This is a genomic window from Bradyrhizobium sp. BR 10261, from assembly GCF_019455395.1.
GTDB classification, from domain to species: domain Bacteria; phylum Pseudomonadota; class Alphaproteobacteria; order Rhizobiales; family Xanthobacteraceae; genus Bradyrhizobium; species Bradyrhizobium manausense.
In genome coordinates this window covers 1-46621 of the sequence record NZ_JACOFQ010000046.1, presented here as the reverse complement: position 1 = coordinate 46621, position 46621 = coordinate 1, and the positions used below count along the sequence as shown (strand labels likewise).

42 protein-coding genes and 1 pseudogene are annotated in these 46621 nt (G+C 62.7%); 24 read left to right on the top strand and 19 right to left on the bottom strand.

The features are described from left to right. The 3 genes from HYH07_RS33980 to HYH07_RS33970 form a co-directional block, all read right to left on the bottom strand. Positions 1–370, bottom strand: a 370-nt coding sequence (locus HYH07_RS33980; RefSeq protein WP_220006552.1) for an AMP-binding protein, incomplete at its 3' end; no start/stop codon positions are given. 24 nt (positions 371–394) lie between these two features. Further along, the gene (locus tag HYH07_RS33975) at positions 395–2284 is read right to left on the bottom strand and encodes a TRAP transporter large permease subunit (RefSeq protein ID WP_220006551.1); all 1890 of its coding nucleotides are present in this window, start codon (positions 2282–2284) and stop codon (positions 395–397) included. Between the two features lie 15 nt (positions 2285–2299). Then, a complete protein-coding gene (locus tag HYH07_RS33970) occupies positions 2300–3331 on the bottom strand; it encodes a TRAP transporter substrate-binding protein (RefSeq protein WP_220006550.1) in 1032 nt (343 codons plus the stop codon). A gap of 401 nt (positions 3332–3732) precedes the next feature. Here HYH07_RS33970 and HYH07_RS33965 point away from each other — a divergent pair, with 401 nt between their 5' ends. The 8 genes and pseudogenes from HYH07_RS33965 to HYH07_RS33930 all read left to right on the top strand — a co-directional run bounded on the left by HYH07_RS33965 (position 3733) and on the right by HYH07_RS33930 (position 11796). Continuing rightward, positions 3733–5028, top strand: coding sequence for an ISNCY family transposase (locus HYH07_RS33965; RefSeq protein WP_220006549.1), 1296 nt, complete (start codon positions 3733–3735; stop codon positions 5026–5028). Between the two features lie 277 nt (positions 5029–5305). Next, positions 5306–5482: pseudogene (locus HYH07_RS33960) on the top strand (ISNCY family transposase); the annotation flags it as partial. A 161-nt stretch (positions 5483–5643) separates the two neighbouring features. Continuing rightward, the gene (locus tag HYH07_RS33955; RefSeq protein WP_220006548.1) at positions 5644–6792 is read left to right on the top strand and encodes a homocitrate synthase; all 1149 of its coding nucleotides are present in this window, start codon (positions 5644–5646) and stop codon (positions 6790–6792) included. Further along, positions 6789–8024: an aconitase/3-isopropylmalate dehydratase large subunit family protein gene (locus HYH07_RS33950; RefSeq protein ID WP_220006547.1), complete on the top strand. Its 1236-nt coding sequence runs from the start codon at positions 6789–6791 to the stop codon at positions 8022–8024. The genes HYH07_RS33955 and HYH07_RS33950 overlap by 4 nt, the downstream gene beginning before the upstream one ends. Continuing rightward, positions 8021–8545 (top strand): hypothetical protein, encoded by a 525-nt coding sequence (locus HYH07_RS33945; protein WP_220006546.1) that lies wholly within the window; start codon positions 8021–8023, stop codon positions 8543–8545. The genes HYH07_RS33950 and HYH07_RS33945 overlap by 4 nt, the downstream gene beginning before the upstream one ends. After that, on the top strand, positions 8542–9474 hold the full coding sequence (locus tag HYH07_RS33940) for an isocitrate lyase/phosphoenolpyruvate mutase family protein (RefSeq protein ID WP_220006545.1): 933 nt from the start codon (positions 8542–8544) through the stop codon (positions 9472–9474). Before HYH07_RS33945 ends, HYH07_RS33940 begins: the two co-directional genes overlap by 4 nt. A gap of 9 nt (positions 9475–9483) precedes the next feature. Next, entirely contained in the window at positions 9484–10533 is a 1050-nt protein-coding gene (locus tag HYH07_RS33935; protein WP_220006544.1) for an isocitrate/isopropylmalate dehydrogenase family protein, read from the top strand. Between the two features lie 81 nt (positions 10534–10614). Further along, positions 10615–11796 (top strand): glutamate carboxypeptidase, encoded by a 1182-nt coding sequence (locus HYH07_RS33930; protein WP_249781178.1) that lies wholly within the window; start codon positions 10615–10617, stop codon positions 11794–11796. On the opposite strand, the gene HYH07_RS33925 is transcribed toward HYH07_RS33930, so the two are convergent. Then, entirely contained in the window at positions 11742–12614 is an 873-nt protein-coding gene (locus tag HYH07_RS33925; protein WP_249781177.1) for a LysR substrate-binding domain-containing protein, read from the bottom strand. The two genes, HYH07_RS33930 and HYH07_RS33925, sit on opposite strands and share 55 nt — an antisense overlap. A 44-nt stretch (positions 12615–12658) precedes the next feature. Between HYH07_RS33925 and HYH07_RS36770 the strand changes: the two genes are divergently transcribed. The 3 genes from HYH07_RS36770 (at position 12659) to HYH07_RS33910 (ending at position 18302) form a co-directional block, all read left to right on the top strand. Next, on the top strand, positions 12659–12943 hold the full coding sequence (locus HYH07_RS36770) for a DUF1127 domain-containing protein (protein WP_220006541.1): 285 nt from the start codon (positions 12659–12661) through the stop codon (positions 12941–12943). 70 nt (positions 12944–13013) lie between these two features. Further along, positions 13014–13883: a DMT family transporter gene (locus tag HYH07_RS33915; RefSeq protein ID WP_220006540.1), complete on the top strand. Its 870-nt coding sequence runs from the start codon at positions 13014–13016 to the stop codon at positions 13881–13883. Positions 13884–14468: 585 nt separating this feature from the next. Then, positions 14469–18302 carry a hypothetical protein gene (locus tag HYH07_RS33910; RefSeq protein WP_220006539.1) on the top strand — a complete coding sequence of 1278 codons (3834 nt, stop codon included), beginning with the start codon at positions 14469–14471 and terminating at the stop codon, positions 18300–18302. A 17-nt stretch (positions 18303–18319) separates the two neighbouring features. Here the strand turns inward: HYH07_RS33910 and HYH07_RS33905 are convergent, their stop codons facing one another. Further along, a complete protein-coding gene (locus tag HYH07_RS33905; protein WP_220006538.1) occupies positions 18320–21409 on the bottom strand; it encodes an AAA family ATPase in 3090 nt (1029 codons plus the stop codon). A 345-nt stretch (positions 21410–21754) separates the two neighbouring features. Here HYH07_RS33905 and HYH07_RS33900 point away from each other — a divergent pair, with 345 nt between their 5' ends. Further along, positions 21755–21892 carry a hypothetical protein gene (locus HYH07_RS33900; RefSeq protein ID WP_220006537.1) on the top strand — a complete coding sequence of 46 codons (138 nt, stop codon included), beginning with the start codon at positions 21755–21757 and terminating at the stop codon, positions 21890–21892. A gap of 44 nt (positions 21893–21936) precedes the next feature. Here HYH07_RS33900 and HYH07_RS33895 read toward each other — a convergent pair whose 3' ends face one another. After that, a complete protein-coding gene (locus HYH07_RS33895; RefSeq protein ID WP_220006536.1) occupies positions 21937–22695 on the bottom strand; it encodes a CBS domain-containing protein in 759 nt (252 codons plus the stop codon). Positions 22696–22801: 106 nt separating this feature from the next. Here HYH07_RS33895 and HYH07_RS33890 point away from each other — a divergent pair, with 106 nt between their 5' ends. Beyond that, the gene (locus HYH07_RS33890; protein WP_228749949.1) at positions 22802–23518 is read left to right on the top strand and encodes a cytochrome c; all 717 of its coding nucleotides are present in this window, start codon (positions 22802–22804) and stop codon (positions 23516–23518) included. Positions 23519–23581: 63 nt separating this feature from the next. Here HYH07_RS33890 and HYH07_RS33885 read toward each other — a convergent pair whose 3' ends face one another. Then, a complete protein-coding gene (locus HYH07_RS33885; RefSeq protein ID WP_220006535.1) occupies positions 23582–24397 on the bottom strand; it encodes a hypothetical protein in 816 nt (271 codons plus the stop codon). A gap of 193 nt (positions 24398–24590) precedes the next feature. On the opposite strand from HYH07_RS33885, the gene HYH07_RS33880 reads away from it, so the two are divergent. Further along, on the top strand, positions 24591–25154 hold the full coding sequence (locus HYH07_RS33880; protein ID WP_220006534.1) for a helix-turn-helix domain-containing protein: 564 nt from the start codon (positions 24591–24593) through the stop codon (positions 25152–25154). On the opposite strand, the gene HYH07_RS33875 is transcribed toward HYH07_RS33880, so the two are convergent. The 4 genes from HYH07_RS33875 to HYH07_RS33860 form a co-directional block, all read right to left on the bottom strand. Next, complete coding sequence (locus HYH07_RS33875; RefSeq protein ID WP_220006533.1) at positions 25129–25794, bottom strand: methionine ABC transporter permease; 666 nt, start codon at positions 25792–25794, stop codon at positions 25129–25131. The two genes, HYH07_RS33880 and HYH07_RS33875, sit on opposite strands and share 26 nt — an antisense overlap. Then, positions 25784–26914, bottom strand: coding sequence for a methionine ABC transporter ATP-binding protein (locus tag HYH07_RS33870; protein WP_220006532.1), 1131 nt, complete (start codon positions 26912–26914; stop codon positions 25784–25786). The genes HYH07_RS33875 and HYH07_RS33870 overlap by 11 nt, the downstream gene beginning before the upstream one ends. Before the next feature lie 236 nt (positions 26915–27150). Then, entirely contained in the window at positions 27151–28626 is a 1476-nt protein-coding gene (locus HYH07_RS33865) for a DASS family sodium-coupled anion symporter (RefSeq protein ID WP_220006531.1), read from the bottom strand. Positions 28627–28773: 147 nt separating this feature from the next. Continuing rightward, a complete protein-coding gene (locus HYH07_RS33860) occupies positions 28774–29532 on the bottom strand; it encodes a hypothetical protein (protein WP_220006530.1) in 759 nt (252 codons plus the stop codon). A 62-nt stretch (positions 29533–29594) separates the two neighbouring features. Between HYH07_RS33860 and nthA the strand changes: the two genes are divergently transcribed. Genes nthA through HYH07_RS33845 form a run of 3 tightly spaced genes read left to right on the top strand, consistent with a single transcriptional unit; the run spans position 29595 to position 31254 of the window. After that, complete coding sequence (nthA, locus tag HYH07_RS33855; RefSeq protein WP_220006529.1) at positions 29595–30221, top strand: nitrile hydratase subunit alpha; 627 nt, start codon at positions 29595–29597, stop codon at positions 30219–30221. Further along, a complete protein-coding gene (gene nthB / locus HYH07_RS33850; protein ID WP_220006528.1) occupies positions 30218–30877 on the top strand; it encodes a nitrile hydratase subunit beta in 660 nt (219 codons plus the stop codon). The genes nthA and nthB overlap by 4 nt, the downstream gene beginning before the upstream one ends. Beyond that, positions 30877–31254 (top strand): nitrile hydratase accessory protein, encoded by a 378-nt coding sequence (locus HYH07_RS33845; RefSeq protein WP_220006527.1) that lies wholly within the window; start codon positions 30877–30879, stop codon positions 31252–31254. Before nthB ends, HYH07_RS33845 begins: the two co-directional genes overlap by 1 nt. Positions 31255–31399: 145 nt before the next feature. Here HYH07_RS33845 and queC read toward each other — a convergent pair whose 3' ends face one another. Continuing rightward, a complete protein-coding gene (gene queC, locus HYH07_RS33840) occupies positions 31400–32113 on the bottom strand; it encodes a 7-cyano-7-deazaguanine synthase QueC (protein ID WP_220006526.1) in 714 nt (237 codons plus the stop codon). 134 nt (positions 32114–32247) lie between these two features. Between queC and HYH07_RS33835 the strand changes: the two genes are divergently transcribed. Further along, complete coding sequence (locus tag HYH07_RS33835) at positions 32248–32775, top strand: hypothetical protein (protein WP_220006525.1); 528 nt, start codon at positions 32248–32250, stop codon at positions 32773–32775. Between the two features lie 106 nt (positions 32776–32881). Further along, complete coding sequence (gene mazG, locus HYH07_RS33830) at positions 32882–33727, top strand: nucleoside triphosphate pyrophosphohydrolase (protein ID WP_220006524.1); 846 nt, start codon at positions 32882–32884, stop codon at positions 33725–33727. 91 nt (positions 33728–33818) lie between these two features. Here the strand turns inward: mazG and hflX are convergent, their stop codons facing one another. From hflX to HYH07_RS33795, 7 genes are all read right to left on the bottom strand, one after another. Beyond that, positions 33819–35201 (bottom strand): GTPase HflX, encoded by a 1383-nt coding sequence (gene hflX, locus HYH07_RS33825; protein ID WP_220006523.1) that lies wholly within the window; start codon positions 35199–35201, stop codon positions 33819–33821. A gap of 11 nt (positions 35202–35212) precedes the next feature. Beyond that, on the bottom strand, positions 35213–35461 hold the full coding sequence (gene hfq / locus HYH07_RS33820) for an RNA chaperone Hfq (protein WP_007591126.1): 249 nt from the start codon (positions 35459–35461) through the stop codon (positions 35213–35215). Between the two features lie 235 nt (positions 35462–35696). Beyond that, positions 35697–37067, bottom strand: a complete 1371-nt coding sequence (locus HYH07_RS33815) for a sigma-54 dependent transcriptional regulator (protein WP_057754991.1) — start codon at positions 37065–37067, stop codon at positions 35697–35699. Between the two features lie 17 nt (positions 37068–37084). After that, positions 37085–39505, bottom strand: a complete 2421-nt coding sequence (locus tag HYH07_RS33810; protein ID WP_220006522.1) for a PAS domain-containing sensor histidine kinase — start codon at positions 39503–39505, stop codon at positions 37085–37087. Between the two features lie 300 nt (positions 39506–39805). After that, positions 39806–39976: a hypothetical protein gene (locus HYH07_RS33805; RefSeq protein WP_220006521.1), complete on the bottom strand. Its 171-nt coding sequence runs from the start codon at positions 39974–39976 to the stop codon at positions 39806–39808. A 15-nt stretch (positions 39977–39991) separates the two neighbouring features. Beyond that, positions 39992–40855, bottom strand: coding sequence for an alpha/beta fold hydrolase (locus HYH07_RS33800; RefSeq protein WP_220006520.1), 864 nt, complete (start codon positions 40853–40855; stop codon positions 39992–39994). 9 nt (positions 40856–40864) lie between these two features. Then, positions 40865–43372, bottom strand: coding sequence for an alpha/beta hydrolase (locus HYH07_RS33795; protein ID WP_220006519.1), 2508 nt, complete (start codon positions 43370–43372; stop codon positions 40865–40867). A 129-nt stretch (positions 43373–43501) separates the two neighbouring features. On the opposite strand from HYH07_RS33795, the gene HYH07_RS33790 reads away from it, so the two are divergent. From HYH07_RS33790 to HYH07_RS33770, 5 genes are all read left to right on the top strand, one after another. Then, positions 43502–44428: an alpha/beta fold hydrolase gene (locus HYH07_RS33790; protein WP_220006518.1), complete on the top strand. Its 927-nt coding sequence runs from the start codon at positions 43502–43504 to the stop codon at positions 44426–44428. After that, a complete protein-coding gene (locus HYH07_RS33785) occupies positions 44425–45021 on the top strand; it encodes a hypothetical protein (RefSeq protein ID WP_220006517.1) in 597 nt (198 codons plus the stop codon). Before HYH07_RS33790 ends, HYH07_RS33785 begins: the two co-directional genes overlap by 4 nt. A gap of 93 nt (positions 45022–45114) precedes the next feature. Next, entirely contained in the window at positions 45115–45762 is a 648-nt protein-coding gene (locus tag HYH07_RS33780) for a CoA transferase subunit A (RefSeq protein WP_220006516.1), read from the top strand. A gap of 3 nt (positions 45763–45765) precedes the next feature. Beyond that, positions 45766–46416 (top strand): 3-oxoacid CoA-transferase subunit B, encoded by a 651-nt coding sequence (locus tag HYH07_RS33775; protein WP_220006515.1) that lies wholly within the window; start codon positions 45766–45768, stop codon positions 46414–46416. Positions 46417–46428: 12 nt separating this feature from the next. Then, the coding region (locus HYH07_RS33770) for a MaoC/PaaZ C-terminal domain-containing protein (RefSeq protein WP_283842861.1) at positions 46429–46621 on the top strand (193 nt) is incomplete at its 3' end.

Sequence of the window (46621 nt, the reverse complement as noted above, 5' to 3'; positions counted from 1 at the left end):
AGATGATCTTGGCGCCGCCATGGTCGAGCTGGAAGGCGATCGAGGGCGCATCGAGGCGGACGTTGAGCGCGTTGAGCACCGCGCCAGTCATGGGCACCGCGAAATGCGCCTCGTTCATTGCCGGAATGTTCGGCAGCATCGCAGCGACGGTGTCGCCGACGCCGATGCCTTTGCTGGTAAGATAGGAGGCAAAGCGCTTGCAGCGCTCATGCGTCTGGCGCCACGTGAAGCTGCGGCCCTCATAGACCGTGCTGATGTGATCGGGATAGACGGCGGCGCTGCGCGCCAGGAAGCTCAGCGGCGACAGCGGCACATAATTGGCGGGGGTCTTGTCGAGGCCGATATTGTACTGGTTCTGCCGCTCACTCATCGACACCCTCCTTGACGCCGTGCGTTACAGGAATCCGATCGAGATCCAGGGGAAAACTGCGACGACGATCAATCCCACCAGCAGCGCCAGCAGATAACCCCAGATCGGCCTGATGCCCTCGGCAGGCTCAACGCGTCCGATGGCACAGGCGGCATAATAACCGACGCCGAACGGCGGCGCGAATAGCCCGATACCCATCGCAAGAATGATGATCATGGCGTAGTGCACCTCGTGGACATCAACGGCGCGGGCGATCGGAAACAGCAGCGGCCCGAACAGCACGATCGCCGGGATGCCCTCCAGCACGCTGCCGAGAATGGTGAAGGCCAGGATCGATACGGCGATGAAGCTCGCAGCTCCCCCTGGCAGTCCGGTCATGGCGGAGGCCAGCGAGCGCGAGAAGCCTGATTGCGTCAGGCCCCAGGCCATGCCGGTGGCCGTGCCGATGATCAGCAGGATCGCACCCGACAGCGCTGCCGTCTCGACCAGCATCGGAAACAGCCGCTGCCAGTCGAAGCGGCGGTAGATGACGAGACCGACAAGGGCGCCATAGACGATGCCGATGGTCGAGACCTCCGTGGCTGTCGCAATGCCTTCGACGACGGCGTAGCGAATCACGAAGGGCAGCGCGAGCGCAGGCAGGGCGATGACGAAGGTCTTGCCGATCTCGGACGCGGTTGCGCGGCGGACATGGCTCATGTCCTCATGGCGGTAGCGCCACCACACCAGCATGCAAAGGGTGATCGCGAGCACGACGCCTGGCAGGAGGCCGCCGGTGAAGAGGGCGGCGATCGAGACGCCGGTGACCGAGCCGATCGTGATCAGCACCAGGCTCGGCGGAATGGTTTCGGTCTGGGCGCCGGTCGCCGCGAGCAGTGCGACGAGATCGCCGGGCTTGGCGCCACGCAGCTTCATCTCCGGGAACAGCACGGGCGCGACCGCAGCCATGTCGGCGGCCTTGGCGCCTGATATGCCGGAGACCAGGTACATGGCGCCGACCAGCACATAGTGCAGGCCGCCGCGGACATGGCCGAGCAGGCTCGCCAGGAACGCCACCATGGCCCGGGCCATGCCGGTCATCTCGATCAGGAGTCCCAGGAACACGAACAGCGGCACGGACAGCAGGATGAGATGGCTCATGCCTTCGTCCATCCGTCCGACCAGCACCATGACCGGCGTGTGCGTGGTCAGCGCCAGATAGCCGAAGATGGCTAGGCCAAAGCCGAACGCAATGGGAACGCCGGCAAAGACGCAGAAGCCGGCGACGCCGACGAAGAAGATGACGAGGTTGAGATTGCCGAGCGGCCGCAGGTAGGGCTGTGCCAGCCAGAACAGCCCGACCACGAGCGCGACCGACATTGCGGCCGTCAGCACCTTCAGGTAGTCGGCCGCACGCAAAAGACGCAGCAACGCGAATGCCGCCATCAGGCAGAGCCCGACCGGCAGCGCGACGGCGCGCCACATGTTCGAAATCTGCAGCGCTGGCGTCGTAATGAAGCTCTCTTCGTAGGCGTAGTCGTAGGCCGGCCAGACGATCATCGCCAGGAACGCCAGCGCGGCAGAGACCGCCACCAGATCGAGCCAGGCCCGCATCGCAGGCGTGGCGCTGGCGACGATCGCGGTCATGCGCATATGCTCGGAGCGACGGAACGCCACTGCCGCGCCCAGCATGGCCAGCCACAGGAACAGGATCGAGGCAAGCTCGTCCGACCAGATCAGCGGCCGGTGCAAGCCGTAGCGCGCGACCACGCCGGCGAACAGGATCACGATCTCGGCGACGACCAGGGTCGCCGCGGGGATCTCGACGGCGAAGCCGAGGATGCGCTCCAGCGAAGCCAGCAACTGAGATCGGCGAGGGGGCTCACCAGCCACCTCGCCCACCATTTCGCTCACCTGAACCTCGACCTGAGCCATGACGGCCCCAATGCGTTACGACAGCTTGCCGACGGCCTTTTCCAGCAGCTCCCAGGCCTGCTCGCCATATTTGCCCTTCCATTCGGCATAGAAGCCGGCGGAGCGCAGCTTGTCGCGGAATGGCGCGACCGCGGGCTGGTTGAAGGCCAGGCCCTTGCCCGCCAGTTCCTGCTGGAGATTGGCGTTCAGCTTGGCGGTGTCTTCGCGCTCCTTGAGGGCGGCGGCATTGATATTCTTGGCGACGATGGTCTTGATGTCGTCAGGCAGCGCGGCCCAGGCTCTGCGGTTGGCCAGGAACCAGAATCCGTCCCACATGTGGTTGGTCAGCGAGCAGTATTTCTGCACCTCGTAGAGCTTGGCCGTCGAGATGATCGCCAGCGGGTTCTCCTGGCCCTCGACGATCTTGGTCTGGAGTGCGGAATAGACCTCGGCGAAATTGATCGAGGCGGGCGCGGCGTCGAAGGCCTTGAACATCGAGGTCCACAGCGGCGACACCGGGACGCGGATCTTGAACCCCTTGAAGTCATCGGGTCCGGTGATCGGCTTGGTCGACGACGTGGTCTGGCGGAAGCCGTTGTCCCAGATCTTGTCCATGACCTCGAGGCCGGCCTTCTTGATCTCGCCGCGGACAAAGGCGCCGAGCTCGCCATCCATGGCCTTCCAGACCGTGTCGTAGTCCGGGAATGCGAAGCCGATGCCATTGATGGACGCGGCCGGCACCAGGGTCGACAGGATCAGGCCCGACAGGGTGAAGAACTCGACGCCGCCGGAGCGGATCTGGCTCAGCATGTCGGTGTCGGAGCCGAGCTGGTTGTTCGGAAATATCTGGAGGTCGAACTTGCCGCCAGTCTCGCTCTTGATCGCAGCGGCCATCTCCTTGGCGCGGACGTTCAGCGGGTGCGAGTCAGGCAGGTTGTTGGCGTATTTGTAGGAGAACTCGGCGGCCTGGGCACGGGCCACATAGGGCGCGCTGACCCCGCCAAAAACGGCGGTCGCGGCGGTGGCCTTGAGAAGCGTGCGGCGGGAAAAACGCGTTGAAAGGACCATGGGTCTGCTTCCTCGGAAGTTTGTTCTTGTTGTGAGACGCAAAGCTATACGGACGTCTGGTCGGCAGTCATCTGCGATCTCGCGGAGCTCGCTTATTGCAGCCGGACAAGGTCGCGGCAATATCGGCTTTCGATGTGGGTCAGCGGCGATCCAAAACGCGAAAACAACCCCATGCACAGTAGCCGTCAAGCGTGGAGAGCCGAGGCCGAAATTGACGCTGGAGCGAAGGCGGCGTGGCAGCAATTCGGCCTAAATATCTGATCTCATTCGATATAAACATATTCCATAATATACCTTATGCGAATTACGGATGTAGACGCTCATTAGAAAGGTCACCATCCTCCCCATTAGAGATGTCACGCTCGGACTTGTCTAAGGCATGGGGCCTGGGGTTGTGAGTGATGACGGTGCTGTCGAGGAGCCGGGCTGAGATCGACCGGGTGCATGTGTTGCGGGATGTTGTGGCGGAACGGATTACAGTGCGAGAGGCCGCGCAACTGCTTCGGGTAACATCGCGGCAGGCATTCCGGCTGCTGAAGGCCTATCGGATCGGAGGCCCCGCGGCAGTGCTGTCAAATAAGCGCGGCAAGCCGAGCAACCGAGCCTATCCGGCGATCGTGCGGAGCGAGGCACTGGCGCTGATCAAGACTCACTACGTGGATTTTGGTCCGACGCTTGCTGCAGAGAAGCTGGCGGAGCGGCATGGTTTGCGTTTCGGCGTTGAGACGGTGCGGCGCTGGATGCTGGTGGACGGGATTTGGAAGGACCGCCGGCAGCGGTTGAAGCCGGTGCACCAGCCGCGGCATCGCCGCGATTGCGTTGGCGAGTTGGTCCAGATTGACGGCTCCGAACACTGGTGGTTTGAGAACCGCGGCCCGCAATGCACCCTGCTCGTCTTCATCGACGACGCCACCAGCCGATTGATGCATCTGCAATTTGTCGAGACGGAATCGACCTTTGACTACTTCACGGCGACGGCCGCCTATCTAACTCGCTACGGCAAGCCCATTGCGTTCTACTCAGACAAGCACGCAACGTTCCGGGTCAACAAGGTCGGCGCCACCGGCGGCGACGGGATGACGCAGTTCGGCCGCGCGCTGCACGAGCTCAACATCGATATCATCTGTGCCAATGTCCCACAGGCCAAGGGGCGCGTGGAACGAGCCAACGGCACACTGCAGGACCGCTTGGTCAAGGAGATGCGGCTGGCCGGAATCTCGACCATCGAGGCCGGCAACGCGTTCCTGCCGGCATTCATGGCGGACTATAATCGCCGTTTTGCCAAGGAGCCGTTCAACGACAAGGATCTACACCGGCCCTTGGCTGCGCACGACAACATCGGCGATGCCTTTGCGTGGAAGGAAGAGCGCACGGTCTCCAACAGTCTGTCGCTGCAGTACGACAAGGTGCTGTTCCTGCTCGAGCCGAACGAGCTGACCCGTCCCCTCGCCCGGCAGCGCGTCACGGTGTTCGACTATCCGGACGGGCGTTTTGCGATCAAGCACCAGGGGCGCGAGCTGCCGTACCGCACCTTCGACAAGCTACAGCAGGTCGACCAGGCCGCGATTGTCGAGAACAAGCGGCTGGGGCCAGTTCTGGCGTACATCGCCGAGCAACAACAGCTGCGCGATGAAGGACGCAGCAAGAAAGCACCGCGCCGCCGCGGTCAGGGCAAGAATCTATTCCGGGTCGGCTGACGGCCTCTCGTGGCCAGCCCTGGTGCTCGTGCCACCGTGCTCGGAGCCGTCAAGGACGGCCCTTTGGGCCGCCGCCTCCGGCGGTCTTCGATCCTTGACCGCTCCTGCGCGCGGCGGCGCGCCGGGAGGCGTCGGGACGAAGGGCGTCCCGACCATCGACCGCGCCTCCGGCGGGCCGAACAAAGGGCGATCAGGCGAGCCGGCTGTCCTCTCCCACTGACATTTCTAATGAGCGGAACCTGCGACTTGTCTATCGGGCGCCGACAACAGATGTAAGCGCAAGCGCCGCCTGCCCTCCGTACATCAGCCACGACATCGGCGCGAGCGGACTGCCGAACTGATTCAGATCGATGGCTCGCGACATTAGAACCGCGGCCCCGAATGTTCGCTGATTGCCTACATTGATGAAGCGACCACTCGGATCATGCACCCTGCGTTCGTGCCGTCGAAATCGACGCTGCGCGCTTAAATTGCTGTTCACTCGTCCATAGGTTGAGTTGAATCAACGTTCTAGCCTTTCTGGAACATAGCAAGTGCGGAATCATCGTTTGCTAGCAAAACTCCGCCGCCTATCGTTTGCGACAGTTTTATGACGAACACAGGGAGGCGAATACTATGATCAGGCATGATGTCATTCTCGAAGACACCACGTTGCGCGATGGCGAGCAGGCTCCCGGCGTGGCCTTCTCCAAGGAAACGAAACTCAAAATTCTAGACAAGCTCATCCAGGCCGGCGTTGGATGGGTCGAGCCGGGGATCCCGGCCATGGGCGGCGAGGAACTTGCCACCCTTCACGCCATGCTTGAGCGCAAGGACGAGGTCCGCCTGATCGGCTGGAACCGCGGCATCATGGAAGATGTGGCCGCGACCATCGACATGGGTTTCGAGGCCGTTCACATCGGTCTACCGACTTCGACCATCCACCTCAAGGGCAGCGTCGGCAAGGATCGTCCCTGGCTGCTTCAGCGAGCAGCAGAAATTATCAAGTACTGCAAAGATCGGAACGTGTTCGTCTCGATCAGCGCGGAGGATGTCGGCAGAACCGAGATCTCTTTCCTCCAGGACTATGCCGGCGCGGTCGCCGAAGCTGGAGCCGATCGGCTTCGCCTTTCCGATACCGTCGGCATCCTTTCGCCAGAAGAGTACGGTCGGCGTGTCGAGGCGGTCGGGCGCGTGACGTCCATCGATACCCAATGCCACTGCCATAATGATTTCGGGTTGGCGGTCGCCAACACGCTGGCTGGCCTCAATGCGGGCGCACGTTATTTCCATGTCTGTGTGAACGCGATGGGCGAACGGGCAGGAATGCCCGATCTCGCGCAGATGGCGTTGGCGCTCAAGCACCTCTACGGGCGCGATGTCGGCATTAATACCAAACATCTCAAGGAGCTTGCAGAGATGGTCGCTGCTGCGAGCCACCAGCCCCTGCCCGCTTGGCAACCAGTCGTCGGCGACAACGTGTTCGCGCATGAGTCCGGAATCCACGTCAACGGCATGCTGAAGGACACCAGCACATTCGAGCCATTTACCCCCGAGGAAGTGGGTAACGTCCGTCGCTACGTGATCGGAAAGCATTCAGGTCGCGCAACATTGCGCAGCGTTCTGGAAAACAGCGGTATTCCCGTTGACGAGAATAAGCTCGCGACCTGCCTCAGCGAAGTGCGCGAGCTCGCTATTCGTCAAGGATCGGCCCTCACCCCCGATCAGTTTTGCGACCTTTACACAGGTCATGACCGGCGTGTTTCGGTGGAGGCAGCCGAATGAGCACCCCGACGCTCGTTGCGAAAATCATTGCTGGTCACGCTAAGCGTGACCAGGTGGCCGCCGGCGAACTTGTGACGGCGAGCGTAGATCGAGTCTACCTTCAAGATGGAAATTCCCCGACAATCGCCGGATTATTTGCCAAGCACGGCTTTACCGACGTCTTCGATCGGGAGCGTGTGGGCATTTTCTTTGACCATTCGGTGATCGCGCCCGACAAGCATATTGCGGCGCGGCTGCGCGAAGCAGAGCGCCTTGCCAAGCGGCTGGGTGTTCAGGTTTTTCGCGCGGGAGAAGGCATTAGCCATGTCGTTGCGCTCGAGGAGGGTTGGTACGAACCCGGCACGATCGTTATCGGCTCCGATTCCCACACCTGCACCGGTGGTGCTACTCAGTGTCTATCGCTGGGCATGGGAGCCTCCGATTGCGCTGCGGCAATGGTGACGGGGGAGACTTGGCTCAGAGTTCCCGAAACTGTTTGGATAAATGTCCTCGGCCGCCCTGGAGCAGCCGCACGCGCGCGAGACGTGGCTCTTTTTGCATTGGCGAAAAACAGCCAATTGCCTTTCCTCTACAAGTCCGTCGAGTGGACAGGAGGCTGGTTCGACGATCTCGGCCTCGATTCCTGTGCCAGCGTTGCAAATCTGGGCGTGGAGATGGGGGCCAAGTGCACCTTTCTTCCTCCTGGCCCTGGGCGGCCTGAGAACATGCAGGCCATCAACCTTCCGGACCCAGATGATCCGCGCGTCATCAGTCTCAATATCGATGGCCTACCACCTATGATTTCGAAGCCTCATTCTCCGGGCAACGCAGTGCCCATCAGTGAATGCGAAGGGCTCGAAATCAATTATGTCTTCATCGGGACCTGCACCAACGGGCGACTTGAAGACATCGCGGAAGCGGCTGCAGTACTCAGCGAAGCCAAGGTGCGTTCCGGTGTCCACTGTCTGGTCACGCCCGGCTCGCAGCGGGTGTACCTCGAGGCGATGGAGCGGGGCTACATCTCAAAGCTCGTGAAAGCGGGTGCAATTATCTCCCCGCCTGGATGTAGCGCTTGTCTTGGAACACAAGGCAGTATTCCGGCATCCGGTGATCGCGTCCTTTCCACAATGAACCGCAATTTCTTGGGGCGCATGGGTAATCCCGAGGCAGAAATCTATCTCGCCTCCCCGCTCGTCGCTGCGCATACAGCAATTCGTGGCGAAGTGCCAAAGCTCACGGAGTTGACAATATGACCACGCTTGGCCCCTTACGCGTCCGCAAAATCGCCCGTGTGATTTCGACTGACGACATTATTCCGGGTCGCTACAAGCACATGTATACCGACACGTCCGAGCTGGCAAAGCATGTGTTTGAAAACATCTTCCCTGGCCTTGCCGAGACGTTTCGGCCGGGGGACGTTATTTGCAGCACCGCAACATTTGGGATCGGAAGCTCCCGCGAGCAGGCTGCCAGCTCTCTTCTGGCGGCTGGCGTTCAAGCAGTCATCGCCCCCAGCTTCGGCCGCATCTTCTTCCGGAACGCATGGAATCTGGGTCTCATCGCTGTCGAGGTCGTAACCCTTGATGCTGGAGAGGGCGACACTCTGTGCATTGATGTCGATACCGGCCGGATCGAAGGTCCGGGCCGCCCAGCTGCATTTTCGCCGCCACCCGTGAGGATGCTGGAGATGGTCAATGCGGGGGGTCTTCTACCGTTAGTGGCTTCACGTCTGGCCGAGCAAGGCCGCATTCGTGTTAGAGGTTTAGTTCAATGACGATGGCGAACAGAATTCTGCCCGAGAAGAGGCGGGCTAAACTAAAGGAATTACTTTCGGAACGGCGGCTAGTGCGAGCTATCGAAGCCCATAGCGGTCTCTCGGCCCTGATCTCGAGCGAGGCAGCGGGCAACGGGCATGACAGCCGTCATTTTGACGCTCTTTGGGTCTCAAGTCTCACAAGTTCTGCCGCCCGGGGACTTCCGGACATGGAGCTGTACGCGCTTGAGCGGCGGTTGGAGCTTATCGATGAAATCCTTGGCGCCAGTGACAAACCGCTAATTGTAGACGGCGACACCGGCGGCGATGCCAACGCTTTCGAATATCTTTGCGCCCGCCTGGAAAGTGCCGGCGTAAGCGCCGTGGTGGTCGAAGACAAGCAGCATCCCAAGCGCAACAGCCTGTCACTTACCTCATCCCACGTCCTTGAAGAGCCTGAAACGTTCGGGCGAAAGCTCTACCGCGGCCGCAAGGTTCTCTTGTCGCCCGATTTCCGAGTTTTTGCCCGGCTGGAGAGCTTAATTGCCGGGGAGACGGTGGAGGACGCGTTACTTCGAGCGCGGATCTACGTGGATCATGGAGCCCATGGTGTCATGATCCACTCCAAAGAACGGGAGCCCACAAGCGTCCTCCGATTCCTGGATCGCTTCAGGGAGCAAGGGTTCACGCAGCCGGTGATTTGCGTGCCGACGACTTACAACAACGTTCGGGCCGAAGAGCTGCACGCTCGCGGGGCCAATATCGTTATCCACGCGAACCACCTTCTCCGAGCAGCGCATTTTGCGATGCGGCAGGTCTGTAGGTCTCTTCTGGAAAACGACCGCTCAATGGAAGCCGACAACATGATCACTCCGGTTTCGGAAATCTTCCGAGAGGTGGGTTATGACGCGGCGCTCGCCCGAGATGCAGCAAGGGACAGCGTTAGCTGATGGGCAAGCATGGACATTCTGATCTTGGAAGGGGATGGCATCGGGCCTGAAATAGCCGCCTCGTGCGCGAGCATCCTCACGCATTTGAACGCAGAACGCAATCTTGGGCTCACCTTGGAGAGAAGATCGGTCGGTCTTGCGACGTTGCCGATCGAGGGGACCACTCTGCCCTCCTCCGTCCGGCGAGCAGCCGAGCAAGCCGATGGTATTGTTCTGGCTCCCCTTTCGACGTTCAGCTATCCACCCGCTGCTGAAGGGGGGATCAATGCATCGGCCGAGTTTCGAAATGGATTGAATCTGTTCGCAAATTTTCGGCCTTGCCGGCGGCGTCGGGCGAATGCCGGAGCTGATATCGATCTCATTATGGTGAGAGAGAATACCGAGGGTTTTTACGCGTGCAGGACGATGCACGCGGGATCGGGGGAGTTTATGCCCGATCCGGAAACGGCGTTCGCGCTCCGCAAGATCACATCTGGAGCAAGTCGCGCCATCGCCCGTGAGGCCCTGCTGCTAGCATCCACGCGTCGCAATAAACTCACAGTCGTTCATAAGGCGAATGTTCTAAAACTGTCCGATGGACTGTTTCTCGAAACCGTCCGCTCAGCCGCTACCGAGTTCCCATCGGTCGAAATTGAAGAGCAACTCGTCGATGCAACGGCGGCGCTACTCGTGCGGGAGCCGGCGAAGTTCGATGTCGTTCTCACGACAAACATGTTTGGAGATATTCTGTCCAACGAGGCGGCTGAGATAGCGGGAGGGTTAGGTATGGCGCCCTCGCTCAATGCTGGTGCCGATCGAGCAATGGCACAAGCTGCACACGGTTCAGCACCGGATATCGCGGGCCAGAATCGCGCGAACCCGGCGGGCCTCATTCTTTCAAACGCAATGTTGCTGAATTGGCTAGGCCAGCGAGCCAGGCGATCCGATCTGGTTGAAGCCGCGAACGCGATCGAGTTGGCAATCGACACAGCGCTTAGTGATCCCGCGCGTTGCACCCCCGATCAGGGCGGTTCCGCGACCACAGTTCAATTCACAGAAACAATCATTCGGACGCTCTAGGTGGGATTTAGCATGAGACGGAAAGTTACCTGCCATGCGCTGCTGATGTGCACTGTCCTTGCTAACACAACGGGTCCAACCATGAGCGAAGATAATCCCCCCGGACTGGAACGAGCAGCTTGGCAATTGGTTGATCCCTTCATCGAATCCACGCGCAGGATGGTCGAGATAGAGTCCCCATCGCTTGACGATGCTGGGCTGCTCGCCATGCAGAAAGAATTATCTCGCCAAGTCGTTGTCCAAGGGGGTGAAATCGAACTCATCCCAGCGACAAAGGGTCCTGGAAACAATCTTATCGCGCGATGGAAGGGCAAGGGCAAAACCAACGTCCTGCTCGTCGGGCATATGGACACCGTCTATCCAAGCGGCATTCTTCAGACCTTCCCGTTCCGGCAAGAGGCTGGCCGGATCTATGGGCCTGGCGTTCTCGATGACAAAGGCGGCATCGCGATGGCGTTGATGGCAGTGCGATTGCTCCGAGAAGCGGGGCGGGACAATTTCGGTATGGTTACACTGCTGGCCACGACGGACGAGGAGAAGCAGTCGGCGGGATCAAAGGATCTTATCAGATCAATGGCGAAGGAGAGCGATGTTGCTTTCATCCTTGAGTTCGGCACGCCCGATGATCGCATCGTCCTTTCAAGAAAAGGCATAGGCTATTTCCGGATCGAAGTTACCGGAAAGGCAGCACACGCCGGCGCCGAGCCGGAGAAGGGATGCAATGCTGTAGCGGAGATCGCGTACCAGATCGTTCAAATGAGGCAACTCGAGCGGATCGAACTCGACACTTCATTCAACTTCACGCTCCTCAGCGGCGGCGAGCGAAGCAACATCATTCCGGCCGAGGCGAAAGCTCAGGCTGACGTTCGTGTATTGCGGCCAGGTGAATTCGACCGTCTGGAAGAGGAAGCAGCTCAACTTGCAAAGGTCAGCAAGCTTTTTCCGTGTTCAGTTGTCCACACGTCCCTCGAACGCGGACGCCCACCCTTTCCTTTGACAGAGGAAACAGGTCGCCTGGTTGAGCGTGCTCAGTCGATATATCGGGAAATCGGCATGGATTTGAGGACTGAGGCCAGCGGCGCGGGTACAGATGGTAACTACACCTCCGCCGCGGGAACCACCACCCTTGATGGCCTAGGTCCCGTGGGGGGCGGTGCTCATACCGCTGGTGCCGAGTATGTTGAAGAGGCCCTAATTGCCCCTCGAATCTACCTGTTGGCAAGACTCATCGAAGACGTTTCCCGTCCGCCAGCGTCGAAATGATCGATACCCGTGTTTGATGCTCTGTCAAATCCGGAAGCAGCGTCGCTTAGCCAATCGCAGAACGTCCCAGCCTTCTTGTTCCGGCGTTGACGCCGTAGGGCTACGTAGCTTTGCCCGCTCTCAGTGAACCCAAAAGGCGCAACCAGACGACCCGCTTTAATGTCGTCGGCCACTAGAGGCCAAGGCGCGATGCATATTCCGAGGCCGCCGACAGCCGCTTCGACCATGAAGTAAAAATGCTCGAACTCGGTGCCACTTTCCGCCTCTACCTCGATGCCAGACTGCCGGGTCCAGTCGTCCCAAGCAGAACGCCTTGTTTGCGTGCTCAGCCGCGGCAAGTGCGTGACAGCGCCGCCTTCTAGCGCCAAGTTTGCTGCATAGACTGGACCGAAACGTTCCGAAAACAAGGGGATAACCTCGCATTCGACGGGCCATGGGCCCGTGCCGACCCGAATAGCGACGTCGAAGCTTTCGCGCGAGAAATCCACGGGCGAGTCTGCTGTGCTCAGGCGAATATCGACCGATGGATGATCGTTCCGGAAACGATGAAGCCGCGGGATAAGCCATTTCATTAGGAAGGTGCCGAGGCACGAAACGTCCAGGGCGCCGTCCTCAGTGTCGGACACGAGGCGAACCGTCGCATCGATTTGGTCAAAGGCGGCACTTAGCCCCGGAATCAATGTCCGCCCTGCTTCGGTGAGTTTTGGGGCATGCTTCGGACCTTCAAAAAGACGTGTGCCCAAGACCTCCTCCAGATGTTGAATCTGGCGACTGATGGCACTGTGGGTGACGTTCAACTCTTGGGCGGCGAGTTTCATCAGCCCTAGACGACCGGCAGCCTCAAAGGCGCGGAGAGCATTAAGTGACGGCAATCGTCGCATACGTTCGTTTTCCTCACTTAGGTTATTCCAAGAAATCGATTATGCGCAGTGTGATAGGCAGTTATACAGATTACATGAATGGGAGAAAAATACGAGTTCGAGGATTTGTCGGTCTGATGTTGGCTCCTGGTTTTTTGCTCGTGAGATGGATTGAGCGCGCTCACCAGCGCAAGTGTTTATCGGAGCTCGAAGAGCATCAGCTGGCAGACATCGGCATTTCGTCGGAACAACGACAACAAGAATGCACTAAGTGGTTCTGGCAATGAACCAGCTTCGCTTGAGGGATTAAAATAGCCCGAAGGACTTTGATTTCACTCAATCGTTTGAACACGGATTATGACTCTCGCTGCTATATCCCTAGTCATCCTCGCGTCCTTCGTTCACGCTACTTGGAATTTGCTCTCCAAGCGTGCATCGTCAGTTGGGCCGATATTCGTCTTTGCATACAATCTTGTCGCATGCGTCGCTTATGCGACGTGGGTTGTTTATCTCATCGCTCATCAAACGATTGACTGGAGCTGGACCATTGCCGGATTCATTATCCTCAGTGGTCTCATACACTTGGCTTATAGCCTGTCTCTACAGCGCGGATATCAGAAGGCGGACTTTTCAGTCGTTTATCCCGTCGCCAGAGGTACAGGCCCTATGCTGTCAACGGTCGGCGCGATCGTTCTTCTCGGCGAGCGGCCGGTGATCCAGGTCATACTGGGCCTCGTGGCAGTGGTAGGAGGCATCACGCTAATTGCGACGCAGGGGAGACTTGAAGCGTTTCGCAAGCCGGAAGGACTGACCGGGGTTAGATGGGGCACGACCACGGGTGGGCTCATAGCTTCGTACACCGTCGTCGACGCCTACGCAGTGAAAGGCCTTGGGATCGCACCGGTCGTCCTGGACTGGTTTTCCAACCTTCTTCGGTTCTTCCTTCTTGCCCCCCTGGTCTTTGCGGATATTGGTCGAGCCAAAGCGGCGATGCGCGGGTTCTGGCTTCTTGCGATCGGGGTTGGCCTACTGTCACCGCTATCCTACATCCTGGTCTTGACGGCTCTCAATATGGGAGCTCCGCTGAGCGTGGTTGCGCCAATGCGAGAAATGTCCATGATGATCGGTGCGGTGATGGGCATGGTCATTCTACGGGAAGCCGTTGGATTTTGGCGGATTCTCGGCTGTGCGATCCTTATTCTCGGGGTCATCCTGCTTACGACGTGAAGCCATTTGTCTTTCGACAGACAAGAAAAAATTCGCGCCGCCTGCGATGCAGGCGTTCAACTCATTGCCAAAACCGTGCCCCAAGGATCGACCCGGCTTGAAGTCTGCCAACCGGCGAGTGATATCGCCTGCAAATGGCCACTCGACTGAGCAGTCGCCGAGCACGACCGCTACGCCCTTAGGTTGTATCCTAGACAACCGACTTGCGCCGCCGCAAGTGGAAAATTGAGGATGGCTCGCGGCTAGGCCCGGTGAGGCGCCCTCCCCAGTGGAAACCCCATCGCCCTCATCGACTGGTTTGCATGACCAGGAGCTCTCCGCATCCACAATGAAAGTTCGAAAGTGTGGGCCAGTTCATAGAAGCGTCGGCGCCGGAACAGCAGAGTTGCAATTCGGCAGACGACTTTGGGTTGACGTGCCGCCGACTTTGCGACCGGAGGCATGGGGCAAGTTCTTTTGGCCGAGCCGGCCGATCTCATCGACACGGCGATCTCAAGCCGTACCGACTGAAATAGTTCGCAAAAATTGTTTTTGGGCGCGGCCGCCGACGGCAGTTCGGTCGCTGGCCACCAAGGGAGGCGGGACATGCGGCGCGATTTGACGATCAAGACCGGCAGCATGAGCGGCACTTCGGACTTCAGGGTGCTGGCTCCGATCAAGAAGGGCTTCGTGCCTTCCCTTGACGCGACGACGTACAAGACACGCGCCAAATACGTCCTGCGCGCGCTCAATGGCGGCCGGGCAAGCGCGTTTGAATACGAGCTCGCCCGCGTCCTGTCCGATTCGGTGGATCGTGTCGGGCGCATTCACTCGGTGGGAGTAGCAGTCCTCGAGCCGGAGGACGACGCAGTGGACGCCGTCGACTATGTGCTCCTGACCGCGACATTCGACGGCTCCTGGGAAGCCTATGTCCGCGTCATCTGGCAGAAGGCCGCGCGGCTGCTCGACCTAATCTTCTGCAACACCGAGGGTTATGTGCTCGGTTATGAGAACACCTACGAGGACTGGGGCATTTGGCTGAAGAGCCGGCAGTCGGAGGCCTACTTCCTTTACGCCACGCCCGACCTGACCGTCGACGACACGCGGTTTCTGCGGATGGAGGAGCGCGTCTATCGGCGCGTATCGGGCACTGATGCAGACCGGATCGTCACCCGGATCAGAATTCCCTCTCCTGAAGACATCGCGCGGCGCTCCATCTTCGAGGTCGGCGGCGCGATCGGCGTCGATCCCACCAATGCCGGCTTCAGCAAGCCGCTCACGATTGCGGCTGCCGGTCGGCCCGCTTTCTATCACGGCATACGCGCGCTGGCTGCGCTGTACCATCTGGCCGATTTCTATCCGCCCGGCACGCACGATGGGCAGACCCTGCACCGTGCGGCACATGAGCTGCTGCCGGAACTGGTGCTGATGCTGAACGACAGCGCCACCTATGGCGACGGTATCAAGCGCGCCCTGCTGCGTTATGAAGAGGCCGTGCGCTGGTTGATGACCCCGCCCAACGTCGCGCCGCCGCGGCGCAACCTTCCGCTGGCGCTGCCGGCCGAGCTGCCGTTGCAGGATCGCGGCAACGTGCAGGGCGGGATCCTGACCGCCTACCCCGACGCCGATCACGGTTGCCTGCTGCTGTTGCAATTCGCTAGTCCGGCCGCATTGGCGGCGTTTCTGAACGTGCTTCAGGTGACCTCCGAAGCGGATGTTCCGACCCCGGGGCAGATCGTCACCAATATCGCCTTCACGGTCGAGGGACTGCGTCACGCCGGACTGTCCGATGATGAGGTCCGCTCACTGCCCGAGGAATTCGTGCAGGGCATGGAACGACGCGCCGGTCTGCTCGGCGACGTGCGCTGGAATCATCCCCAGCGATGGCGCCTGCCGGCAAGCAACTGGGCGCTCGGCATTGAGGCGCCGGACCTGCGCGAGGATGACCCGGCGCCGCGCATCAACATGAGCGCGGTCCATGCGGTGCTCCAGCTTCGCCACTTGTCCACGGCGACACCGATGGCGGAGACCAGAGCGGCGTTGATGGCCGAGATGAAGCGTCTGGTCGACGTGGATCCCGGCGTCAGGCCGCTTTCGATCCAGTGGATGCAGCGCCAGCGCGATGCGGCCGGCAACGTGCAGGACCATTTCGGTTTCACCGACGGCACCTCGAACCCCGTGCTGCGCCAAAGCGATGCCGGCTCGCGTTATTCCAACCAGGTGCATCTCGGCGAAATCCTGTGTGGCTACCCGAACCTGGCCGACGAGAAGGCCCCGTTCGGCGACGAAACCAATCGCATTCATGCGTTCCTTCGCGACGGCAGCTTCCTGGCGCTGCGCAAGCTGCGGCAGGACGTGGAACAGCTCGAGCAGGTCCTGCGCGACGCGCGCCAGGCAACCGAGGCTGTTGCCGGTGGCTCCGCCCCGCCCCTGACGCGCGAGATGCTCCTCGCCAAGATGATGGGGCGCTGGCCCACCGGCCATCCCCAGGCTGGACAGCCCCTCATCCCGAATCCGCCAACCGAGCCGCAGAGCAATGACTTCAACTATGATGGCGACACGCAGGCCCAATCGTGCCCCTATCACGCCCATATCCGCCGTGCCAATCCACGGGTCACGATCACCCCGGCCGATGCCGGCGCCCGGCCGCCGCGCATCGTCAGGCGCGGCATGTCCTACGGACCGCCCATTAGGCGCGATGATCCGCAAGCCGCCAGGGATTCGCTGCAGCAGGAACGCGGGCTCGTCTTCATGGCCTACAACGCCAGCCTCGGCGAGCAGTTCGAGGTGGTGCAGAGCTGGCTCGTCGGAGGCAACAGCTCGGGCGCCTTTTCCGGGGAGAGCGATCCGTTCCTCGGCCTTGCCGAACCGGGCCGGCTCCGACATTTCCGCTTCGAGCATGGCGGCAAGACAGTTCACATGCCGCTCGACGGGTCCGATCGACTCCACGACGAGCCTCGTCCGTTCGTCCGCCTGGAATGGGGAACCTACCTGTTCGCACCATCGAAGAAGGCGCTCGCCAGCCTGCAGCAATGGGCGGCGGCCCAGGGCCGCAAGCCGCTGGTGACGTGGAGCGTGGACGACGGCGAAAAAGCGATCGCACGGCTGCGTGAGATCGAGAGCCAGCTAGGCGAAGCCGCGGCGATGGCGGCGTGGAAAACGGCGCTGGAAGATCCGGATTCGGCCTCGCATTTCGTCAACGCATCGATCTGGGCTGCGATCCGCGAGCGCCACGGCGGCGTCCTCCGTACGCCGTTCGGGGTCCTCGTGGCCGACCGGGAGGAGGTGCAGCAAGTCTTTGCCGATTCAGGCACCAAGCTGACGATCACCGGCTACCTGCCCCGCATGCAGCGGTCATTCGGCATTCTCTATCTCGGCCGCGACGCCGGACAGGAAGATCATGCCTATGAGCAGGAATCCGAGATCTGCAATGCCGCGATCATGGCTCTCGACCAGCGGAGCGCATTCGAGATGGCGCGCAAGGTCACGCAGCAGGTGCTTGGCTTCATGGTCAAGCAGACGATCGGCTATGCCGCTGCCGACGGCGCATCGAGCTGGGATCTGACCGTCGAGGGGCACGAACTCGTGGATCCGCTGCTGGGTGCCTTCTGCGAGGAATGGTTCGGCTTGAGTGACAAAGGCGGCTACTTCCGTCGCGGCGGCTACCGCTGGGATTGGAAGCCGGGCGATCCCCCCTTCTATCCCGGCCATTTCCTGTCGCCGTCGCGTTACATCTTCCAGCCCCATCCGAACAAGGAAGTGGAAGCGGTCGGTGCCGCGCATGGCACCGCCGTACGCAGCGCCATGATCGATTTTCTCGACAAGTTCAAGTCGACGATCACGGCTCCCGTGACCCGAGCCGTGCTCGATTCCCCGCGCGCTGCGGGCGACGTCCCGTTCGTGGCGCGCACGATCGCCGGCGCCATGATGGGCTTCATTCCGACCACCGACGGCAACATGCGCAGGATATTGAATGAATGGCTGCGCGAAGGAAACCTGTGGGCCTTGCGTGCGCGCTACGCCGGCACGGTGGCGACCGACTATACCGATGCTCTCAACCGGCTGAGAGACGACTTCATCCCGGCCATGCAGCTGCGCGCAGTGCCCGAATTGATCTGGCGCACCGCGATCGTCGCGCACATGCGAGGAAAGGACGGGCATCAGGTCGAGGTCAGGCCCGGGGACATCGTCGTCGCCGGCGCGGTCTCCGCCACCCAGCAGAACCTCGTCGAAGGCCGTCAGGACATCTATCACGCTTTCGGTGGCAACCGCAGGGTGGCAGGTCACCCAACGCATTCCTGTCCCGGAGCAGATCCGGCACTGGCGGTGATGCTCGGTTTCTTCAGCGCGCTGGTGGAAACGCCGCTGCCGTTGCGCCCCGGCCCCATTCCACTGTCTGTGAGCATGACTGGAAGGGTGCCGCCCCAGCAGCAGGGCTGACGCCGGATGCAGGACGCCTAAGGCACGCCGGCCAGGGCGCGGATCGCCTGGTCCGCGTGCCAGTGCATGCCAAGCGCGCGGAGCTTTTCGGCAGCCTCAGTTGCAGTCTTTCGCGCCGCTTCGCCCTGCCCTTGCAGGGCGAGAAGCTCGGCGTGTGCAGCCAGATTCAGAGCGGCATCGCGCCCCGAGCCGCGCCAGGCTGCGGAGGTTTCGGCGCGCAGCAACCAGCGCCGGCTACGTCCAAAATCTCCGCGTCGCGCCGCGAGCTTCGCAAGCGCGCGGCAGGCCATCGCCTCGCCCAGCCGCTCGCCCTCGCGCGCGCGGCCCAGCACATGGGCTGCGTACCGCCGCGCCGTATCGACATCGCCTTCGGCCGCCGCCGCCTCGACCAGCCAGCTATATTGAACCGACGTGTAGAAGTGGAAGTTGCGCCGCTCCATCCATTGCGCAGCGTTTCGCAGCTGCTGCAAGCCATCAGGATCGCCGGTCCTGGAGCAGCGGGCAAAGCCGGAGGCAGCGCGGCACGCCGTCAGCATCAAAAGGCTGCGCATGGTTTCGGCGGCGCGGGCGCCCTCCACGGCCAGCTGCTCCGCCTCCTGCCAGCGGCCTTGCCAGACCAGCGCGACGGAAACCCAATTGCGCACCGAACTGACGACCGGATGGGTCGACCCTTCGACCAGGCTCATCGCTTCGTTGAAGCACTCGTGGGCACCCTCGAAATCGCCCCGATCGGCCAGGATGCTACCCTTGCACGACAGCGAATAGGCCGAGCCGACGGCGATGGCGCCATGGCGGCGGCTGCGCGTGGTCGAGATGGCAGCGTCGATCAAGGCGGTGGCTTCGTCGTATTGACAACTTGCGGCGAGAATCTGGCCCAGCACGGCTTCGGTCCGGGCGATCAGGCGGGGGTCGCCGAGCCTGCGTGCCCATTCCAGTCCCGTTCGTGTGTGTGTCACACCCTCGCGAAAGCGGCCAAAGCCGTAACACATGTAGCCAAGCCACAGATAGGCGTTGGCCGTCGCGCCGGTGTCACCGAGCGATGAGGCGATGGCGACCGCCTGTTCGAACACGCTGGTATCGTCGGTCAACGACAGCGGATCGAAGATGTTGGCCATGCCGAGTTTATTCGCCAGCAAGCACCAGCGCAGGGATTGCTCGCGCGAGCGATCCGGCACGCGATCCAGCGCATCCATGGCAGCCTTGTACTGGGACCCGGCAAGGTCCAAGGCGAAGGCCGCCATCGCCTTGTCGCCGGCGCGTTCGGCATAATGGGCCGCGTTTTCCCAATGGCCTGCGCCGCGCGAATGGTAGGCCAGGGCTTCTAGCGTGTCTTCGCGATCGGCCTGCTCGGACCGTGCCAGCAAACTGGCTTCAACGCGCTGGTGCAAGGCCTGACGCTCGTGCAGGGTGATGGTGTCGTAGACAGCGTCCCGCGTGATGCCGTGCTTGAAGCGAAAGGCATCGCCGGCCGGATCGTCGAAGAGAAAATCCGCGTCGGCCAATCCCCGCAACATCGCGGGGTCGGGCTCGCTGCCGCAAGCCGCAATGAGCAGACTTTTCGGTACCGTGTTTCCGATCACCGCGGCGGCGCGGACCACCTTCACCTGATCGGGCGGCAGGCGCGCCAGGCGCGAAGCCACCAGGGTGGCGATCCATCCGCCTTGCTTGCTGCGCATTTCGAATGAATCATTGTCGTTGGCAGCGATGGAATGGCACAGCTCTTCGATGAACAGTGGCACCCCGCCGGCATAGGCGTGAACACGGGCCACGAGGAAGGGGTCGGCTTGCGGCACCCAGCGTCGTACGGCGACGTCGGTTTCTCCTCCCGCAAACGGCCTCAGCAGCAGGTGCGGCGCGCCGGAAATCCACTCGGTACCGTCGTCGCGTGGCCGGGTGGCGAGGATGAAGCGCGGTCCATTGGGCAATTGCAGGAGTTTCTCCAGCAACTGCCGGCTCGCGTCGTCGGACCATTGCCAATCGTCGATCACCAGCACCAATGGTCCCTGCGCGGACAAGACGGTAAAGAACCCGAGCAGGTCACCGACCACGCCATCGACGGTCATCTGGCCGCCGCGCGCATCAGCCCCGGTCGAGGCGAGTGCGATGATCGTCTCCGCGCGTGGACCGAGTTGGGCGAGCCATGGCTGCAGGGCGTCCCGAGCCGTCTCGTCTGCATCGGCGATCGATGCGTCCGGTCGTATCCCCAATGAGGCGCGCAGCATCTGCAGAAACGGTTGCAGCACCTCGGCACCGACATAGCTCTCGCAACTGCCCCGCAGCAGCTTGAACTGGTCGGTATCGCAGTCTCGCAGCACCTCCTCCAGCAGCCGCGTCTTGCCAAGCCCCGGACCGCCGACGATGACCGCACAACGTCGCGAGACCGGGTGTGGTTCGCTGAGAAAGCCGGTCAGAAAATCGAAGACTTCGTCGCGCCCAACAAAGGGCGTCAAGCCGCGCCGGGACGTTGCGTCAAACCGCCGGGTCACCATGCTTCGTCGCAGCACCGCGCGCGCCTGGGGCATCTCCGGCCCCGCATCCGGCATCTGAATCGGGCCGCCGAGCTCGAAAAAATTCGCATGCGGCCCAAGGGAATCAAGACTGGCGAGGATCTCGCCCGGCGCAGCCCGACGCGACAGATGCGCCGCCGTGTTCACGACATCGCCGACCAGGTCATATCGGCCGGACTCGATATCCCCCTCCATCAAGAGCAAGGTGCCGGCGTGGATGCCCGAATGCATGCGAAGCGGCATCAGGGCCGGCGGCACGCTATCGTGGCGCAACAACCCGACCCACCGGTGAATATCGATGGCGGCTTCGGCGGCACGACGACCGTCGTCCTCGCCAGACAGCGGATAGCCGAACACGGCGAGGACACCATCTCCCTGGGTCCTGATCACGCGGCCGCCATGCTTGGCCACGGCGCGATGCCAGATGTCCCTGAGCTGGCCCAACAGTTCGGAGAGGTGTTCCGATTCGATATCCCGGCCCAGCGCGGTGGACCCGACGAGGTCGGAGAAAAGCACCGTCAGTCGATGACGTTCGCCTTTCAGGTCGCGGGTCTGCGTGATCATCATCGCTGTCGAGGTCGGCTCGTTGCCAAACAGCAAGCACGGCCCAACTGGCGCCAGACCGGATGCCGCAAGGCATCATACACGCCCATGGGTTGCCGGCCAGCGTCCTGGATCACAAAGGTAAATCTCGCGCGGCGGCATTCGCAAGCGATAGACCGCCTTGAAACCAACCCACCCGTTTAAAACCTGCGTGATCGCTAAGTGAGGTCTCCTTCTGAGCGGCCACAAAGAGTCTCCTGACCGCACCGCCCGAACTCCCCTGGCCGATGGGAACATCGACAGCGACCCGGACTGTTTACAAGCCTCATCCCGACCACACGCTGACCGTACTGACCCGACCAGAGAAGCATCCGATCTGGATCATTTGACGGAGGGCATCAAATGACCAACGAAGCGATCAAGGCATTGATGGTCCTCGCGCTCTACGGAGTGCTTGAGACCGCACTCTTCTCCTCGTCCATCGGCAGATTTGCCAAGCGTATGGTGCCGTCTGGAAACCGGCGCGTGCGCTGCAGGTAAATTCATGAGGAGGCATCCGGCGATTGCCCGGGTGCGCGCTTTGACTACAATGGCTCGTCGTCCAGCGTCGACGGCTCCACCTGCAGCGACACGAAATCGCCTCCGCCGTAATCGTCCTCGGGATCAGGTCGATCGGACTGGAGATAAAGCCGGTCCTCCACCGCGCGAACGCCTGCAACGTTCTCGCACGCCACGATGACCGCCCGATGCGCGTTTTCACCCCTGACGACGCCACGCAGCGTGACCGTGCCGTCCTTCACGCTGACGTTCAAGCAGGCCGGCTGCCAGGGTGTCCCGGCCAGCGCGGCCAGAACGGAGCGACGAATCTGGCCGTCATCCCCGGAGTAGCCGGAAGCGCTGGCCAGCGGGCCGGCAACCGCGGACAGGAAGTCGGATCGGGTGATGATCCCGACGATGTGCTCGCCACGCATGACCGGCACGTGATTGAGATGCCGTCGCTCCATCATGTCGGCAACTTCCACAAGCGGCGCCTGCTCGGTGGTCGACACCGGCTGGCGCGTCATCACCTGCTCGACCGTGCGCCCGTGCTCCTTGACGAACTCGGCTGCAGTGCGATCGGCTCCGCGCAACATCGTGAGCAGACGGTTGCGTTCGTGCGCCGTCCCGATTTCGGTCCGCCTGAGGAAATCGCTTTCGCACAGGATGCCGACGAGCGTCCCGGCCGGGTCCACCACCGGCAGGCCGCTGATGTGATGGGCAAGCATCACCTTGATGGCATCGGCGGCCGGCGCGTCCGGCCGTATCGTTACAACGCGTCTGGACATGATCTGGTGCGCGCGCATGTCGTCCTCCGAGAGACAAACAGGTATTTGCCGTGACAAACCACGTCTTGATCAGGATCAACGCCCGTGCAGTCCGTGATGCCATCCTGAACATCGACATCGGAACATGTCGAACATGCGCTTACGAACGGTTCTGTTGGGTGCGATCATCGTCGCGCTGTCCGCCTCCAGCGTCGCGGCGCCTTCCGATGTGTCGGCGGCGCTGGCCGACCTCATGATCAGACTTCAACTTCAGCACGCAAAACTTTGGTTTGCGGGCAAGCTCAGCAATTGGAGTCTGGCGAATTACGAGATTCAACAGATCGAGGCCAATCTTGAAGCCACCGGCAGGTTGCTCGCGAACCCGGCACAATCCGATCGCGCCAGGGAGCAGATCCGGGCCGTACGCCAGGCGCTGCAATCGAAGGACGTCCCGGCGTTCATGGCATCGTATGCCGGCCTGACGAACGAATGCAATGGTTGCCACCGCAGCAGCGGGTATGCCTGGATCGTCATGCAGATCCCGCTCACCCTGCCCGTTCCCAATCAGTTGTTTGTCGACCAGGTGTCCGAGGGGCGCGCGATTGCCAACGCCACTTGCGGGACGTGCCACGTCGTCGCTGACGCCGCCAAGGAAGCACCTGCGTTTCGCCCGTCCCCACCAGCTTTCCCGGAGATTATCAACCGCCCCTCCTTCTCCGCGGACGGCCTGCGGCATTTCCTGACGTCGGGCCATCGGCGACTGGGACCAGACCAGGCCATGCCGAATCCGAGGCTCACAGAGTCCCAGGTCGAAGCCGTCGTGGCCTATCTGGAGACGTTGCGAGCTGACCAGCGGCGCTGAAATGCGCCCACCTGTCCGGGCGGCACCATGCTCGCACGAGGCTGCGATCTGTAGCCGATGCGGCTAGCGCAACGGCAGCAATTCCAGTTGGCCCTGCGCCGTCTTGACCGCCGCGGTGAACCAGCTCTGGCTGGGCGCCTCCTTGGCGAAGCACTTGGTATAGGCCGCCATCGCCTGGTCTTCCCGGGCCATGGCATCCGCCGGCGTCTTTCTGGCCATCATCTGCTTCCAGACCTTCTCGCAGGCCGGAATCTCGGCTGTCTTGATCGCCTCGCTCGCGGCGAGGAAGAACACCTTCTCGCCACGGATCGCGACCACGTCGATCTCGTGCGGCGGACCCTTCAAATCGCCATTGCCGCGCACGCCGAGCACCGCGACCGCGGTGCTGACGGAGGCCGGCTTGGTGATGGGCAGCTCGGCATATTTGGCGAAGGCAGCGTCCTGGATGGCGGCATAGTAGAAGGTGTCGGACCTGAACGCCGCGTCGATCTCTTGCGGCATCGGATCCTTGCGGTGGTCGGCAAGCCAGCGCCTGAGCAGCGTGGTCGTCGTCACCACGGCCTGCTGCTTGTCGCCCGCTGTGGCGAAGGTGAGCCCGTCAAGATGGCCAAAGCCGATGTCGTCCTTGAACAGCGTGTCGACGTTCGACTTGCCCTCCGCGGGCAGCCCCTTGATCGCGACGGGTCCGATCAGGCCGCGCAGCACGCCGGTCAGCTCGCCCAGCGCCGCGTCGTGTTGCCTGCTGGTCTCCTCGCTCTCCTTGGCCTTTGCAAACTTCGCGATGTAGCGGTCGCGCAGATCGAGATAGTGCTGCTCGGAAGAGGCTGCGTGTGCCGGCGTGGCGAGGGCAAGCAGGCAGAGCAAGGCAAGTGATCTCATTGAATTATCCAGAAGGCTGAAGGGCGATCTTCAGTCTTGGTGACATGGCTGGCCCGGAAGGTTCATCCGTGCCGGCGTGCCCTGCTCCGGCGGAGAACCAATCCTTCACCATGGCGGGCGGGTTCGATTGAGCGCCGGGAAGGCGGGCAGTAAAATCCGCTGCAATGATCTCGGGGGCTCCATGAGCGACTTGATGAGTGACTTGCGCGCTGCGGCCAGGCAATCCACGGCGAGAACCGGGATCATCGAGTTCGAAGGCGCCCGGGGAACCGTGAGCATCCCCTGCACCATCGCGGATGTCTCCGGCACCGGCGCGCGGCTGAAGCTCGACTGGTCGCTGGCGTTTCCGAAAGAGGCCACGCTGATCTTTGCCGACGGCTTGCGCAAGGCCTGCCGGGTGGCGTGGCAAAAGCGGCGGCTGCTCGGTGTCGCCTTCGCCGATGGGGTCGCGAGCGCCGACGAGCAGGCCCTGATGATGACCGAGGAAGAGCAGGCCCTGCACCGGCGGCACATTGGCACTCAGGTGAAAGGTGCGCGCGAGGCGCGGGGCTACACCGAGGCCCAGATTGCGGACCGCGTTGGCGTCTCGCCCGAGTTCGTCTCACGCGCCGAGCGTGGCGAGGTCAGCATTCCGTTGCACCAGCTCACCCATATGGCCGATCTGTTTCTGGTTGACCTCGACAGTCTCGTCACAGGCCCGGCGTCGATCGACCTTCCGCCGGCTGATTGTCTCAGCGGTGCCGCAGCCGGCGATTGACCCGCCGCGCCAGATAGTCGCCTGCGCTCTGCACCAGCTGCACCAGGGCGATCAGCACGACGACCACGGCCAGCATCATCTCCGGCATGAAGCGCTGGTAGCCGTAGCGGATGCCGAGATCGCCGAGGCCGCCGCCGCCGACCGCGCCGACCATGGCGGAGTAGCCGAGCAGGCTGACCACTGCGAGGGTGAGCGCCAGCAGCAGGCCGGGCAGCGCCTCGGGGATCAGCACCTTGAACACGATCTGGATCGGTGACGCGCCGAACGAGGATGCGGTCTCGATCAGGCCGCCATCGACTTCACGGATCGCAGCCTCGACCAGGCGCGCGATGAACGGCGTCGAGGCGATCGTCAGCGGCACGATCGCGGCCGTCGATCCGATCGAGGTGCCGGCGATGAGACGCGTGAACGGGATGATGGCCACGACCAGGATGATGAAGGGCGTGGAGCGGGTCGCGTTCACGACCATGCCAAGCGCTGCGTTGACGGCGGGGGCTGCAAACAACTCGCCCTTGCGGCTGGTCGCGAGGAATACGCCCAGCGGCAGGCCGAACAGAGTGCCGAGCGCCGCCGCGATTCCAACCATGAACAAGGTTTCGAAGGTGGCCCCGATGATCAGTTTGACGAGTTCAGGCGACATAGCCGAGACGCTCCGCCGAGACTTGATATTGAGACAGCCAGGCCAGCGTGCGCGTCGCCGCGCCCTCGCCAGAATCGCCAACAGGAATGCCCAGCACCAGCGAGCCGACATGCTGGCCGCCGATCTCGTCGATACGCGCCGACAGCAGCGAGACGTCGAGACCGAGCTCGCGGGCAAGCCGCGCGATCAGCGTATCGCCGGCCCCTGCCCCGCGCACCTGAACGCGGATCACGGCGTGGCTGCCCGGCTCCTGCATGAGCCGGCTGGCCAGCGAGACCGGCAGGCTGTCGCCGGTGACCTCAGCCAGGAATGATTGCGTGATCGGATGCCTGGGATGGGTGAAGATGTCGGCGACATGGCCACTCTCGACCACGCGGCCGGCATCGAGCACGACGACGTCCCTGGCGAGCTGGCGCACCACGGACATTTCATGGGTGATCAGCACGATGGTCACCCCTAGCTCGCGGTTGATATTCGCAAGCAGATCGAGGATCGCGCGCGTGGTCTGCGGATCGAGCGCCGAGGTCGCCTCGTCAGACAGCAGCACGCTCGGCCGCGTCGCCAGTGCGCGGGCAATGCCGACACGCTGCTTCTGGCCGCCTGACAGTTCTGACGGATAGCGGTCGTGCTTGTCGGCGATGCCGACCAGCGCGAGCAATTCGGTCACCCGTGCCTTGATGTCGGCTTTGGACCAGCCGGCGATCTCCAGTGGCAGCGCGATGTTGTCCGCGGCGGTGCGCGAGGACAGCAGATTGAAGTGCTGGAAGATCATGCCGATCGAGCGCTGCGCCAGCCGCAATTCGCGGCCCGTGAGCGCGGAGATGTCTCTGTTGTCGACCACGACGCGGCCCGTGCTCGGCTTCTCCAGCCCGTTGATGAGCCGCACCAGGCTCGACTTGCCGGCGCCGGAGCGACCGATCACGCCGGTGATGGAGCCGCGCGCGATCGCGAAATCGATGCCTTGCAGCGCAACGACGCCGGGCTTGCCGCGATAGGCCGGATAGGTCTTCGAGAGGGTCTCGAAGCGGACCATCGCGTCTGGCTGAGCTGAGCCATCTTGGATTTTGACCGGTTCGCCGAACAACAGCGATGGGTGCGCATTCATGGAAGCGGCTTTCATGCAGGATATTTAGCCCGCTCGCCCGAAAGGCGCACGCGGGGCCAAGTCGCGATCCAAGCGACGGATGGGTGGAACCAAAGCAGGCGCCCGGTGGCGACGCTGCGTTGCAGCAGACCATCGCCTTTTCCAGTCTTTCTTGCAATTTCAGATATTTGCGGGAGATTGGGCGAAGTTTCCCCAATCCCTCGCAGGGGAAGAAAATTCTCCTGCCGAGGGGTATCAGTCTGCGGGGAAGCTCACCGGACCATGGCCAGCCAGGGCAGCACGATGACCAATAGCCCGGCGAAATAGAGCACCCCGAAGATCAGGCCAAAGCCCCAGAACTGGCCCTTCCCGATATAGCCGCTGCCGTAATACATCGGCGCCGGCCCGGTGGCGTAGGGCGAGATCACGCCCATGAGGCCGAGCGAATACATGCAGAGCATGGCGAGCGTCGTCACCGGCAGACCGGGAATGCCGGTGCCGACCGCGAGCACGACGGGCAGCACGGCCGCCGCGTGCGAGGTGATGCTCGAGAAGAAATAGTGGATCCAGAAGAACAGCGCGACCAGCAGGATCATCGCGGTCGACGGCGAGAGCCCTATCAGCGGCTTTGCGAATTCATTGGCGAACCATTTGATGAAGCCGATCTCGTTGAGGCCGGAGGCCAGCGTCAATAGCGAGGTGAAATAGAAGAATACCTCCCACGCGCTCTTCTCGCTGACGATGTCGGCAAATTCGATCACGCCGGTGACCAGCATCAGCGAGATCACGATGAACACGACGGTCGTGGCGTTGACGAAGTTCGAGCCGAGCACGGGGATGTGAATGTCCGGACTGGAGCCTGCGATCCACAGGAACATCGCGAGCACGATCAGCACCAGCATGATCCACTCGTTGCGCGACATCGGGCCCATCTCTGCGAGCTCTTTCGCGGCCCATTCCGAGATCTCAGGACTGCGCTTCACCTCCGGACGGCAGATCAGATAGCTGAGCAGCGGAACGAGGACCATCAGGAGAATGCCGAGCGGCGCAAAGCCGATGAACCATTGGCCCCAGCTCACGTCGACACCAACCGTCTTCTTGGCGATCGCCAGCGCGGCCGCGTTCGGCGCCAGCGCCGTGAAGAACAGCGAGCTCGTGATCGCGGTTGCCGCGAACGCGGTCCACATCACATAGGTGCCGATCTTGCCGGCGGTCGGTCCCGGCTCGGAACCGTAGATGCGCGGGATGTTGCTGATGATGGGATAGACGATGCCGCCGCTGCGTGCGGTGTTGGAGGGCGTTGCCGGCGCCAGCAGGAAGTCCGACATCGCAACCGCATAACCGAGCCCGAGCGTGTTGGTGCCGAGGCGCCGCACCAGCACCAGCGCGATGCGCCGGCCGAGCTGGCTCTTGCGATAGCCAATCGAGAACACGAAGGCGCCGACGATCAGCCACACCGTGCTCTCGGCAAAGCCCGCCAGCATCCAACGCAGCGATTTGCCGGGATCGGGATCGATATAGCCGGCGACGCCCGCGACCGTCAGCCCGATCAGGCCGACTGCGCCAACCGGCATCGATTCCAGGATCAGCCCGGTGATAACAGCGGCGAAGACCGCAAAATAGTGCCACTGATTGACGTTGAGACCCGCTGGCACCGGCCACAGATAGATCGCCAGCCAGACCACCAGCGGTACGATCAACCTCCAGCGAAAGCCTTTCGCCCCAGGTGCCTGCGTGTCCGCGGTCATGAGCCCTCCCCTGTCATTTCGTCGCGTGTGCCGGCCCATTGGCGGGGCCGCTTTTGGTCCCTGCGCGGCGTATACGGACTGTCTGCGGCGTGATCAATGGCCTGACGCGAGTTCTGCGGTCCCGGCGCCCGATTTTGCCAGCGGGCCTCACAAATGCCCGGTGCGCCGGTGCTCAGGCGCACCGTCGCGGACCGGAAAGCGGATGGTGGTCCCGATCGTGATCCAGTTGGCGTTCTCGCCGGTGATGTTGCGGCCGTAGATCACGTCGACGGAGAATATCTCGTTGGGCCGGTAGCGCACGCCGGTCTGAAAGCGCGGCTGCACCACGCTCGCGGTATCGGCGGCACCGGCCTGGCCAAAGGCCTCGATCGTCCACTGCAGCGTGTCGGTGAACTTCCAGTCGAAGCCGATGCCGTAGGTCAGATAGTGGCGATCGACCGTGCCATCCCAGAGCCAGCCGCCGGTGACGTTGACGCGCATCGTCTCCGACAGACGATAAGTCGCGGGAATGACGGCAAAGGCGGACAGCGCCTCACCGGTCGCCGCATCGAACGATCCACCGCCATAGGCCGACAGTCCCCACCGCCCGATCCCAGTCGGGATGAAGTTCGTCTTGGCTTTCGGCGCAACCGTCGTGCTCCAGTCGCCAGCGCTGCGGGCCCGGACGGTCTGCATGCTCAGCTCAATCGGCCTGAAGGGATCGACGACGCAGGAGGGATTGGCGACCGCCAGGAAATCGGTGTTGGCGGCGGCCGACATCCAGCTTTCCACCTTGCAGGAGCCGACCTCGGAGATGTCGGCGGCATCCACCGCATAGGCGCCATTCGCCGCGCGCGCATCCTGCGCGCCGAATGCGACAAGAGCCGCAATTGCGGCGGTTTCTCCAGTTCGCGCAACCCAGCCCATGGCGCGATGTTAGCAGAGTCTTCGCCTCGACAAGGTCCGGATTCTGGGACTATCTTCGCGCCATGAGCGAGCATCACCACGATCACGATCACGACCATTCGGAACTGTCCGAGACCGAGCTGCGCGTGCGCGCGCTCGAGACTGTCCTGACCGAGAAAGGCTATGTCGAGCCGGCTGCGCTCGACGCCATCATCCAGGCCTACGAGACCAAGATCGGCCCGCATAATGGCGCGCGCGTCGTCGCCAAGGCCTGGACCGATCCGGCGTTCAAACAGGCGCTGCTGGAGGATGGCAGCAAGGCGATCGGCACGCTCGGCCATGTCAGTCGCGTCGGCGATCATCTCGTCGTGGTCGAGAACACAGCCACGCGCCACAACATGGTCGTGTGCACGCTGTGCTCCTGCTACCCCTGGGAAATGCTGGGGTTGCCGCCGGTCTGGTACAAGGCTTCGCCCTACCGCTCGCGCGCCGTGAAGGATCCGCGCGGCGTGCTGGCCGATTTCGGCGTGAGTGTGCCCAAGGACATTGAGATCAGGGTATGGGATTCCACCGCCGAGACGCGCTTCCTGGTGCTGCCGATGCGCCCCGCGGGCACGGAAGGCTGGAGCGAGGAGCAGCTTGCCGAGCTCGTGACCCGCGACTCCATGATCGGCACCGGCTTCCCCAGGACGCCAGGAGCTCCGTCGTGAACGGCGTGCACGACATGGGCGGCATGGATGGCTTTGGAAAGGTCGAGCCCGAGCCGAACGAGCCTGTCTTCCATGAAGAATGGGAGTCCCGGGTGCTGGCGATGGTGCGCGCGATGGGCGCGGCCGGCGCCTTCAACATCGACACCTCGCGCTTCTATCGCGAGACGATCCCGCCGCATATCTACCTCTCCAGCTCCTACTACAAGAAGTGGTTCCTCGGCCTTGAGGAGATGCTGATCGAGAAGGGCTACCTCACCCGCGAGGAGGTCGCCGCCGGCCATGCGATGCAGCCCGCCAAGGCGCTCAAGCACGGCAAGTTCGATCTGGGTCAGGTCGAGCGCATCATGGTACGTGGCCAATTTGCGCGCCCAGCGCCTGCGCCCGCCAAATTCAACATCGGCGACCGCGTGCGTGCCAAGAACATTCATCCGACCACGCATACGCGGCTGCCGCGCTATGTCCGCGGCCATGTCGGCGTGGTCGAGCTCAACCACGGCTGCCAGGTGTTCCCTGACACGGCGGCGATGGAGCGCGGCGAGAACCCGCAATGGCTCTATACCGTCGTGTTCGACGGGCGCGATCTCTGGGGGGAGGACGGCGATCCGACCCTGAAGGTCTCGATCGACGCCTTCGAGCCCTATCTGGACCCGGCCTGATGAGCAGTGAAGCTGCTGCCGCCGCGACCGCGGCGATTCCAAGCATTCCGCGCGATGACGACGGCCCGGTGTTCCGCGCGCCCTGGGAAGCGCAGGCCTTTGCCATGGCCTTGAGCCTGCATGATCGCGGCGTGTTCACCTGGCCGGAATGGGCGGCAGCCCTGGCCTCCGAGATCAAGCGCGCGCAGGAAGCGGGCGACCCTGATACGGGCGAGACCTACTATCTGCACTGGCTCGCCACGCTGGAGGGCCTCGTCGCGAGCAAGGGCGTCGCGTCGATGGACACACTGCACCGCTATCGCGACGCCTGGGATCACGCCGCGGATCGCACGCCGCATGGTAGGCCGATCGAGCTGAGGCCCGAGGATTTTGGTTAGTTGCGATTGGCACGCTCGCGCCGAGCCCTCCGCTGTCATTCCCCGCGAAGGCGGGGAATCCAGAACGCCGCTATCGCTCGGCTCAAGCACCGCCTCTGGAATACTGGATCGCCCGCCTGCGCGGGCGATGACACCATTTCCTCGGCTAGCGCCCCGCGACAAACTCCCGCCACCCCTTTGCCCGCAGCGAACAAGCCGGGCACTCGCCGCAGCCGTACCCCCAATCGTGCTGGGCGCCGCGTTCGCCGAGATAGCAGGTGTGCGACTGCTCGCGGATCAGATCGACCAGCGCGTCGCCACCGAGGTCATGCGCGAGCTTCCACGTCGCCGCCTTGTCGATCCACATCAGCGGCGTGTGCAGCTCGAACTGCCGGGCCATGCCGAGCGACAGCGCAGATTGCATTGCCCGAATGGTCTCGTCGCGGCAGTCGGGATAACCGGAATAGTCGGTCTCGCACATGCCGCCGACGATGTGGCTGATGCCGCGACGATAGGCCAGCGCAGCGGCGAAAGTCAGGAACACGAGATTTCGGCCGGGCACAAAGGTGTTCGGCAGGCCGTCGGCGCCCATCGCGATCGCGACGTCACGCGTCAGCGCGGTCTCGGACACGGCCGCCAGCGTCGGGATCGACAGCGTATGGCTCTCGCCTAGCTTTGCGGCCCAATCGGCGCGCAGGCCCCTGATGCCGTCGAACAGTCGTTCACGGCAGTCGAGCTCGACGGCGTGGCGCTGACCGTATTCGAACCCCAGCGTCTCCACGCGCGCGAAGCCGCTCAGCGCCCAGGCAAGGCAGGTGGTGGAATCCTGGCCGCCGGAGAACAGCACAAGGGCGGTTTGGGATGAAAATGCGTCGCTCATGGGCCTCAGGTAGTCGACTTCGCCCGCGTCATCAATGCAAGATCACTCGACGGCGTTCGCGCCGAACGGCTCCATCCAGTTGCCGTCACATGCTCGCTCTGGTAGCGTGGAAGGGTTGCCACACGATGAAATGGATGGACGTCGACATGGGCTATTTTGAAGCGGTGACCAGCGGCAGCTTCAAGACCACGGAGGACGGTCGCCGGCTGTTTTTTCCGTGGGGGACGCTGGGCCGCGGATACGTCCTTCCTTCGGAGAACGATTATCGGCGCCACCGAACGCAGGTGAAAGCCTACATGGTGGCTACGTTCGCGTTCATCCTCGTGCCCAGCTTGTTTCGAGCCTGGGCTCTTGGCGTAAGCTTGGTGATTGCCTTAATCGGATTCTACGGGTTCTGGATGTGGTTTTTGTTGCGGCGGCTGGATGTAGCCGACGAACGACTGTCCTTTCAAGAAAGCATGATCTCCCAGGCCGGTGCTCATCGTGAGGGCGTGCTCTGGCTGCTGACCGTCAGTTCCCTGGTGCTCGCTCTGGGTGGGCTATTAGTGCTTGCCAAACCAGACGAGAGGCTGCTCGGGTTCGCTGCCATCGCCTTTTTCGGCCTTTGCGCGGCGGTGTTCATTCGCATGCTCATTCTTCGATATCGGTCGGACCATGCCTAGTTGCAGCGGGGCGGTGGAAATCGGACTCAACCCGGTCTGTTCCGCTGTGATCGAGCGGATGGTTTTGGCATAAAGCCCAGATCATCCCCCGTTCCGGTGCCCCGCAATGACCCCTTCCCGCGACATTTCCCGCCTGATCGAGATCATGGCGGCGCTGCGTACGCCGGTCACCGGCTGCCCCTGGGACCTCGAGCAGGATTTTTCGACCATCGCGCCCTACACGATCGAGGAAGCCTATGAGGTGGTCGACGCCATCGAGCGCAACGATCTCGACGATCTCCGCGAGGAGCTCGGCGACCTCCTGTTGCAGGTGGTGTTCCACGCCCAGATGGCCTCAGAGCAGAACGCGTTTTCCTTTGGAGACGTCGTCGAAGCCATCACGCGAAAAATGATCCGGCGCCATCCCCATGTCTTCGCCGACAAGGACGGCAATCTCGCCCCGCATCACGTCAAGGAGGTCTGGGACCGCATCAAGGCCGAGGAGAAAGCCGAGCGCGCCGCCCGCCGGCCGCCGGAAGCTGCGCCGAAACACAAATCGCTGCTCTCGGCCGTGAAAGCCGGCCAGCCCGCGCTGACGCGCGCGATGGAGCTGCAGCGCAAGGCCTCCACCGTCGGCTTCGACTGGAACGATCCGCGCGCGGTGCTGCAAAAGATTCGCGAGGAAGCGGACGAGATCGAGGCCGCGCTCGACCGCGACGACAAGCAGGAGATTGCAGAGGAGACCGGCGACCTCATGTTCGCCCTCGTCAACCTCGCCCGCCACGTCGACGCCGATCCGGAAGCCGCGCTGCGCGCGACCAACGCGAAATTCGAAAAGCGCTTTGCCTATATCGAGCGGGCGCTGGAAGCGCAGGGGCGCACGCTGGAGCAGGCCTCGCTCGAGGAGATGGATGCGCTGTGGAATGCGGCGAAGGATGACGACAAGCCAGTATCACAAGCGCGAATCCCGTAGCCCGGATGGAGCGAAGCGCAATCCGGGTCGTTTTTGCGTTGTGGAATCCCGGATTTCGCTACGCTCCATCCGGGCTACGAAGCGAGGCTCGTTACGCGGAAAGACGTGGCACCGCATCGAACCTGTTCACCACGATGTCCCGCTTCGTCTCGTCCACCCGCACGGTCATGTCGAAGCGGCCGTCGTGCAGCTCCTTGGCCAGCACCTCGGAATTGCGGTGCAGCCAGCTGATCCCGGCGCCGTCGGCGGCGTCGATGGAGAGATCGAGCGTGGTGCGCTTGGCGGCGAGCCGTTCTTCGATCGCGGCGAGCAGCGCGTCGATCCCCTCGCCTGACACGGCCGAGACCAGCATCGCGGGATGATCTTCCGGCCGGCGCGCGGCGATATTCAGAAGCTCTTCCCGCTGCTCTGCGTCGTAGCGGTCGATCTTGTTCCAGACCTCGATGATGCGGCCTGAGTCATCAGGATTGATGCCGAGCTGGCGCAGCACGGCGTCGACGTCGCTCTGCTGGGCCTCGGCGTCTTCATGCGAGATGTCGCGCACGTGCAGGATGACATCGGCCTCCAGCACCTCCTCCAGCGTGGCGCGGAAGGCCGCGACGAGCTGCGTCGGCAAATTGGAGATGAAGCCGACCGTGTCCGACAGCATGGCCTTGCCGCCATGCGGCAGGTTGAGCGCACGCAGGGTCGGATCGAGCGTGGCGAACAGCATGTCGGCAGCCTGCACGTCGGCACGCGTCAGGCGGTTGAACAGCGTCGACTTGCCGGCATTGGTGTAGCCGACCAGCGCAACGACCCGATACGGCACGCGCTGGCGGCCGGCGCGATGCAAGCGGCGCGTCGCCTGCACCTTCTTCAGCTCGCTTTCGAGCTTGGTGATGCGCTCCTGGATCAGGCGGCGGTCGGCCTCGATCTGGGTCTCGCCGGGGCCGCCCATGAAACCGAAGCCGCCACGCTGGCGTTCGAGATGGGTCCAGGATCGCACCAGGCGCGAGCGCTGATAATTGAGATGGGCGAGCTCGACCTGGAGCGCGCCCTCCTTGGTCTTGGCGCGGCGGCCGAAGATCTCGAGAATGAGTCCGGTGCGGTCGAGCACCTTCGCGTGCAATTCCTTCTCGAGATTGCGCTGCTGGATCGGTGCCAGCGCGCAATCCATCACCACGAGCTCGACGTCGAGGCTCTTGGCAAGCGCGGCGATCTCCTCGACCTTGCCCTTGCCGATATAGGTCGCAGGCCGGATCTGGCTGATCGGCGCGATGATCGCATCGGCAATGACGAGGTCGATCGCGCGCGCGAGGCCTGTGGCTTCATCGAGCCGGGCCTCCGCGTCGCGCTGAACATGATTCTCCGATTGCGCGTCGGCACTTCCCGCGCGCGCTCGCAAATAGGGGCCGACGACAAGCACCCGCCCCGTTTGCTTAGCCCCGGCCGACCGCGGACGGTCGGCCTCCCCGTCAAAATTCCGGGGTTCCAATCAGATCACTCTCAAGCCGGCTGATCCTCGCCGCCTTCGAACAGCTGGATCGGAGCGCCTGGCATGATGGTCGAGATCGCGTGCTTGTAGACCAGCTGCGAATGACCGTCGCGCCGAAGCAGCAAACAGAAATTATCGAACCAGGTCACGATGCCCTGGAGCTTCACTCCGTTGACCAGAAAGATCGTCAGTGGCGTTTTGGTTTTGCGAACGTGATTGAGGAAGGTGTCCTGTAGGTTTTGTGCGCGGTCTGCCGCCATTGTTTTTTTCTCGCTTTGAGTTTCTTTTTATTGCACCGGAAGCGACCCTGTTTTCAAAATTGGGCCTTCCTCCGGTTGCCGCTCCTCGTGAGATCCCCCTCGGAGGAACGGCTGGTGGATTAGAGGACAGGTGGACATTTTAGGCAAGCCGCTTCGCGCGGCACGACGCGGCCTATTTCTCCGAAAAACTACGGAAATAGATGATTTTTCCCAGATATCGGCCGTGGCGTCGAGCTTAGCCGACCCCGAGCGCCTTCAACTTCCGGTGTAGCGCCGACCGTTCCATGCCAACAAACTCGGCCGTGCGAGAAATATTTCCTGAGAAACGGCTGATCTGGGCAATCAAATAGTCGCGCTCGAACACTTCACGCGCCTCGCGCAGCGGCAGGCCCATGATGTGCTCGCCATTGTTGCTGGTCGGCATCGCCGGTACCATCGAGCCAACGTCCTGGGGCAGCATGTCGGCGGTGATGATCACCTCCGGCCCGCCCGCGGCCAGAATCATGACTCGCTCAACGTTGTTGCGGAGCTGACGCACATTGCCCGGCCAGACATGTGATTGCAGCACCGCCATCGCGTCCTGGCCGATCTGCCGCTTCGGCAGGCCGCTGCCGGCCGAGATCTGCTCCATGAAATAGTCGATCAATTCAGGAATGTCCTCGCGCCGCTCCGACAGCGCGGGCACGCGAATCGGCACCACCGAGAGCCGGTGATAGAGGTCCTCGCGGAAATGGCCGGCCGCGATCTCCTCTTCGAGGTTGCGCGCGGTCGAGGAGATGATGCGGACGTCGACCTGCACCTTGGCGGTGCCGCCGACGCGCTGGAACGACTGCTCGACCAGCACGCGCAGAATCTTGTTCTGGGTCTCGCGCGGCATGTCCGCGATCTCGTCGATGAACAGCGTGCCGCCATGGGCCTCTTCCAGCGCACCGGGCTTGCGCGGATGCTCGCCGTTGGACTGCTCGACGCCGAACAGCTCGTGCTCCATGCGCTCCGGCGTGATCGCCGCGGCGTTGATGACCACGAAGGGGCCGTCGGCGCGGCCCGAGGCCATATGCAGCGTGCGCGCGGTCAATTCCTTGCCGGCGCCGGCGGGGCCGACGATCAGGATGCGGCTGTTGGCCTTGGCGGCGCGCTCGATGGTCTGGCGCAGCTGGTTCATGCTCGGCGAGCGGCCGACCAGCGAGCTTGCGCTCGGCGCGAGCTGCTTCAGCTCCTTGACCTCGCGCTTGAGGCGCGAGTTTTCCAGCGCCCTGGTGGCGACCAGAATGAGACGGTCGGCCTTGAAAGGCTTCTCGATGAAATCATAGGCGCCGCGCTTGATTGCGGCGACGGCGGTCTCGATGTTGCCGTGACCGGAGATCATCACCACTGGCAGATCGGCATTGTCCTTCTTGACCTGCTCCAGGAGCTGCAGGCCGTCGAGCTTGGAGCCCTGCAGCCAGATGTCGAGGAACACCAGATGCGGCCGCCGGTTGGCGATCTCGGCCAGTGCCGAGTCGCTGTCGCGCGCGGTCCGCGTGACAAAACCCTCGTCTTCGAGGATGCCCGCAACGAGATCCCGAATATCGGCCTCATCATCGACAATCAGAATTTCACTTGCCATGGGTCGCGCCTGTCTTCTCAGCTGCCTGTTGAGGCTTCGATTTTCGTTGAATCATTGGTCTTTTCAGCCGGGTCTTTGGTTTCGGCCGCTGGCTCTTTTGTTGCCTGCGCCGTAGCAGAGTCCTTGGCGGAATTTGGGGCCGTTTCCCTGATTTCGGGCGTGGTTGCGCCCTTGGCGGTGTCCGTCACCGCGGCTCCGGGCTCGGCACCTTCGGCCTTCTTGGCTTGTCCGGAGATCGCAAAGCGCATGCGCATCCAGGCGCCGCGCTGGCCTTCGCGGAAGTCGGAGGCGTCCTTCAGCTCGATGCGGCCGCCATGGTCTTCCAGCACGCGGCCGACGATGGCAAGGCCAAGGCCGGTGCCCTTGGCCCGCGTCGTCACATAGGGCTCGAGCAGCCGCGAGCGCGCAACCTTGGGCAGGCCGATGCCGTTGTCGATGATGTCGATCAAGACGTCGTCGCCCTCGCGCGACACCACGACGTCGATGCGGCCTTTGCCAAGCTCTTCCGTCGGGACCTGCTCGATCGCCTCGGTGGCGTTTTTGATGATGTTGGTGACCGCCTGCGAGATCAGCCGGCGGTCGAACTGGGCGCGCAGCGGATCTTCCTTGAACTCGGCCTCGATATCGAGCTCGGGATGGGCGACCTTCATCAGGAACACGGCCTGCCGCACGGTGTCGGCGACATCCTCGCCTTCCATCACGGGTTTTGGCATCCGCGCAAAGCGCGAGAATTCGTCGACCATGCGCCTGATGTCGTCGACCTGGCGCACGATGGTGTCGGTGCATTGGTCGAAGATCTGCTTGTCCTTGGCCTCGGTGATATCCTTGCCGAACTTGCGGCGGATGCGCTCGGCCGAGAGCTGGATCGGCGTCAGCGGGTTCTTGATCTCGTGGGCGATGCGGCGGGCGACATCGCCCCAGGCCGAGGTGCGCTGCGCCGAGACCAGCTCGGTGATGTCGTCGAGCGTGATGATGTAGCTGTCGTGCGGCTGGTTCTTCTCGGCGCTGACTCGGACCGAAAGATTGCGCTCGGTGCCGTCGCGCGTGATCGTGATCTGGCCCTGCACCAGGCGCTGGGTGCCTTCCCGCGACGCCTTCATCATCTCGTCGAGCTCGGGCAGCACGTCGGAGAGCGGATGGCCGAGCGTCTCGGCCTCGGAATGCCCGATCAGCTTCTCGGCGGAGCGGTTGAGGATGCCGACGCTGCCCGAGGTGTCGACGCCGATGATGCCGGCGCTGGCCGAGGACAGCACCGCCTCGATGAAGCGGCGGCGGCTGTCGATCAGGTCGCTGGCATTGACGAGCTCGTCGCGCTGGCTGCGCAATTCCTGCGTCATCTTGTTGAAGGTCTCGCCGAGTTGCGCGAGGTCACCTTCGGACTGATGCACGGGTACCTTCACATGAAGGTCGCCGGTCGACACGGTGTGGGCCGCATTCATCAGCCGCCGGATCGGTGCCACCAGCGAGTTGGCGAAGTTGAGGCCGATCAGCACGGAAGCCATCAGGATGGTCAGCGCGATCACCGCGAACATCAGCGCGAACGCGACCTGGATGCCGAGCCGGCGCGACTCGATCTGGGCGTATTCGGCGACGCTGATCTCCGTCTGGTTGACCTGACTGACCACGTTCGGGTCGAGCGGACGGGCGACATACAGGAACGTATCGTTGAAGGCGCGCAGGCGGATCACGGCAGCCACGGAGCTTGCGTCCGGAAGGATCGCGATTTCCGGCTCGGTCTCTTTGACGTTGCTGAGGAATTCCGGCGCGGGCGGCGAATAGGTCAGCCGCATGCCGGTGTCGGCGGATTCCAGGATGTTGGTGCTCTTGTCGATGATCATCGCGCCCGGCAAGTTGCGGGACGCGGCGCTGGCCGTCAGAATTTCGCGGAACGACCGCCGATCCTGATCATAGAGCGGCCGCGCGTGAGCTATGTCGTTCGCCATTCCAAGAATGTCGCCCTGGATCAGCTGGGCATGGTCGTTCATGTAAGCCCGCGCGATCGTCAGCGAGTTCTGGATCACTTCCTTGGTGGGTCCCGAGAACAGCCGATCGAGACCGCGCTCGATGGTGACGTTGGCGACGACGGCGACCAGCACCGCCGGCAGCACGGCAACGATCGAGAACAGGCTGACGATCTGGACATGAAGGCGCGCCGCCGCCCTTCCCCGCCGCCGGGCCAGGATCAGCTGCCAGAGCTCTCGGACAATGATGCCGACCAGCAGCAAAATCGTGCCGGCATTGATCAGGTAGAACGAGCGCACCACTTCCGGCGTCGGCTCGATCTTGGCCAGACCGGTCAGGACCAGGAAAGTCAGGAGCGCCGAGAGTAGCGCCAGGGCCACCGCAAATGGTGCCAGCCAGCGGCGCGCGGACCAGCGCCGGGGCTCTTCGGCTGGGGCCGTGTCAAAGGATGCGGCCGAGGTGTCTGCGCTGGTCATTCCGGCAATGGTGCTGAAAACGTGGGTCCGCGTTGGGCGGAGACTGATGTATTCCTACCACATTGTTGCTGAGACGCGACAGTGTCAAATAGCCACGCGATCTCAGCAGTTTACCGAATTCAACTTCTTCTTTTGGCCACGATTTCCCAAAACGGGAGGTCGGGATTCGAGAGCTTCTCTCTGTGGGTGCCCTCGCCGGCAGCTGCGCTGGAACCGGCTCCGTCCGCAGTCCGCCGCGGGCCGCGGGACCGGCGGCCAGCGCAGGTCAATACCCCGGAGGACATCCCCCGCGCTGCCAGCTCAATCCTGCTTGGGCCGATCGAGGCGTTTTCGCTGAGCCCTCATGCGCCTGATCTCCTCATTCAGCTCGTCGGTCTTTGCCTCGAGCCGCTGATCCCTGGATATCCGCTGCTCGGCGCCGCGCAGCTTCTCGATCGTCTTTTCGACCGAGAGCTTGTTGATTTCTGCCATGCGTCACTCCCTTGGTTATGCGGCAAGTCCGCCGAAGCAGGCACCGAAATAGCCGGCATAAAGCGCCGGCATTTCCAGGTTCATCGAATGCCCGATGCGGGGCACGACCACGAGGCGGCAGTCCGGCATCGCTTCTGCCATCGTGCGTAAGTCGGCCGGCGGGATCCAGCCGTCCCATTCGCCCCACAGCACCAGATGGGGATGCCGCAGCTCCTGCATACGGCGCTCGAGCTCACGGCTTTCTTTCTCCCGCGTCAGATTGATCGGCGTCCCGATCCAGATGCCTTCCGAGACGTCAAAGGTCTGGTCGATGATGCGGTCGAACAAGGTCTGGATGTCGCCCAGGCCCTCGCGGAAGCGAGGCACGGCGTTCGGCGCCAGGCTGTCGGGCACGAACAGCGAGGAAGCCGCGGTCGCCATGATCCTCCGCGTCAATTCCTTGCTCGCCATCATCGCCCGAAACAGGCCGATCTGATCGGCATTGAAGACCATGCCGAGCGGCGTCACCGGATCGAGCGCGAACACGCGGCCAAAGCGCTGCGGCTGGGCCAGCAGCATGCGCGCCGCAATGATGCCGCCGGTCGAATGCGTGGCAAGATGGCAATAGCCAATGCCCAGCGTATCGAGCGCGGCGAGCATGTCGTCGGCATGCTGCTGCATGGAGTAATTGGAATAATCCGCCGTGGCCTTGGGACGGTCGCTGTCGCCGCAGCCGCGCCAGTCGATGCCGATGACGCGAAGACCGGATGGAAACAGCGGTGCGGCGAGCTCGATCCAGTCCTTGCTGGCGAGATTGCCGTGGATGAAGACGACGGTGACGTCGCCCTGCCCCCACTCCCGCCAGCCAAGCTGGACTTCACCCGCCTGCACCCGCGGCATCAGATCATCCTATTTGTTCAACCCTGCCGTCGGAGCCGCGCCAGGCGGTGTCGGCGCCACGGGGATGGCCGAGGCGACGGCGCCCTTGATCATGCGGTCGGTGCCAAGTGGCGATGACGTATCCACTCGTCCCCTGGTCACGAAGTCGACGACATCGGCCGAATACTCCACCGGATTGTCGGTGTGGATGAAGTGTCCGGTTTCCGGGTAGATCTTGAGGATCGGCCGGTTTCCGACATTGGTCATGCGCGTCATGAAGGGCGTGATGACGTCGCGTCCGAGATCGGTCAGCCCGTTGAAAGCGGGCGTCGGGATGAACGGCTCCTTGTCGCCGAACGCCAGGAAAATCGGCGCCTTGATCAGCGTGACCCGCTCGTAAAGATTCTTCGGATCATCCTGCTGGAGCTCTGATCCGATCGTGTAGATGTCGAAGATGAAGACGTTGCACCATTGCTCGAGCTCTTTCGGATTGCCCTTGGTGAGCCCGACGCGCTGTTCGGTATGGAAGCGGGCATATTCGCTGTCGCTGAAGAAGTAGCCGCTCTTCGCCGCCGACACCACGCCGGTGTCAGGATCACGCTTTTTGAAGTAGAAGAAGTCGCGAATGCCCTGCTCGTCACGGGCCTTCTCCGCGGCCAGAATGCCGGTCTGGTCCCAGATCTGCTTCCACTTGTCGAAGTCGCGGCCGAGGCCCGGCTGGAACAAAGGTGCCTTCTTGTCCTTCGCGATGGTGATGTCGCGCGGATATTCCTCGAGACCCGACGGCGCTTCGAGCGCCAGGCCCTGCACCGCGTCCGGCCAGGTCAGCGCATAGCCCACGACGAACTGGCCCCCGAGCGAGTGGCCGAGATAATAGGCCTTCTTGACGCCGAGCTGGTTGACGACCAGATCGTAGATGGTCTCGCGCATGTCCTGCATGGTGCGCGCCGGGCTCTTGTCGAGATTGCCCGGCCCTGACATGCCGTAGCCCGGCAAATCAGGCACGATCACGCGCAGGCCGCTCCGCAGCGCATATTGCATGATGTTGCCGTAGTGCCCGCCGAAGGCGCCCTTGCCATGGATGATGACGAGGACCTTCGGGTCCTTGTCGGTGCCGGCATACTCATCCATGTAGCCGATCTGCCAGGTATTGCCGGTCTTATCCTTGGCGTTGGCGTATTTCACCGGATAGGGATAGGTGACGAAGTCCTTCCAGAAGGATTTGCCCGGATCGATCTTCTCGGCGACTCCAGGAACTCGATAATTCTTGTCGACGAACAGCTGAGCACGATCGAGCGCCGCCACGTCGTCCATGAAAGCGACGAATTTCGGATCGTTCTTGCGCTGGTTGATGATCGGAAATACGCCGTAATGGGCGACCGGACTTTCCTGCGCGATCAGGTCCGCCCCCGGCACGCGATCGACCGCCTTCTGTGCCAGCTTGAAATTGAGCCAGAGGTCGTTGGTGATGTGCATCACCAGCGTGCGCGCCTGGATACGGCCTAGATACGGATTGATGTTGTGGGTCTCGCCGACCCGGTTGCGCAAGACGAGATCGACGGCGTCATAGAGCTTGGCACGATTGGTGACGTTCAGGCCCGCCTTCTCGTTCGGCGGATCCCAGTAGAAGATTTCAGGCTGGACGGCCTTCCAGTTCTGCGTCGTGCGATAGGCAAAATCGTAACCCGTCATGCCCAGGATCGACCAGCCGAACGCGACGCCCGGCACCGGATGTTTCTCCTTGGGCAGGTTGTAATAGTCGCCCTTGGTCGCCTGCCAGACCGGATCGCCCTGGATCGCGGCTGTCATCATCTGGAAGGTCCAGTTGCCGACGGGGTCGTCGCCATCGGACTGCGTTGTCCCGCCGATCGGCATCAGCGCACTGACATATTCCGGATGCATCACGCCCCAGACATAGGTCTGCGTACCGCCCATGGAGACGCCGGTCACGAGCGCAACGCGCGCGACCTTCAGCTCGTCGCGGAGCAGGCGATAGTTTGCCTGCACCATGTCGTAGTAGCTGTATTGCGGAAACTTGATGCCGAGACCCTCGGACGGCTTGCTGGCGCCCCAGGTGCCGAGCGGATCGACCATGATGACGTAATAGCGATCGGTGTCGATCGGCCGGCCTGGTCCGATGATCGGGACGCCGCCCGAGAGTGGCGCCCCTTTGACCCACTGCTCATACATGTCGGTGGAGTCGCCGGAATAGTAGGAATTGACGACGACGGCATTGGTAATTTCGCCCTGCGCATTGCGCCGCGCGTTGCCGATCGCGATGTAGCTGGTGTGCAGCTTGCCCGCACCGAGCGATTCCAGCGTGACGCCGCCCTCGCCGCCGAACTCAAATTTCGAAGGGTCGGACAGATCATACTTGCCGCCAATCTTGAAGTTGGCGATCTCGTAGGTCTTCTTCAACCCATCATGTTGCACTTGCGACGAACGCCGCGTGAAAGGTTGTGCAACTGCGAGCGACGTGCCGACGAGCAGGACGACGAGGCCGACGACGCTGCGTCTTACGTATCCATTCCCGATCATGATGGCGCACTCCTCCCTTGCATTTTGATGGGACGCTAGACAGCTAGATCGGGCGAGCTTTGATCTAACTCAATGGAATGCGGCCCGCCGGATGAAGGATCGCGCAGTCGAAAACTGCTGGCGAACGCAATGCCCTTCCTCAGTCATGGCTCGTACCGGATCCGCTATGAGCTGGACGGACCGGCAGACGCCCCCACCTATGTGCTGGTAAATGGGTTGACGCAATATGCCGAGCTGTGGGCGGCCTATCGTGATGCGCTGCTGGCCCGGCACTTTCGCGTCGCCACATTCGACCTGCTTGGCCAGGGCGTCTCGGACAAGCCGGCGCTGTTCATCAATCAGGACGATCATGTCGCCGTGCTCCACCGACTGATCAGCACGCTCGGCGACGGACCCGTGTTCCTCAGCGGTATCAGCTTCGGCGGTCTGATTGCGCTGCGCTATGCCATCGAACACGGCGAGCGTCTGTCCGGGCTGGTGCCGATGAGCTGTTTTGCCGAGCTGTCGCCGCAGCTGCTCTTGATCGGCAACGCGCTGCGTACCGGTCTCGTCCTCGGCGGCACCAGCTACCTGCAGGACCTGCTGCTGCCAATGAACCTGTCTGACCGGTGGCTGAAGCCGCTGCTGGACAAGCTCGACGGCGTCAAGCGGCAGGGTTGGCTCGTCAACGACGTCTATGCCCTGCAAAACCTGATGGAGTCCTTTCTGGACTTCCATCCGATCACCTCGCAGCTCTCGTCCATCGCCGTCCCGACCATGATCCTGAATGGCGAATTCGACTTCCTGACTCCCCGCTCCCTGCACGAGACGCTTCGCGTCGAAATTCCCGACAGTGCACTGGTGATCATTCCGGAGGCCTATCACGCCTTCACCCTCGAGAAGGGAGCGCTCACCGCAGACCTGCTCGCGCGTTTTGCGGAGGACGTGCTGGCCGGGCGCTGGCATGGCAACAAGGCCGTCTTGGTCGCGCCCGGCGAGCCCGGCGGCGAGCTCTCGCCGTTTCCGGCCGGCTACGACCATCTGCGCGCGATTCCCGTGCAGAGGACCTCGCCATGAGCGGCTTCCTCGGACCGCTCGATGCTGAGGGTCGTGTGCCGCCGCAGCAGCAGACGCGCGTGGCTGCCTTCCTGATCTCGGCCCATGGCGCGCTCGCGCGGCAGTTTGCTCTGGCGCTGCCGCTACGGATCGAGGCTGCCTGGCAGACCGAATTGAACGCGCAGTTCTATCGCGAGTCCGAGATCGTCTCGTTGCTCCAGCGCGCGACCACTTGGGTGCCGGATATCGCCCTCGGCTACATGGCCGCTTCATGGGAGACGGCCTGGCTTCCTCCACCAATCGCATTGACTGGAGATCGCAGCCTTGCGCCATCAGTCAATCTCGCCACGCTGGCACACGCCGTTCACGCCGCCATCCGCCCGGCAGCGCTGCTGCCGACCGAGGCCAGCCCGGCCGATCCCTTTGTCCTGGCGTTGCGTCGCATCGAGTTCGAGAGCGGTCGCTTGCTCCAGGCGCAAATCCTGTTCCTGAAAGGGCCTGAGCTCTTGCCCTTCCGCGATGCCGTCAGCGCGGCGCTGGAGCAGCGGCACAATGAGGTGCGCAGGCTCTGGCGCGAGATGCTGGCAAGCATCGGCATCGACCCACGCGAATGATCGGAAGCCTTGACGCAGATCAACGATGGCAATCTGCCGTCCCGGAACATCAGTCCATCACCATGTCCGCTTCCGGCGATCGGAGTTCCATAGATGAAGGCCGTTTCCATCGAAGAAGCAGTTGCGATGATCCCTGCCGGTGCAAGCCTCATGGTCGGAGGATTCATGGGCGTTGGAACGCCGGAACGCCTGCTCGACGAGCTCGTGCGGCAGAAGAAGACCGGGCTGACCCTGATTTGCAATGATGCAGCCACCCCGGGAAAGGGTGTCGGCAAGCTGTTCGATGCGGCGCTGGTCGCCCGCTTGACCGCCACCCATATCGGCCTCAATCCCAAGGCGCAGCAACAGATGCTGGCGAACCAGATCGCCGTCGATCTCGTCCCGCAGGGTACCTTCGTCGAGCGCATTCGCGCAGGCGGATGCGGTCTCGGCGGGGTTCTGACCCCCACCGGGGTCGGCACGTTGGTTGCTGAAGGCAAGCGTGAGATCGAGGTCCACGGTAAGCCATTCCTGCTGGAGACCGCGCTGCGAGCGCAGTTCGCGCTGGTGCATGCATTCCTCGCCGACTATCTCGGCAACCTCGCCTACGCGTTGACGTCGCGCAATTTCAATCCCGTCATGGCGATGGCCGCCGACACGGTCATCGTCACCGCGGAGAACATCGTGCCGGTCGGCGTCATCGCACCCGATCACGTCGTGACCCCGGCACCGCTTGTCGACTACCTCATCACCAACGGGTGACACATGGACCCGCAGATCATCATCGCCCGGCGCGTCGCCAAGGAGCTGAGAAGCGGTAATCTCGTCAATCTCGGCATCGGAATCCCGACGCTGGTCGCAAACTATGTTCCATCCGATCTCAAAGTGTTCTTCCAATCCGAGAACGGATTGATCGGCACCGGCCCAATTCCGGAGCAAGGCATGGCGCACCCGACGCTCACGGATGCCGGCGGCCGTCCGATCAGTGCGCTGCCGGGCGCGGCCACCTTCGACAGCGCGATGTCGTTCGGGCTGATCCGCGGCGGCCATGTCGACGTGACCGTGCTCGGAGGCCTCCAGGTCGATAGCTCCGGCCATCTCGCCAACTGGATGATCCCGGGCAAGATGGTGCCCGGCATGGGCGGCGCGATGGATCTCGTGACGGGTGCCAAGCGCGTCATCGTCGCCATGCAGCATGCGGCCAAGGGCAAGTCCAAGATCGTCGCCAAATGCACGCTGCCGCTGACCTCGGCGCGGCCCGTGGATCTGGTCGTGACCGACATGGCCGTGATCGGCTTTCCCGACGGCAAGGCCACTCTGCTGGAAACCGCTCCCGGCGTCACCGTCGGTGAGGTCCTGGCGGTGACCGAAGCCGAGCTCGCGATCCCTGAAACCGTGCCGGAAATGAAGATCTGACGAGGCGAGGCCATGCGAATATTCAGCGATTTCGACGACATCAAATCCGCCGTCGGGACCGAGATCGGCGTCAGCGACTGGGTCGAGGTGTCGCAGGATCGCATCAACCAGTTCGCGGCGGCGACTTGCGACGAGCAGTGGATCCATGTCGATCAGGAGCGCGCGGCTAAGGAAATGCCCGGCGGCAAGACCATCGCCCACGGCC

Excerpts from the sequence above, each read along its gene's own strand:
- HYH07_RS33780 (WP_220006516.1), top strand. The coding sequence starts at position 45,115 with ATGAAGGCCGTTTCCATCGAAGAAGCAGTTGCGATGATCCCTGCCGGT.
- HYH07_RS33900 (WP_220006537.1), top strand. The coding sequence starts at position 21,755 with ATGACCAACGAAGCGATCAAGGCATTGATGGTCCTCGCGCTCTACGGA.
- HYH07_RS33810 (WP_220006522.1), bottom strand. The coding sequence starts at position 39,505 with ATGACCAGCGCAGACACCTCGGCCGCATCCTTTGACACGGCCCCAGCC.
- HYH07_RS33795 (WP_220006519.1), bottom strand. The coding sequence starts at position 43,372 with ATGATCGGGAATGGATACGTAAGACGCAGCGTCGTCGGCCTCGTCGTC.
- HYH07_RS33935 (WP_220006544.1), top strand. The coding sequence starts at position 9,484 with ATGGACATTCTGATCTTGGAAGGGGATGGCATCGGGCCTGAAATAGCC.
- HYH07_RS33875 (WP_220006533.1), bottom strand. The coding sequence starts at position 25,794 with ATGTCGCCTGAACTCGTCAAACTGATCATCGGGGCCACCTTCGAAACC.
- HYH07_RS33790 (WP_220006518.1), top strand. The coding sequence starts at position 43,502 with ATGCCCTTCCTCAGTCATGGCTCGTACCGGATCCGCTATGAGCTGGAC.
- HYH07_RS33815 (WP_057754991.1), bottom strand. The coding sequence starts at position 37,067 with ATGGCAAGTGAAATTCTGATTGTCGATGATGAGGCCGATATTCGGGAT.
- HYH07_RS33950 (WP_220006547.1), top strand. The coding sequence starts at position 6,789 with ATGAGCACCCCGACGCTCGTTGCGAAAATCATTGCTGGTCACGCTAAG.
- HYH07_RS33915 (WP_220006540.1), top strand. The coding sequence starts at position 13,014 with ATGACTCTCGCTGCTATATCCCTAGTCATCCTCGCGTCCTTCGTTCAC.
- HYH07_RS33945 (WP_220006546.1), top strand. The coding sequence starts at position 8,021 with ATGACCACGCTTGGCCCCTTACGCGTCCGCAAAATCGCCCGTGTGATT.
- HYH07_RS33880 (WP_220006534.1), top strand. The coding sequence starts at position 24,591 with ATGAGTGACTTGCGCGCTGCGGCCAGGCAATCCACGGCGAGAACCGGG.
- HYH07_RS33930 (WP_249781178.1), top strand. The coding sequence starts at position 10,615 with ATGAGCGAAGATAATCCCCCCGGACTGGAACGAGCAGCTTGGCAATTG.
- HYH07_RS33785 (WP_220006517.1), top strand. The coding sequence starts at position 44,425 with ATGAGCGGCTTCCTCGGACCGCTCGATGCTGAGGGTCGTGTGCCGCCG.
- HYH07_RS33800 (WP_220006520.1), bottom strand. The coding sequence starts at position 40,855 with ATGCCGCGGGTGCAGGCGGGTGAAGTCCAGCTTGGCTGGCGGGAGTGG.
- nthA (WP_220006529.1), top strand. The coding sequence starts at position 29,595 with ATGAGCGAGCATCACCACGATCACGATCACGACCATTCGGAACTGTCC.
- HYH07_RS33965 (WP_220006549.1), top strand. The coding sequence starts at position 3,733 with ATGACGGTGCTGTCGAGGAGCCGGGCTGAGATCGACCGGGTGCATGTG.
- queC (WP_220006526.1), bottom strand. The coding sequence starts at position 32,113 with ATGAGCGACGCATTTTCATCCCAAACCGCCCTTGTGCTGTTCTCCGGC.
- mazG (WP_220006524.1), top strand. The coding sequence starts at position 32,882 with ATGACCCCTTCCCGCGACATTTCCCGCCTGATCGAGATCATGGCGGCG.
- HYH07_RS33845 (WP_220006527.1), top strand. The coding sequence starts at position 30,877 with ATGAGCAGTGAAGCTGCTGCCGCCGCGACCGCGGCGATTCCAAGCATT.
- HYH07_RS33835 (WP_220006525.1), top strand. The coding sequence starts at position 32,248 with ATGGACGTCGACATGGGCTATTTTGAAGCGGTGACCAGCGGCAGCTTC.
- HYH07_RS33970 (WP_220006550.1), bottom strand. The coding sequence starts at position 3,331 with ATGGTCCTTTCAACGCGTTTTTCCCGCCGCACGCTTCTCAAGGCCACC.
- HYH07_RS33940 (WP_220006545.1), top strand. The coding sequence starts at position 8,542 with ATGACGATGGCGAACAGAATTCTGCCCGAGAAGAGGCGGGCTAAACTA.
- hfq (WP_007591126.1), bottom strand. The coding sequence starts at position 35,461 with ATGGCGGCAGACCGCGCACAAAACCTACAGGACACCTTCCTCAATCAC.
- HYH07_RS33975 (WP_220006551.1), bottom strand. The coding sequence starts at position 2,284 with ATGGCTCAGGTCGAGGTTCAGGTGAGCGAAATGGTGGGCGAGGTGGCT.
- HYH07_RS33895 (WP_220006536.1), bottom strand. The coding sequence starts at position 22,695 with ATGCGCGCGCACCAGATCATGTCCAGACGCGTTGTAACGATACGGCCG.
- HYH07_RS33860 (WP_220006530.1), bottom strand. The coding sequence starts at position 29,532 with ATGGGCTGGGTTGCGCGAACTGGAGAAACCGCCGCAATTGCGGCTCTT.
- HYH07_RS33910 (WP_220006539.1), top strand. The coding sequence starts at position 14,469 with ATGCGGCGCGATTTGACGATCAAGACCGGCAGCATGAGCGGCACTTCG.
- HYH07_RS33955 (WP_220006548.1), top strand. The coding sequence starts at position 5,644 with ATGATCAGGCATGATGTCATTCTCGAAGACACCACGTTGCGCGATGGC.
- HYH07_RS33805 (WP_220006521.1), bottom strand. The coding sequence starts at position 39,976 with ATGGCAGAAATCAACAAGCTCTCGGTCGAAAAGACGATCGAGAAGCTG.
- HYH07_RS33925 (WP_249781177.1), bottom strand. The coding sequence starts at position 12,614 with ATGAAACTCGCCGCCCAAGAGTTGAACGTCACCCACAGTGCCATCAGT.
- HYH07_RS33775 (WP_220006515.1), top strand. The coding sequence starts at position 45,766 with ATGGACCCGCAGATCATCATCGCCCGGCGCGTCGCCAAGGAGCTGAGA.
- HYH07_RS33890 (WP_228749949.1), top strand. The coding sequence starts at position 22,802 with ATGTCGAACATGCGCTTACGAACGGTTCTGTTGGGTGCGATCATCGTC.
- HYH07_RS33885 (WP_220006535.1), bottom strand. The coding sequence starts at position 24,397 with ATGAGATCACTTGCCTTGCTCTGCCTGCTTGCCCTCGCCACGCCGGCA.
- HYH07_RS33870 (WP_220006532.1), bottom strand. The coding sequence starts at position 26,914 with ATGAAAGCCGCTTCCATGAATGCGCACCCATCGCTGTTGTTCGGCGAA.
- HYH07_RS33865 (WP_220006531.1), bottom strand. The coding sequence starts at position 28,626 with ATGACCGCGGACACGCAGGCACCTGGGGCGAAAGGCTTTCGCTGGAGG.